Origin of the sequence: Pseudomonas maioricensis (assembly GCF_022790535.1) — a bacterium.
GTDB lineage: Bacteria > Pseudomonadota > Gammaproteobacteria > Pseudomonadales > Pseudomonadaceae > Aquipseudomonas > Aquipseudomonas maioricensis.
Map to the genome: position 1 here is coordinate 1 of NZ_LOHG01000030.1, position 42630 is coordinate 42630.

Annotated in this window: 40 protein-coding genes and 1 pseudogene; 18 read left to right on the forward strand and 23 right to left on the reverse strand. The window is 58.1% G+C overall.

The window, feature by feature from the left end; all coding sequences use genetic code 11:
- Positions 1 to 43: 43 nt before the first annotated feature.
- From AUC61_RS25345 to AUC61_RS25395, 11 genes are all read right to left on the reverse strand, one after another.
- The gene (locus tag AUC61_RS25345) at positions 44 to 484 is read right to left on the reverse strand and encodes a CBS domain-containing protein (RefSeq protein WP_243248975.1); all 441 of its coding nucleotides are present in this window, start codon (positions 482 to 484) and stop codon (positions 44 to 46) included.
- Between the two features lie 119 nt (positions 485 to 603).
- On the reverse strand, positions 604 to 1680 hold the full coding sequence (locus AUC61_RS25350) for a protein-glutamate methylesterase/protein-glutamine glutaminase (protein WP_243248976.1): 1077 nt from the start codon (positions 1678 to 1680) through the stop codon (positions 604 to 606).
- Positions 1643 to 2170 (reverse strand): chemoreceptor glutamine deamidase CheD, encoded by a 528-nt coding sequence (gene cheD / locus AUC61_RS25355; RefSeq protein WP_243248977.1) that lies wholly within the window; start codon positions 2168 to 2170, stop codon positions 1643 to 1645. The genes AUC61_RS25350 and cheD overlap by 38 nt, the downstream gene beginning before the upstream one ends.
- On the reverse strand, positions 2167 to 2973 hold the full coding sequence (locus tag AUC61_RS25360) for a CheR family methyltransferase (RefSeq protein ID WP_422765722.1): 807 nt from the start codon (positions 2971 to 2973) through the stop codon (positions 2167 to 2169). Before AUC61_RS25360 ends, cheD begins: the two co-directional genes overlap by 4 nt.
- A 19-nt stretch (positions 2974 to 2992) precedes the next feature.
- The gene (locus AUC61_RS25365) at positions 2993 to 3532 is read right to left on the reverse strand and encodes a chemotaxis protein CheW (RefSeq protein ID WP_243248978.1); all 540 of its coding nucleotides are present in this window, start codon (positions 3530 to 3532) and stop codon (positions 2993 to 2995) included.
- A 39-nt stretch (positions 3533 to 3571) separates the two neighbouring features.
- Entirely contained in the window at positions 3572 to 5230 is a 1659-nt protein-coding gene (locus AUC61_RS25370; protein ID WP_243248979.1) for a methyl-accepting chemotaxis protein, read from the reverse strand.
- Positions 5231 to 5261: 31 nt separating this feature from the next.
- Complete coding sequence (locus AUC61_RS25375) at positions 5262 to 7406, reverse strand: chemotaxis protein CheA (protein WP_243248980.1); 2145 nt, start codon at positions 7404 to 7406, stop codon at positions 5262 to 5264.
- Between the two features lie 45 nt (positions 7407 to 7451).
- Entirely contained in the window at positions 7452 to 7742 is a 291-nt protein-coding gene (locus AUC61_RS25380; RefSeq protein ID WP_122664302.1) for an STAS domain-containing protein, read from the reverse strand.
- Positions 7743 to 7794: 52 nt separating this feature from the next.
- The gene (locus tag AUC61_RS25385) at positions 7795 to 8163 is read right to left on the reverse strand and encodes a response regulator (RefSeq protein WP_243248981.1); all 369 of its coding nucleotides are present in this window, start codon (positions 8161 to 8163) and stop codon (positions 7795 to 7797) included.
- Between the two features lie 9 nt (positions 8164 to 8172).
- Positions 8173 to 9387, reverse strand: coding sequence for a methyl-accepting chemotaxis protein (locus tag AUC61_RS25390; protein WP_243248982.1), 1215 nt, complete (start codon positions 9385 to 9387; stop codon positions 8173 to 8175).
- A gap of 499 nt (positions 9388 to 9886) precedes the next feature.
- On the reverse strand, positions 9887 to 10804 hold the full coding sequence (locus AUC61_RS25395; protein WP_243248983.1) for a LysR family transcriptional regulator: 918 nt from the start codon (positions 10802 to 10804) through the stop codon (positions 9887 to 9889).
- 102 nt (positions 10805 to 10906) lie between these two features.
- On the opposite strand from AUC61_RS25395, the gene AUC61_RS25400 reads away from it, so the two are divergent.
- On the forward strand, positions 10907 to 12151 hold the full coding sequence (locus tag AUC61_RS25400; protein WP_243248984.1) for an aspartate aminotransferase family protein: 1245 nt from the start codon (positions 10907 to 10909) through the stop codon (positions 12149 to 12151).
- A gap of 115 nt (positions 12152 to 12266) precedes the next feature.
- Here the strand turns inward: AUC61_RS25400 and ppnN are convergent, their stop codons facing one another.
- Positions 12267 to 13640, reverse strand: coding sequence for a nucleotide 5'-monophosphate nucleosidase PpnN (gene ppnN / locus AUC61_RS25405; protein WP_243248985.1), 1374 nt, complete (start codon positions 13638 to 13640; stop codon positions 12267 to 12269).
- A 314-nt stretch (positions 13641 to 13954) separates the two neighbouring features.
- Entirely contained in the window at positions 13955 to 15910 is a 1956-nt protein-coding gene (locus tag AUC61_RS25410) for a DNA topoisomerase III (RefSeq protein ID WP_243248986.1), read from the reverse strand.
- Positions 15911 to 16279: 369 nt separating this feature from the next.
- Here AUC61_RS25410 and AUC61_RS25415 point away from each other — a divergent pair, with 369 nt between their 5' ends.
- The 4 genes from AUC61_RS25415 to AUC61_RS25430 all read left to right on the forward strand — a co-directional run bounded on the left by AUC61_RS25415 (position 16280) and on the right by AUC61_RS25430 (position 19188).
- Positions 16280 to 16603 (forward strand): DMT family transporter, encoded by a 324-nt coding sequence (locus tag AUC61_RS25415; RefSeq protein WP_243248987.1) that lies wholly within the window; start codon positions 16280 to 16282, stop codon positions 16601 to 16603.
- Positions 16604 to 16708: 105 nt separating this feature from the next.
- Positions 16709 to 17242: a DUF4174 domain-containing protein gene (locus tag AUC61_RS25420; RefSeq protein ID WP_243248988.1), complete on the forward strand. Its 534-nt coding sequence runs from the start codon at positions 16709 to 16711 to the stop codon at positions 17240 to 17242.
- Positions 17243 to 17438: 196 nt separating this feature from the next.
- On the forward strand, positions 17439 to 18389 hold the full coding sequence (locus AUC61_RS25425; RefSeq protein ID WP_243248989.1) for a GlxA family transcriptional regulator: 951 nt from the start codon (positions 17439 to 17441) through the stop codon (positions 18387 to 18389).
- A gap of 328 nt (positions 18390 to 18717) precedes the next feature.
- Entirely contained in the window at positions 18718 to 19188 is a 471-nt protein-coding gene (locus AUC61_RS25430) for a helix-turn-helix domain-containing protein (RefSeq protein ID WP_243249009.1), read from the forward strand.
- On the opposite strand, the gene AUC61_RS25435 is transcribed toward AUC61_RS25430, so the two are convergent.
- On the reverse strand, positions 19080 to 19613 hold the full coding sequence (locus tag AUC61_RS25435) for a GNAT family N-acetyltransferase (protein WP_243248990.1): 534 nt from the start codon (positions 19611 to 19613) through the stop codon (positions 19080 to 19082). The genes AUC61_RS25430 and AUC61_RS25435 overlap by 109 nt on opposite strands.
- The gene (locus AUC61_RS25440) at positions 19613 to 20080 is read right to left on the reverse strand and encodes a RidA family protein (protein WP_243248991.1); all 468 of its coding nucleotides are present in this window, start codon (positions 20078 to 20080) and stop codon (positions 19613 to 19615) included. The genes AUC61_RS25435 and AUC61_RS25440 overlap by 1 nt, the downstream gene beginning before the upstream one ends.
- 184 nt (positions 20081 to 20264) lie before the next feature.
- On the opposite strand from AUC61_RS25440, the gene AUC61_RS25445 reads away from it, so the two are divergent.
- Complete coding sequence (locus AUC61_RS25445) at positions 20265 to 22628, forward strand: DNA polymerase II (RefSeq protein ID WP_243249010.1); 2364 nt, start codon at positions 20265 to 20267, stop codon at positions 22626 to 22628.
- A 175-nt stretch (positions 22629 to 22803) separates the two neighbouring features.
- Here AUC61_RS25445 and AUC61_RS25450 read toward each other — a convergent pair whose 3' ends face one another.
- The gene (locus tag AUC61_RS25450; protein WP_243248992.1) at positions 22804 to 23658 is read right to left on the reverse strand and encodes an NAD-dependent protein deacetylase; all 855 of its coding nucleotides are present in this window, start codon (positions 23656 to 23658) and stop codon (positions 22804 to 22806) included.
- A 70-nt stretch (positions 23659 to 23728) separates the two neighbouring features.
- Positions 23729 to 24355 carry a LysE family translocator gene (locus AUC61_RS25455; RefSeq protein ID WP_243248993.1) on the reverse strand — a complete coding sequence of 209 codons (627 nt, stop codon included), beginning with the start codon at positions 24353 to 24355 and terminating at the stop codon, positions 23729 to 23731.
- Positions 24356 to 24518: 163 nt separating this feature from the next.
- Between AUC61_RS25455 and AUC61_RS25460 the strand changes: the two genes are divergently transcribed.
- Positions 24519 to 25364: a PhzF family phenazine biosynthesis protein gene (locus AUC61_RS25460; protein ID WP_243248994.1), complete on the forward strand. Its 846-nt coding sequence runs from the start codon at positions 24519 to 24521 to the stop codon at positions 25362 to 25364.
- A gap of 360 nt (positions 25365 to 25724) precedes the next feature.
- On the opposite strand, the gene AUC61_RS25465 is transcribed toward AUC61_RS25460, so the two are convergent.
- The 5 genes and pseudogenes from AUC61_RS25465 to AUC61_RS25485 all read right to left on the reverse strand — a co-directional run.
- Complete coding sequence (locus tag AUC61_RS25465; protein ID WP_243248995.1) at positions 25725 to 27308, reverse strand: aldehyde dehydrogenase (NADP(+)); 1584 nt, start codon at positions 27306 to 27308, stop codon at positions 25725 to 25727.
- Positions 27309 to 27491: 183 nt separating this feature from the next.
- Positions 27492 to 27833 carry a helix-turn-helix domain-containing protein gene (locus AUC61_RS25470; protein ID WP_122664319.1) on the reverse strand — a complete coding sequence of 114 codons (342 nt, stop codon included), beginning with the start codon at positions 27831 to 27833 and terminating at the stop codon, positions 27492 to 27494.
- Between the two features lie 122 nt (positions 27834 to 27955).
- Positions 27956 to 28810 (reverse strand): TIGR03915 family putative DNA repair protein, encoded by an 855-nt coding sequence (locus AUC61_RS25475; RefSeq protein ID WP_243248996.1) that lies wholly within the window; start codon positions 28808 to 28810, stop codon positions 27956 to 27958.
- Positions 28807 to 30027: a putative DNA modification/repair radical SAM protein gene (locus AUC61_RS25480; protein WP_243248997.1), complete on the reverse strand. Its 1221-nt coding sequence runs from the start codon at positions 30025 to 30027 to the stop codon at positions 28807 to 28809. The genes AUC61_RS25475 and AUC61_RS25480 overlap by 4 nt, the downstream gene beginning before the upstream one ends.
- A gap of 256 nt (positions 30028 to 30283) precedes the next feature.
- A pseudogene (locus tag AUC61_RS25485) lies at positions 30284 to 30412 on the reverse strand (LysR substrate-binding domain-containing protein); the annotation flags it as partial.
- A 131-nt stretch (positions 30413 to 30543) separates the two neighbouring features.
- On the opposite strand from AUC61_RS25485, the gene AUC61_RS26465 reads away from it, so the two are divergent.
- The 4 genes from AUC61_RS26465 to AUC61_RS25500 all read left to right on the forward strand — a co-directional run bounded on the left by AUC61_RS26465 (position 30544) and on the right by AUC61_RS25500 (position 33367).
- The gene (locus AUC61_RS26465) at positions 30544 to 30675 is read left to right on the forward strand and encodes a hypothetical protein (protein WP_279291185.1); all 132 of its coding nucleotides are present in this window, start codon (positions 30544 to 30546) and stop codon (positions 30673 to 30675) included.
- Positions 30672 to 31415, forward strand: a complete 744-nt coding sequence (locus AUC61_RS25490; RefSeq protein WP_243248998.1) for a metal ABC transporter ATP-binding protein — start codon at positions 30672 to 30674, stop codon at positions 31413 to 31415. Before AUC61_RS26465 ends, AUC61_RS25490 begins: the two co-directional genes overlap by 4 nt.
- Positions 31416 to 31575: 160 nt before the next feature.
- Complete coding sequence (locus tag AUC61_RS25495; RefSeq protein ID WP_243248999.1) at positions 31576 to 32445, forward strand: metal ABC transporter permease; 870 nt, start codon at positions 31576 to 31578, stop codon at positions 32443 to 32445.
- Positions 32446 to 32473: 28 nt separating this feature from the next.
- Positions 32474 to 33367, forward strand: coding sequence for a metal ABC transporter substrate-binding protein (locus AUC61_RS25500; protein ID WP_243249000.1), 894 nt, complete (start codon positions 32474 to 32476; stop codon positions 33365 to 33367).
- A 185-nt stretch (positions 33368 to 33552) separates the two neighbouring features.
- On the opposite strand, the gene AUC61_RS25505 is transcribed toward AUC61_RS25500, so the two are convergent.
- Positions 33553 to 34701 carry an aldose epimerase family protein gene (locus AUC61_RS25505; protein WP_243249001.1) on the reverse strand — a complete coding sequence of 383 codons (1149 nt, stop codon included), beginning with the start codon at positions 34699 to 34701 and terminating at the stop codon, positions 33553 to 33555.
- A 343-nt stretch (positions 34702 to 35044) separates the two neighbouring features.
- Here AUC61_RS25505 and AUC61_RS25510 point away from each other — a divergent pair, with 343 nt between their 5' ends.
- From AUC61_RS25510 to AUC61_RS25540, 7 genes are all read left to right on the forward strand, one after another.
- Entirely contained in the window at positions 35045 to 35761 is a 717-nt protein-coding gene (locus AUC61_RS25510; protein ID WP_243249002.1) for a FadR/GntR family transcriptional regulator, read from the forward strand.
- A gap of 79 nt (positions 35762 to 35840) precedes the next feature.
- Positions 35841 to 36719, forward strand: coding sequence for an SMP-30/gluconolactonase/LRE family protein (locus AUC61_RS25515; protein ID WP_243249003.1), 879 nt, complete (start codon positions 35841 to 35843; stop codon positions 36717 to 36719).
- 229 nt (positions 36720 to 36948) lie between these two features.
- The gene (locus AUC61_RS25520) at positions 36949 to 37953 is read left to right on the forward strand and encodes a substrate-binding domain-containing protein (RefSeq protein WP_243249004.1); all 1005 of its coding nucleotides are present in this window, start codon (positions 36949 to 36951) and stop codon (positions 37951 to 37953) included.
- Positions 37954 to 38137: 184 nt separating this feature from the next.
- The gene (gene araG, locus AUC61_RS25525; RefSeq protein WP_243249005.1) at positions 38138 to 39676 is read left to right on the forward strand and encodes an L-arabinose ABC transporter ATP-binding protein AraG; all 1539 of its coding nucleotides are present in this window, start codon (positions 38138 to 38140) and stop codon (positions 39674 to 39676) included.
- A gap of 66 nt (positions 39677 to 39742) precedes the next feature.
- Positions 39743 to 40708: an L-arabinose ABC transporter permease AraH gene (araH, locus tag AUC61_RS25530; protein ID WP_162874599.1), complete on the forward strand. Its 966-nt coding sequence runs from the start codon at positions 39743 to 39745 to the stop codon at positions 40706 to 40708.
- Between the two features lie 386 nt (positions 40709 to 41094).
- Positions 41095 to 41610: a sigma-70 family RNA polymerase sigma factor gene (locus tag AUC61_RS25535; protein WP_243249006.1), complete on the forward strand. Its 516-nt coding sequence runs from the start codon at positions 41095 to 41097 to the stop codon at positions 41608 to 41610.
- On the forward strand, positions 41607 to 42557 hold the full coding sequence (locus tag AUC61_RS25540) for a FecR domain-containing protein (RefSeq protein ID WP_243249007.1): 951 nt from the start codon (positions 41607 to 41609) through the stop codon (positions 42555 to 42557). Before AUC61_RS25535 ends, AUC61_RS25540 begins: the two co-directional genes overlap by 4 nt.
- Positions 42558 to 42630 lie beyond the last annotated feature (73 nt).

Here is a 42630-nt window from a genome sequence, read left to right on the forward strand (position 1 = left end):
CGCTCCTACAGGTCCTCATTTACCCTGTGACTGCGCGATGGGATCAATCCCCGCGAATGTACTGCTCCAGCTGTTCGATCAGGCTGGCCTGCTCGGAGATGGCTTCTTTGACCAGGTCGCCGATGGACAGCAGCCCCAGCAGTTGACCTTCTTCCACGACCGGCAGGTGGCGCAGGTGGCTGTCGGTCATGATGCCCATGCAGGTTTCGACGCTTTGCAGGGAGTCGACGGTGATCACCTTGTTGCTCATGATCGCGCTGACCGGGGTGCCGACCGAGGAGCGGCCCTGAAGGACCATCTTGCGTGCGTAGTCACGTTCACTGACGACGCCCACCAGCTTGCCGTTGTCCACCACTGGCAAGGCGCCGATGTTTTTCTCGGCCATGAGCCTGAGGGCATCGAGCACCATCTGGTGGGGGGAGATGGTGTGGACCTGCTGATTGGACGACGCCTTGAGCTTGAGCAGTTGTGCAACGGTTTTCATTTGTTGTTCTCCCGTGACGACCCGAGGCGGCGTAGGGCGGCCTGACAGTCTGCCAACAGCATCTTAGACCACGCCCCGCAGAGCAAGCTGCAAAACCGGATCAGGGCATTAGAAAAACGCTATTTGTGCAGAATTGCATGCTGGATGTCGTGCAGAGGCATGATGCGCTGCGCGGCATTCAGTTTGATCGCTTCCTTGGGCATGCCAAACACCACGCACGAGGCTTCGTCCTGGGCGACCGTAGAACTGCCCGCGTCGAGCATTTCTTTGAGGCCCCTGGCGCCATCATCGCCCATGCCGGTCATGATGATGCCGGTGGCGTTCTTGCCAGCAAATTTGGCCACTGAGCGAAACAGCACATCGACTGAGGGGCGATGGCGGTTCACGAGTGGGCCATCCACTACTTGCACGTGATAAAACGCACCGCTGCGGGTGACCATCATGTGTTTGCCGCCCGGTGCAATCAGTGCAAGGCCTGGCAGGATGCGGTCGTTGTTTTTCGCCTCGCGCACCTCGATTTGCGACAGCCCGTTAAGGCGTTCTGCGAAGGACGCGGTGAATTTCTCCGGCATGTGCTGGACGATGACGATGCCGGGACACACCCGAGGCAAGGCGGTCAGCACCGCTTCAAGCGCCTGCGTACCCCCTGTGGAAGTGCCCAGCGCGACAATTCGCTCAGTGGTCTGGGCCATGGCGTGACCCTGTGCGGCAGGCAGAATCGCATCGGCGCTCAGGCGAGTCGCGGGTGTCAGCACTGGGGCTGCTGCACGTCGGCCGAGGTTTTTGACATTGGCGTTGGCGGCGGCGCGAATCGCGCCTACCAGCTCTGCGGCGGACTCCAGCAGAAAGTTCTTCAGGCCAGTAGTCGGTTTGGTGATGACTTCCACTGCACCCGCTGACATTGCCTGCAAGCTGGTTTCGGCGCCTTTCTGGGTGAGGGACGAGCAAATGACCACGGGAGTGGGGCGCTCGCTCATGATTTTCTTCAGAAAAGTAATGCCGTCCATGCGCGGCATTTCCACGTCGAGCACGATCACGTCCGGCCATTCTTTGGCCAGTTTATCCATGGCGAAGATCGGATCGGAGGCTGCACCCATCACGTGGATATCAGGTGTGTCGTTAAGGATACCCAGCAGAACCTGACGAACTACCGCCGAGTCATCGACTAGCAGTACGCTTATTTTTTTCGTCGCCATGTTCCGTGCTTGTCCTTATTGGTTTGTGCCTGACCCACACATGTCCGTTGCAGAGTTCGAAAATGACGTTGCGGTAGCCTGTGCTGCCCATGTCCTGTGCGATCAGGTCCAGGTTATGGCTATCGGCAAGTTGCAGTGCCGCGCTGATGTTCATCCGCGCAACATCGCTGTAATGCACGCCGCGCTTGTGGTGCGGAAACATTTCGCCACCGCCGAACAGCTTGAGCTGGTAATCCTCGGGCGCCGTGCGGTGTGCCTTGGCGTGCTCGATGAACATCTCGATCGCTTCGTCAGCGTATTTACCGTTCAGAACGCCGCATCGGTGAGCCCGGCTGGGTAGCATGAAGTGGCACATGGCGCCGATCTTGCGCACCGGGTGCCACAAGGTGATACCTACGCAGGACCCAAGGATGGTGCGGATACGGGTAGGGCTTGTTGCGAAGTGAAAATCGCCGGGTGCCAGAAAGACTTCGTCAACAATGGTGTTCATGGCTTGCGATAGATCGAGGGTGCTACCAGTTTCAATGCATCGCTGACACCGTTGAGGCTTTCAGAGTGGCTGACAATGAAATACCCGCCGGACTTGAGGCGCGGGAGCAAACGGGCAACAACCTTGATCTTGGTCTCCTGGTCAAAATAAATCATCACGTTACGAAGAAAGATCACGTCGAACTCGCCGAGTTCCGGCAGAGCCTCATTTAGATTGACCTGAATAAAGTTGACCCGGTTGCGCAACCCTCGGTCTACCAGGAACGTACCGTGCTGATTACCGATGCCTTTGAGGCAGTATTTGTGCAGCAAAGGTACTGGCAGGTTGGTGGCGCGCTCCATAGGGTAATGCCCTGCGCGTGCTTTGGCGAGCACCTGGCTGCTGATGTCCGAGCCGATGATTTCCCAAGGCGTGGTGCCCAGGCTTTCGGCCAGGGTCATCGCCAGGCTGTAAGGCTCCTCGCCCGACGAACTCGCAGCACTCCACACCCGGAAAGTCTTGCCCGGTGTCGCTTTAGGCAATACCTGCTGGCGCAGAAAATCGAAATGCTTGGGTTCACGAAAAAAGTACGTTTCGTTGGTGGTGAGCAAGTCCAGCGCAACTTGCAGTTCGTCGCTGCGCTGGCCACTCATGATCAGCTTGAAGTACTCGCCGTAGCTTTCCAGCCCATAGTGCTTGAGCCGCTTGAACAAGCGACCCGCGACCAGTGCCTTTTTTGCAGGCGACAGGCTGATGCCCGCAGCCCCGTACAACCAGGACTGAAACTGGCTGAATTCCCTGTCATTGAGCGCTGTTCCGTTCACGATATCTGCCTGTCCCTGGTCAGCGTTGTTCGGCGTCGATAGCCGGAATTTGATCAACTTCAGCCAGCTTCGACATTTCGTCGATGGACAACACCTGATCGACTTCCAGAACGATGACAAACTTGCCATCGACCTTGGCCATGCCACTGATGAAGTCGGCGCGGATCTTTGCACCGAAACTCGGTGGCGGCTCGATCTGCGAAGCAGGGATGTCCATGACCGCCGAGACGGTATCAACCAGCAAGCCGATGTCCTGTGACTGACCGTCCGCAGCGCTGGCTTCAATAATCACTACGCAGCTACGGCGGGTGGTGGTCGAATTGGGGCGGCCGAAGCGCGCCGACAGATCCACCACCGGCACGACCGCGCCGCGCAGGTTGATCACCCCACGGACGAAGGCGGGCATCATCGGTACGACAGTGAGATTGCCGTACTCGATGATTTCCTTGATGCCGAGGATGCCGATGGCGAACATCTCGGTGCCGAGCATGAACGTCAGGTACTGCTCCTGCTCCTCAACGACCGTTGCGTTTTGTCGTGTCGTGGCGATTGCGCCCATGTCTGTCTCCTTTCAAGGCAAGCGTGTGGGTGGATCCGCTCAGAATCGAGTGAACTCGGATTCATCCGGAGTGCTTGCCATGTTGTACGCAAACGATTTCTGCGGCGCTTGCGTAGCCGGGCGAGACGGCTTGCGGCTTGACGTGCCTGAGTTGCTGTCAAACTTTGCAGGCTGATTAGCGGCTTTCGGCGCAGCGTCCAGAGTGAAGAAGCTCATGGCCTGCTGCAGTTGTTCAGCCTGGCTACTCATTTCTTCGGCTGTGGCGGCCAGTTCTTCGCTGCTTGATGCGTTCTGTTGCGTAACCGAGTTGAGCTGGGTCATCGCGGTATTGATCTGCGCGACACCGGCAGCCTGTTCTTCAGACGCAGCGCTGATTTCCTGCACCAGGTCCGAGGTTTTGTTGATGGACGGCACCATCTCGTTGAGCAGGTTCCCGGCTTTCTCTGCCATGTCGACACTGCTGGAAGACAGTTCGCCAATTTCCTGCGCGGCCACCTGGCTGCGTTCTGCCAGCTTGCGCACTTCAGCGGCGACAACGGCGAAGCCTTTGCCATGCTCACCCGCACGAGCGGCTTCGATAGCGGCGTTGAGCGCCAACAGATTGGTCTGGTAAGCGATGTCATCGATGATGCTGATGCGCTGGGCGATCTTTTTCATGGCCACAACGGTCTGCTGCACGGATTCACCACCATCGGTGGCTTCCTTGGCAGCCTTGCTGGCCATGCCGTCCGTGACTTTGGCGTTCTCGGTGTTCTGGTTGATGCTGGCGCTCATCTGTTCGATGGAGGCGCTGGTTTCTTCAACGCTGGCGGCTTGCTCGCTGGTCGCCTGGCTCATGGATTGAGCGGTAGCACTGACCTCTTCAGAGGCGCTGGCGAGGTTGTCGGCAGCATTGCGCACTTCACCGATGATGTGCGACAGCTTGCCCACCATGTTTTGCATGGCGTTGATAACCATGCCGGTTTCGTCTTTCGATCCGGCTTCAATACGAACGTTGAGGTTGCCTTCGGCCAACTGCTCGGCAACCGAAGCGGCTTCTTTCAACGGGCGGGAAATGATCCGCGAGATGAACAGCGCCAGACCCAGGCCGATGACCAGTGCAGCGATCAATACGCCGACGATCGAGACCCGCGCACTGTCGTACAGTGCATCACCGCGCTGACTGGCGGCTTCAGCACCGGCATCATTAAGCTCTACCAGTTTTTGCAGGTCGCCCGTAATCAGGTCGAACTGGCGCTTGGACTCACCCGCCAGCATGGCGCGGGCTTCATCTTCACGGCTCTGGTTGGACAGGGCCTGCAAGTCCTTGCTGACCGCCAGATAAGCCGCCCAGTCATTTTTTGTGACGGTGAAAAGGCGACGATCCTCGTCATTACTCAACAGTTTTTCATAGGTGTCCAGGCGAGTTTCGAACTGCTTTCTTTCGGCCGCTGCTTCAAGCGCAATCGCGTTCTTGTCATCGATGGACAGTGCCGCCACGTGGCGGTTTTCCTTGATGCGATAATTCGCCGCGAAGAAGCGCATGCCCGACGCCGCGCGCATCGACGGCATCCAGTTATCGCGAATCTCACTGGCGGTGTCGTTCACCTGACCCAGCTGAATGATGGAAAAAACGCCCATGACTGCGGTGAGGGCGAGCACCGTGAGAAATGACGCGATCAACTTTGTGGCGATCTTCAGATCGTAAAACCATTTCATCGGGTGTTACCTCCATGGAAATGCATGTGCATCAACGGGCAGTGGCTGGCGATTGGGCTTGATTAGCGGTGTAGCGTGTTTCTAGATGTACGATTTGGCTGAGCAGGGCTGGAACGTCGAGGATCAACGCCACCGCGCCACTGCCCAGGATGGTTGAGCCGCTGATGCCGCGCAGTGCGCCGAACAGCTTGCCCAACGGTTTGATAACGGTCTGGAACTCACCCAGCAGATCGTCTACGACCAGTCCCGCCTTGTGCTCGGCATAGCGCACCACCACCACGTTCTGGCGACGTGCGGCAGGGCCGTCGTGGTGGAAGTGGTCACGCAGGTACACCAGTGGCAGGACTTCGCCGCGCAAATCCAGATAACCCTGTTCGCGGCTGATCTGGCGGTCGTCTTCACTGAGTTCTATGCACTCCTGAACCATGTCCAGAGGGATCACATAAGTGGACTGGCCAATGCCGACCAGGAAGCCATTGATGATGGCCAGGGTCAGCGGCAGGCGGATGCGTATCACGGTGCCCTGGCCCGGCTTGCTGTCCAGATCGACAGTGCCGCGCAGCAAGGTGATGTTGCGCTTGACCACGTCCATGCCCACGCCACGGCCCGAAAGGTTGGTGACGGCCTGGGCGGTAGAGAAGCCCGCTTCGAATATCAGGTTGTAGATTTCCTGATCGGTGAGGGTCGCGCCGGGGGCGATCAGGCCGCGTTCCTGAGCTTTCTCCAGAATCCGGTCGCGATTCAGTCCCGCGCCATCATCGGCGATTTCGAGGACGATACTGCCCGAGTCGTGGTAAGCGTTGAGATGCAGATGGCCCTTGGACGGTTTGCCAGCGGCGAGTCGTGCCTCGGCGCTTTCAATGCCGTGGTCCATGGCGTTGCGCAGCAAGTGCATGAGGGGATCGCCGATTTTCTCGACGACCGTTTTGTCCAGTTCGGTTTCGGCACCGCTGATGATCAGGTCGATGTCTTTGCCCAGCTCCTGGCTGACATCACGCACGACCCGGCGGAAGCGGTTGAAGGTGTCGCCGATGGGGATCATCCGCAGGCGCAACGCACCATCAAGAATTTCCTCTACCAGCCCGGAGACCGTTGACGTCGACTCCTGCAACGGGTCGTTGTCGCAGGTGCGGGCGAGCAAGGTGGCACCCGCGCTGGCGATGACCAGTTCGCCCACCAGATTGATCAGTTCGTCGAGCTTGTCAGCGTTGACCCGCACATAACGGCCATCTTTGGCCTTGCTGTCGGCGGGCTTGTCAGCGGAAACCTGCTTGTCGCTGGCAAGCGCTTTTTCACTGGAAAGTTGCGCAGGGACGCGTGGCACTGAACGCTGGTCTTCCAGCAGCTCACCTATCGCGACCATAGACGTGCCGTGTTCTACGCCTTGAGAAACAAGCTCAGTGCCGGGCTCTGCCTGCTGATTGACCGCATCGCCAGAATCGATCCGGGTAATGTCTACCTGGCATTCATCACGTACAAAGTCGAAGACTTCATTGATCGCTGCGTGGGTTGCGCTGGAGTTGAAGTCGATTTCGAAACCCAGGTAGCAAGACTCTGCGTCCCATGCTTCAAGGGCTGGCAGGTTGTCGGTCAGTGTCTCAATCGCAACAATTTCACCCAGCGTGTTAAGAAAACGCAGGAACGACAACGGGTCCATGCCGTTGCGAAATACGTCCTGACCGAAGCGTAGGGATAGATGCCAAAGCACCGCGTCGGAGTGCCCGGCTGGAGCGTCGCTGTCCGGGATGACCTCTAGCTCTTCGCTGGCCTTGCCGCCGGGTGCCTGATAAGCCTGCAGGGTTTTGCGCAATTCGGCTTCGCGGGCCAACGCGGGCGCTTGTAATTGGCCGCCCTGACTGGCGACTACGTCGATCAATTCCAGCATGTGATCGCCGGATTTGAGCAGTACTGCAATCAGACCTGCATCGGCGGCGACACTGCCTTCACGCAAGCGATCAAGCACGTCTTCGACAATGTGCGTGAAGCTGACGATAGGGTCCAGGCCGAACAGGCCAGCAGAGCCTTTGATGGTATGCGCCGCACGGAATATCGCGCCGATGGCGTCATCATTGCCAGGTTCGCTCTCCAGCTGCAGCAATGACTCTTCCATCGCCTCCAACAGCTCGCGAGCCTCGACGATGAACGTTTGTAATGCCTGATCGAGGTTAATGCTCACGTACAGTTCCTTGTCGTGTCGGCCATGGCGGCCGGGCGTGCCGGGTTAAACCGACGGGCCCAGGCCACTCAATTGCAGGGTTTCCAATACAGCTTTGCTATGCCCGGTCAGCGTCAATGCGGTCCCGGCACGGGAGGCCTCACGGGTGACCATGATCAGCAACTGAAGGCCTGCGCCATCCATTTCAGTGATTTGCGACAGATCGATCTGCATCTGCGGCGTCGCGCCCAGCTTTGGCAGCAATTGGGCGGACAATTCCGAGGCGGTATAGATGGTCAGCTCACCGTCGATGTTCACGTGTGCCGTGTCATTGAGTATTTCGCATGCAAGCGGCATCGCAACCTCCCGGGTAATCAGCATCAAGTAGCAGGCATCAAGTAGCAGGCAATCAGGGCAGAATCAGTTTGGAAACCGCTGCGAGCATCTGCGCAGGCTGGAACGGCTTGACCACCCAGGCCTTGGCGCCAGCAGCCTGGCCTTCCATTTTTTTCGATTCCTGAGATTCGGTGGTGAGCATGATGATCGGCGTGAATTTATAGCTGGGTAACTTCTTCACCTCTTTGACGAAGGTGATGCCGTCCATGTTGGGCATGTTCACGTCGCTGATGATCAAGTGCACTTTCTGGCCGTTGAGCTTGCTCAGTGCGTCTCGGCCATCGCTTGCTTCGATAACGTCATAACCTGCGCTTTTCAGGGCGATGCCGACCACTTGACGAACGCTGCTGGAGTCGTCGACGACCAATATGTTTTTAGCCATGTGGCTCTCCTAAAAAAAGGTTATTTCTTGTGAATTCTGTTGTGCGGCGCTGCTGCCGTGATGCGTGTTGCGCTGCTCGTCGGTGGCGTAGGTTGCTTCCATACGTGCGAGCCAGCTGCGTGCATCAATCGCCACTGCCTGATCAGGTGCCTGTGTCGCCTGCTGCAAATGCGCGTGCAGGTCGTCAATATTGTCCCGCACGTGAACCAGTATCTGGCTGACCCGATCCTGAAATTGCAGGCTGACCAGCACTTCAGTCATTTCGTCGCGGATACCGAAGCTTTCCTGTTGAAGCATTTCGGCAGACTCGGCGAGGCGCTCGGTCACGCTCTTGAAGCGTTCCAGTACACGCTGAATAGTGTTTTCAGAATTCACTACCGAGTTGCTGTCCAGGTCCGCGCCACTGGAAGCGGCCTGCACCAGTTGGTTAATGGCACTGTTGATGATGTCGACCTTGGCGGACATCTGCTGACCGGTCTCACTGGACTTGCTCGACAGGCTGCGTACGGCGTCGGCAACTACGGCAAAACCACGACCTGCTTCGCCAGCGCGTGCGGCCTCGATGGCTGCGTTGAGGGCCAACAGGTTCGTTTGCGCAGCAATGGCCGCGACATCCGCCGCCATGGTGCGCAACTCGCCGGTGTAGGCGGTGAGGTTGCGAACCTGAGCGAGGGTTTCGTCGCGGCTGGTCTGCGTGGCCTTGAGGGAGTTGATCACCTGAACCAGGTCGTTGTCGCTTTGTGCGAGAACCTGCAATGCGCCATCATTGTTTTGCCCACCCAGGTCACCCGCCGCATGTTGCGACGCATGCACCGTTTCCTGAAGTCGCGAGGAAATACCGGTGAAGCGACCGGTCAAGGTCACAATCGCGGTTTCGGTCTGTTGCCGCGAGCTTTCTACCTGCTTGGCCCAGATGGGCATTGCACCGAGCAAGACTTCGTTGATCTGTGCATTCGATTGCAGCGATGCGCCTTCAGCCGCTTGCTGATGATGCAAGGCTGTCGCCTGGGCAATGGCAAGTAGTTTGCGATTTTGACTGGCGGCAGCGAAGAGGCCCGTGGCGACGCCAGCAGCCAGTACGGCAGCGCTCAAACCAATGTTCAATTGGGTCGGTGCTGACAGCAAAAGTGCTGCGCATCCAGCTATTGCAGGCACCAGCGGAAACCAGAGGAAGAGCGTTTGGCGGCCTTGACTCGGAGAACTACCGTTTTGGCTCGGCGTCATGGTTCGTTCCTTGAACTGCTACAAAGGATGATTTGCGAATATCTGGTTATCTGCTAGTACGACTGAGACTTTAGTCACATTTATGACGCCAATCGTCAAGCAATCGGACAGACACACACCTCATTCGAGTGGCTTTTCTCACGATCATGTTTTTTTGACGTGTTTTCTGCCTTTATTTGCGGGGGTTTCCCTGATTTGGGGTCAGGAAAAAGCGTAGCAGCGCAATTTCAAACGCGGAAATATTTTGTCGTTAATAGGCGGAACTATTTTTTGTTTTGTTGTCACGCCAACTTACTGGGTTGGGCAGGGTGCGCTTGTTTGCGCTGCGAAGGAGACAGGCAGCTGCAGTCATCCAGATTGAACCCGATTCTGTAGGAGCTCACCGAGGTTACGAGGCCAGCGATAGCGGTTTATCAGACACACCGCCATCGCTGGACTCGTAACTTCGGTGAGCTCCTACAGGTCCAATGTGTGCTGTGCGAAAGCGTCATGAAATGTGTTACCGCGCGTCCACCGGACGGCCCCACAACTCCATCACGTAGTCGACGAAACTGCGTAGTTTGGGTGACCTGTAGCGATCCCGGGGGTAAAGCAGATTCATCGGGCGAGACGGCAACTGGTAGTCAGGGAGCAGGGCAACAAGCCTGCCATCTGCCAGGTCTTCGCGTACCAGCGCATCAGGCATCATCACGATCCCGGCTCCGGCGCGAGCTGCTTTGTGCAGGCCCGCGGAGGTATTCATCGTGATAGGCCCGCTGACCGGAACCAGCACCTCACCATCCGCACCCGTCAAACGCCAATGCTTTTCAACCGAACTCCAGTCGTCACCTGCCGGGTAGGCAAATGCCAGGCAGTCATGTTGCTGCAGGTCCATAGGCGCAAGAGGAGTGCCCCTGCGCTGCAGGTACGAGGGGGCAGCGCACAGGGTCAGTGTGTAATCCAGCAGTGGCCGGGCCACCAGGCTTGAGGTGTGGACAGGGCCAAGACGGATAGCGGCGTCGAAACCCTGGCCGATCAAGTCCATGCGCTCGTTACTCCAGACAATGTCGAGCTTGATTTGCGGGTAGCGGCGAATGAACTCGCTGAGCGCCGGGGCGAGGCTTTCCGAGCCGAACGTGAAGGGTGCAGTGATCCGTAACGTCCCTTGGGGCGTGTCCTGAGACTGCGCGGCCAGTTGCTCCGAGTCCGCCACCAGCGCCAGCACGTCGACACAGCGTTGGTAGTACGTTGCACCGAACTCTGTCAGCCCCTGACGCCGGGTCGTACGTTTCAGCAGGCTTACCCCCAGCCTTTGTTCAAGCGCCCGCAGATGGTTGCCGACCATCGTGGTCGACATGCCGCATTCCAGCGCCGCGGCCGTCATGCTGCCTGTCTCGACCACTTTCACAAAAACCGACATTGCCTGGAGTAAGTCCATTATCAAGCCTGACTTTAAAATGATTTAAGAAAATGGCCGTTTATCCAGCTCAGGTTGCTAACGATACTGGAAAAAACAACGCCTGAGATGGAGTTTCACATCATGACCGCCACTTGCCTGATGACCACCTATCAACCCCTTGCGCTGAGCTTTGTTCGCGGTCTGGGTACTCGCGTGTGGGACGATACTGGCCGCGAATATCTGGATGCGGTGGCGGGTGTGGCGGTCACCAATGTGGGGCATTCCCATCCCCGTTTGGTAGCAGCTATCAGCGAGCAGGCGAGTCTGCTGATACACACTTCTAACCTGTACAGCATTCAGTGGCAGCAGCTACTGGCCGAGAAGCTGACCCGGCTGGCGGGTATGGAAAAGGCGTTTTTCAATAACTCCGGCGCAGAAGCCAACGAGACCGCGCTGAAACTGGCCCGGCTCTATGCATGGCACAAGGGGATCGAAAAGCCGTTGGTGGTGGTGATGGACAACGCCTTCCATGGCCGCACACTCGGGACCTTGTCGGCCAGTGATGGTCCGGCGGTGCGGCTAGGGTTCAATTCGTTGCCCGGTGACTTCGTCAAAGTGCCTTTTGGCGATTTACCTGCGTTGGACAAAGTGTGCCAGGCCTACGGCAATCGCATCACGGCGATTCTGCTGGAGCCGATCCAGGGCGAAAGTGGTGTTCAGTTAGCCCCGCCGGGTTACTTGAAGGCACTGCGGGAGCTGTGTAGTCGGCGTGCCTGGTTGCTGATGCTGGACGAGATTCAAACCGGTATGGGCCGTACCGGGCAATGGTTTGCTTTCCAGCACGAAGGCATCGTGCCGGACGTGATGACGTTGGCCAAGGGGCTGGCCAATGGTGTTCCGATCGGAGCCTGTCTGGCACGGGGCAAAGCGGCGCAGTTGTTTACGCCGGGCAGCCACGGCAGCACCTTCGGTGGAAACCCTCTGGCGTGCCGGGCAGGCTGCACAGTAGTGGATATTCTCAATGAGCAGCATCTGCTGAGTAACGCCCGTCAGCAAGGTGAGCGGCTACTTGCCGGCTTGCGGGCGGCCCTGAGTGAACACCCGGATGTGCTGGCGATTCGTGGAAAGGGGTTGATGGTGGGCATTGAGCTGACCCGGCCATTGCCGAATCTCGCAGCGATTGCTGCCACAGAGCATGGCCTGCTGATAAACGTGACACGGGGCAAAACGATTCGCTTGCTGCCACCCTTGACGATCAATGAGCAGGAAGTTGATGCGATTGTGTCGGGGGTATGCAAGACGCTGGCGTCGTTTACGGGGAGGGAGGAGGTGACTGCTGCGACGCACACCAGGATTAAGTCAGTACAGCCTGCAGTAAACGCATAACCTTTCGGTGCTCACCGAAGTAACGAGGCCAGCGATGGCGGCTTGTCTGACACGCCGCTATCGCTGGCCTCGTTACCTCGGTGAGCTCCTACAGGGCTTGAGTTTGACGGGGGCTTTACGTCACCACTCGATAGCAAGGCTCGTAAGCCGCACCGCCGGGAAGTTTCATGCGGTGTTGTTCAACGAACGCATGCAGCAGGCGATCAAGAGGCTCCATGATTTCGGTATCGCCGTGGATCTCGTAGGGGCCATATTGTTCTATCAGACGAATGCCTTTGTCTTTCACGTTACCGGCGACAATGCCCGAAAACGCACGACGCAGGTTGGCTGCCAACTGGTGAGGCGGCAGTGAACGGCTCAGTTGCAGAGAGGCCATGTTTTCGTGGGTCGGATCAAACGGGTGCTGGAAGCCTTCATCAATTTTCAGCAACCAGTTGAAGTGAAACGCGTCATTGCGGTCGCGGCGGAACTGCTTGACGGCCTTGAGGCCGGCAACCATTTCTCTGGCCACTTCAGCGGGATCGTCAATGATGATCTGATAATGCTTGTAAGCCGACTCGCCCAGGGTGGCGCCGACAAAGGCGTGCAGTTGCTCCAGATACGGCGCTGCGCTTCTTGGTCCGGTGAGCACAACCGGGAACGGCAGGTCGCGGTTGTCCGGGTGCATCAGGATGCCCAGCAGGTAGAGGAACTCCTCAGCAGTGCCTGCGCCGCCCGGAAAGATGATGATGCCGTGCCCGACGCGAACGAACGCTTCAAGGCGTTTCTCGATGTCGGGCAGGATCACCAGTTCGTTCACGATCGGGTTGGGGGCTTCCGCTGCGATGATGCCCGGCTCGGTCAACCCCAGATAACGACCAGCGTTGATCCGCTGTTTGGCGTGGGCGATGGTTGCGCCTTTCATCGGGCCTTTCATCACTCCCGGGCCGCAACCGGTACAGATATCCAAGCTGCGCAGGCCGAGTTCGTGGCCGACCTTTTTGGTGTATTTGTATTCTTCGGTGTTGATCGAGTGTCCGCCCCAGCACACCACCATTTTCGGCTCAAGCCCCGGCCGCAGCGTGCGGGCATTGCGCAGCAGGTGAAACACGTAGTCGGTGATGCCTTGTGAGCTTTCCAGGTCAATACGCTGACTGTCCAGTTCACTTTCGGTGTAGACGATGTCGCGCAGCGCGCTGAAAAGCATTTCGCGGGTGCTGGCAATCATCTCCCCGTCGACGAACGCATCAGCGGGCGCGTTGAGGAGTTCCAGGCGTACACCGCGGTCCTGCTGGTGAATACGGACTTCGAAGCTCTCGTAAGCTTCAAGGATGGTCTTGGCATTATCGACATGCGCGCCGGTGTTAAGGATTGCCAGAGCGCATTGGCGGAACAGGGTGTAAATACTGCCTGAGCCGGCGGCGCTGAGTTGCTGTACTTCGCGTTGGGACAATGTTTCGAGGCTGCCTTTCGGGCTTACCGAGGCGTTGATTACTTGTCTTTGGGGCATTCTGAAATCCCTTGAAGAAATGCCGCTGAGCCAATCGGGCTCAGGCGCATCCGGATAATGAGGTCCTGCGCGGTCTGGCATGAACGGAGGCGACCGGGCGGGCACATGTGAAGTTGAGCATCGTGGGGCAAAAGCCATCACCACGATTGAAGCGGGTGAAAACCCGGTGACTCAATATCCTCCTTGTCTGAGTTGATGCGGTGCGGTTGGTTCTGCGCGGCCTGATCTGAACAGACACACTCATTCAACCGATGATTCAATTGAGCGTCAACTCCTTACAAGTGAGTGGCTTACAGCCTTCATCCTATACCTGATCAAGTTTTGCCCGCAGCCTTTACTGTCCGTCGCGGGCGGTTGCCGCCAGCACCAGCAGTTTTCCGCTTGCCGGACTTGCGTTTGTTTTTCCAGGGCGGAGAAACTCCGGCAGGGCTCGCAGCAGTGATGACCATCCGCATGCCGATACAACGGCTGACGTGTTTGCTCATCCAGCTGGCCTGTCGGGTGACAAACTCTTCGAGGCTCATCTCGCCAGCCTGGACCATATCCAGCGCCTGCTCCCAGATAGCCGTGGTGCCTGGATCGGCAATCGCTCGGGGGACCGCGTCGATGAGACTGAACGCTGCCGGAGTCGCTGCCAGCGCTTTGCCGTTCTTGATCAGGTAGCCCCGGTCCAGCAAACCCTGAATGATGCCGGCACGAGTCGCTTCGGTGCCGATCCCGGTGGTGTCCTTGAGCTTCTGTTTGAGCAGCGGATCTTCTACCAGTCGTGCGACATTTTTCATCGCCTTGATCAGATCGCCCTCGGTATATGGCTTGGGCGGTTGGGTCCAGAGGTCTTTGAGGATGATGTCGGCGACCGGGTATTCGCAACCTTCAGCCAGTCTCGGCAGTGCTTGTGGAGCAGGAGCTTCGCGGCCTTTTGCGGGTGTCAGAGCCTCAGGCAGTGCTCGTTTCCAGCCCGGTTCGACAATCAGCTTGCCCGTAGCGCGAAGTTTTTCACCGCCGCAGTCGAAGTCGGCCTGCGTGCGATCGTACTCATGATTGGGCAGGAATTGCGCAAGGTAGCGGGCTCTGATCAAGGTGAATACCGCCCGGTATTTACCCGTCAGTTGCTCGAGGGATTTGCCCGCACCCGTGGGGATGATGCCATGGTGGGCACTGACCTTGGCATCGTTCCAGGCCTTCGAGCGCCGACCCGGTTCCAGATGCTTGAGTAGATCGCTCAGTGCCGGGTCAGCACGGCCCAGTGCGTTGATGATTCGCGTCGCGTCGCTGTGTTGACTGACCGGCAGATAACCGCAGTCGCTTCGCGGATAGGTGATGACCTTGTGGGTTTCGTAGAGCGACTGGGCGATATCCAGCGTTTCCTGGGCGCCCAGGCCAAGCTTTTTCGAGCAGATTTCCTGCAGCGTGCCGAGGTCGAAAGGCAGCGGTGCTGATTCGCGTACCCGATCTGTCCGTAGCTTCAGCAGACTGGCTCGGGCCGCGTTGCGCATGGCCTCGACGGCGTTCTGCGCCGTTACCTGATTCAGGCAACGATCCTGGTCGTCACACACATCGGGTGCCGCGCGCCATTGTGCGGTGAACGTCTGGTCGTCGTGGCGAAGTTGCACATCGATTGCCCAGAACGGGACAGGGACAAACTCCGCGATGCTGCGGTCCCGATCCACCACCAAGCGCAACGTCGGGGTCTGTACGCGCCCGACCGGCAGGACGCCTTGATAACCCGATTGCCGGCCGAGGAGGGTGAACAGGCGACTCATGTTCATACCTATCAGCCAGTCCGCTCGCGAGCGTCCCAATGCAGAGTGGTAGAGGCTGAAGGTTTCGGCGCCGGGCTTGAGGGCGTTCAAGGCCTTGCGGATCGACGCATCGTCCAGCGCCGAGAGCCACAGCCGCTGAATCGGCCCGCGATATCGACAATGGTCCACCAATTCCCGGGCGATCATTTCCCCTTCGCGGTCGGCGTCTGTGGCAATGACCAGCTCGGATGCTTCGCCCAGGAGTCGCTTCACCGCCTTGAACTGGCTTGCGGTACGCGGTTTGACCAGCATTTTCCATTTTTCCGGGACGATAGGCAGGTCATCCAGTACCCAGCGTTTGTAGCGGGCGTCGTAGCTGTCAGGGGGGGCAGTCTCAAGCAAATGGCCAATGCACCAGGTCACAGTCGCGTCGGGACCGATCCAGCAGCCATCGCCACGGCGCTTTGCGCCCAATACGGCGGCGATATCTTTGGCCTGGGAGGGTTTTTCGCAGAGAAACAGCCGCATGAGTACCATCGATTTTTACGGTTTTGATGGGGCACAGCATGAGCAGTGATGATGTTTTCGGCAAGTTTTATCTGTATGGATATACAGATAAAGTTTGTGGGAAGGTGCGCTGGGCATCGCAGAAAATCTATTGGCTTGAAAGCAATTCCGCAGGACCGTCTTCAGCCGGGAGGACCTTATTACATTCGCTTGATCTTCTTCGCCAGAAATACCGTTCTCCCGGCTAAAGCGGAGCGCCGCCCGGCCAGTCCTGCAAGATCGTGGGGTTCCTCACAGAAGGCGTGTAATCCCGCAAGCCTTGCGCCAACCGCTCTGGCACCGCTATTTTGTCCCTGCGCTTTGTGAAGAAAACACTCTTAAGGATGTTTGATGAGCTGGATGTTCCTGTTGTTCGCCGGTGCCTGCGAGATCATTTATGCGGCGGTCATGCCCCGCACCGACGGCTTTACCAAGCTCTTGCCCAGCCTTTTTTGCGGTTTCTTTATCTGTTTGAGCATGTACCTGCTCTCCCTGGCAACGCGCACGATACCGGTGGGCACAGCCTATGCTGTCTGGGTAGGAATCGGTGCTTTGGGGACGGCCATCTACGGAATGCTGGTGCTGGGCGAAGATCGCAGTGTGTTGCGGATTCTGTGTTTTTTGCTGATTCTGGCCGGTATCGTCGGTTTGAAACTGGTGTCTGCACCCCGCTGAATACAAGCCCTCGGTGACTATTGAGCTATACCGGTTAGAACAAAATATCTAAAACAGCGTCGAAAGCCCGACGAGTGTCCCTGTCTCGGTTTGAAGGAGCCATTTATGTTTATCCGGTCGTTGACCATCGCTACGTTGCTTGTCTCTGCAGGCCCTCTGCTTGCAGCTGACAGTGACAGCCCTCTGAACCAGGATCGTGGCAAGGCCCGGCCACTGATCGTGATTGCACCCAGCAGCGTGGACCCAACGCTGGTCAGCCTGCAAAACGCCCTCAAAGAACCGGCTAATCAGAAAGCCTTTACTGAACGTGACATGGTCCTCTACACCGTGATCAACACCATGGGCAAGCGCAACGGCAAAGACCTCGATGCGCAATCAACCATGGCGCTTATTCGTGAGCTGAAGCTGGGCGCAAGCACCGGCACCAAGGTCATCCTGGTTGGCAAGGATGGCGAAAAACAGCTTGAACAGTTGGGTCCCATTGGCGTGAAAGATCTGTTCACCAAGGTTGATCAGTTACCCGCTGAGGAAAAGGCTGCCAGCGCTCCGGCCGTTGCTGCGCCAGTCCCTGAAGCCAAACCCGGTGCTGAAAAAACCGGCAAGCCCGCGAAAGGCGCCCCTAAGACGCTTGACGATTGACCGGTAGTTGTCGGGGCTGACGATTGTCGGCCTCGACACAGGTGACGCTCATACTGGAGTGTCACCCGCTACCCAGAACCCGACCAGACTTCGCTCAAAACGTTAAGATGCACACCGGCAGGGGCTTGGGACTGAAACAGGCCCGGCTGGAACGTTTGTTTTAAAGTGTAGAACTCGATTTGAGCGATTTCAGACCATGAAGACCGTAGCAATTATTTTGTTTCCCGATTTCCTTCTGCTCGACATGGCCGGGCCGATGGAAGTCTTTTCAATCGCCAATCGTTATCTCGACCCTTCCAGGCACTACCAACTGACGACCGTCGGTACTCAGTCTTCGCCTATTCGTGCGTCAAATGGCGTGACGGTCACCCCGGATATTTGCGTTGAACACGCCCCGACTTCCTTTGACGTGTTACTGGTGCCAGGAGGGCCGGGGTCTTATAACGACAGTCATCCGCCACTGGTGGCGTGGCTGCAGCGGGCTGCGCAGGAATCGGTCCTCTACGGTTCGATCTGCACCGGTGCATTCCTGCTGGGACGGGCCGGACTGCTCGATGGCCATACGGTGACCACCCACTGGCATTACACCGAGCGCTTGATCAAGGGCTTTCCCGCAGCCAATGTGACCACCGATCAGATCTACATCAAGGACCGCCGCCTGGTGACCTCCGGCGGTGTAACGGCCGGGATCGACCTGGCCTTGGCGCTGGTCGCCGAAGAGCACGGCAAGAAAGTCGCGCTTGATGTTGCCAAAGTACTGCTGGTTGTCATGAAGCGGCAGGGTGGACAAGCGCAGTTCAGCCCGCTGGTGGCCACAGTCGCTACTCAGGAAACACCAATCACCCGAGTGCAGAACTACCTTGTCGAGCACCTTGAAGAGAGCTTCTGCATCGAACGCATGGCGTCGATGGCCGCGATGAGCCCACGGCATTTCGCCAGGGTCTTCAGTCGTGAAGTCAACATGACACCGATGGAGTTCATCCAGAATGCCCGGCTCGACAGGGCCCGCAACCTGCTGGAAACTACGGCGCTGCCGCTCAAGACGATTGCTCATCGCAGTGGGTTTGGCAGCGTGCGGTACATGCGCTCGCTGTTCAGCGACCGACTCGGCCTGACACCGAGCCAGTATCGGCAGCAGTTTGGTTGAGAGGAAATCAGGCGTCCCCTCGAATGCATGGTGATCCTGCACCTTGTTGGCGAGAAAGCTCGATGCGGTGGTTCAGGCCCGCCGCCTCGCGAACAAGTTCGCTCCTACCATTAGCGTTTAAATTCTTAACAACACCGAGTGCGGCTTTGTCCTGATTGCGCACCTTGATGACCGTTGCGCTCCCCTTGCGAGGGTTGTTTGAATGTCGACGCCTGCGAAGATACCTCAAGGAATTTTTGCAAGGCTCAGCCCCATGGACAACCCACCGTACGACGTTAATAACGATGCTGATCCGGTGACCCTCACCAGGGCGGACGTCAGTCTTGATATGCCGGTAACCGGCGGCCTGTCTCCCGGCCGACTGGCATTGGTCAAACAGCTCATCAGCGCTGACCTGAGCAAGAAAGTTTCTGTGCCTTTTCTGGCGGCGTCCTGCGAGTTGACCCGCAGTCATTTCTCGCGCTCATTCAAACGCAGTACGGGCATGTCTCCTCAGGACTGGATTCGCAACCAACGCATCCAGCAAGCCAAGGAGCTGATCAAGAACTCGGCGATGACCCTCACGCAAATCAGCGCCGAATGCGGGTTTTGCGACCAGGCGCATTTTTCCCATATGTTCAGCAAAACCGAAGGCACAAACCCTGCTCTTTGGCGGGGCATCGAACGCAAATCACAAGCAGCCAGCCAGGGTCACAGTTCGCGAAGCGCTCGCCACATATGGACTTTGGAAATGAACCCGGTCTCGGTCGCGACGGCCAGCGGCTCCAGCCCAAAGGATTCAAACCCGTTGTGCTCGTAAAGCTTGCGGGCTGAAGGGTTGTCTTCACTGACAGTCAGTTGTACCAACAACGCGTCAGGCCGGTTACGTGCGTAATCCAGCGCTGCTTCGAGCAGGGCCTGGCCGTAACCTTTGGCCTGTTGTTCGGCGACGACATACATGCCGAACAACAACACCTTGTGCCTGGCCCGTTGCCGACTGCTGAAGGTCAAGCCCACAGCGCCGAGTACGGTGTCACCGTCGAGGATACCGAACACCACTTGTCCCGCATCGTCCGCCTCATCAAGCCTGTGTTCCCACCACGACAAGGGCAGGGCAGCGCGCTCTTCAGGCGATGAGGTGAACGCCTCCGGGTGGCGCGTATAGGCGTCAAGCATCAATTCTCTGTACGCAGCGGCATGCCGGGCGTGCAAGCGTTCAATGGTGGGCGTCGTCGATGTCTGCATTACACCACCGCAATCAGGTCAAGCTCGACCGTCGCGTTTTTCGGTAACTGATAAACGCCGATCGAGCTGCGAGTGTGCGCGCCCACTTCGCCGAGCACGAAGAACAACACTTCAGATGCGCCATCCGCCACTTCGCTCTGCTGGGTGAAATCCTGCGCACATTGCACGTACAGGTTCATGCGCAGCAGGCGTTTGATCCCCTCCAGCGAACCAACGCTGCGTTGCAGCAACGCCAGCGCGCGCATGGCGCAAATTTTCGCGGCCAGTTGTGCCTGGGCGAGGCTGGTGTTGGCTCCGGCACGCCCCGTCACTACCACCGTGTCACCAACCCGGGGGATCTGGCCGCTGACGTAAAGCTCATCGTTGTGACGAACCACAGGCACATAATTGCCGCCGATTTTGATTTCGCCGTCGAAGCTATAGCCCAGTTGCTCGGCGATCAGGTTGAAGCGCTGGTCTGCTGACATGTCAGGTCTCGTGGCCAAAGTGAGGGTTGTGCGATGGGTGACTATATCGCCTCAAGTACCAAGGCTTGGCAAGCGGTCGTGAGCGCAAAATCTGGTCCAGTTGCTCGACCTGCAGATGAGTCGCCCCAGATGAGTCAATGCCAAGTAGAATCACGCTCTTGAAGGTTTTTGAGGTTTGACGGTGGTGGAGGTGCAACAGGGCTTTATCCTGAGTCGACACTGGCGCGATACGCCAGAAGGCACGCAAGTGGACTTCTGGCTGGCGACTGATGAGGGTCCCCGTCACATTCGCTTGCCGGTGCAACCCTCCGTGGCGTTCATTCCTGCCGAGCAGCGCGTCCGTGCCGAAGCGGTGCTGCGCAATGAAACCGGAGTCGAACTGCGTGAATTGAGCCTGTGCGACTTCCGCCATCGCCCGGTGCTTGGGGTTTACTGTCAGCAGCATCGGCAATTAATGAACCTGGAAAAGTCCCTGCGCAAAGGTGGCGTGGACGTTTACGAGGCCGATATCCGGCCGCCTGAACGCTATCTGATGGAGCGCTTCATCACAGCGCCCGTGCAGTTCAGCGGCGTCGCGGACAGCAACGGTACGCTATGCGAGGCACAGATCAGGCCTGCCGAGCATTACCGGCCACAGCTGCGGCTGGTTTCACTGGATATCGAAACCACAGAAAAAGGTGAGCTTTATTCCATCGCGCTTGAAGGCTGCGACCAGCGCCAGGTGTATATGCTGGGCCCGGCCAATGGCGACGACCGCGAAGTCGATTTCGACCTTGAGTACTGCGACACCCGCAAGCAGTTACTGGAGCGTCTGAATCAGTGGCTGGCGCGTCATGATCCGGATGCGATCATTGGCTGGAACGTCGTGCAGTTCGATCTGCGGGTATTGCACGAGCATGCCCAGCGCCTGCAAGTGCCGTTGCGCCTTGGGCGTGGGGGTGAGGCGATGGGCTGGCGCGAGCATGGATCGCGCAACAATCACTTTTTCGCCGACGCCAGCGGGCGTCTGATCATCGACGGCATCGAGGCGCTGCGCTCCGCAACCTGGAGCTTTCCGTCGTTCAGCCTGGAAAACGTTGCGCAGACCTTGCTGGGCGAAGGCAAGGCGATTGATACGCCGTATCAGCGTATGGACGAAATCAACCGCATGTTCGCCGAGGACAAGCCAGCACTGGCGCGCTACAACCTCAAGGACTGCGAGTTGGTGACGCGGATTTTCGCCAGAACCGAGCTGCTTACGTTTCTGCTGGAGCGCGCCACCGTCACCGGTTTGCCTGCTGACCGCAGTGGTGGCTCGGTTGCTGCGTTCTGTCATTTGTACATCCCGCTGATGCATCGTCAGGGTTTCGTCGCTCCCAATCTGGGCGAGCGCATGCCCGAGGTCAGCCCCGGTGGCTTTGTCATGGATTCGCAGCCAGGCCTTTATGAGTCAGTGCTGGTGCTGGATTACAAGAGCCTGTATCCATCGATCATTCGTACTTTTCTGATCGACCCGGTAGGTTTGGTTGAGGGCATCCGTAACCCTTCGGATGAGCATTCGGTACCCGGCTTTCGGGGCGGGCGTTTTTCCCGTACCCGGCACTGTCTGCCCGCGATTGTGGAGCGGGTCTGGCAAGGTCGCGAGACCGCAAAGCGGGAGAATAACCAGCCGCTTTCCCAAGCGTTGAAAATCATTATGAATGCCTTCTACGGCGTGCTTGGCTCCAGTGGTTGCCGTTTTTTTGATACGCGGCTGGCGTCGTCCATTACCTTGCGCGGCCACGAGATCATGCGCCGTACCCGGCAGTTGATTGAAGCGCAGGGCTACACGGTGATCTACGGCGATACCGACTCCACTTTCGTCTGGCTCAAGAGCCTGCATGGCGAGGAAGAAGCAACCCGGATCGGACGCTCACTGGTGCAGCAGGTCAACCAGTGGTGGCGTGAGCATCTGCAGCAGGAATACGGGTTGACCAGTGCGCTGGAACTGCAATTTGAAACTCATTTCCGCCGCTTCCTGATGCCCACGATTCGCGGCGCGGAGGAGGGTAGCAAGAAGCGCTACGCCGGACTGGTCAGGCGCGCTGATGGTTCTGAGGAGATGATCTATAAAGGTCTGGAGACCGTGCGTACCGACTGGTCGCCACTCGCTCGGGAGTTTCAGCAGGCGTTGTATTCGCGGATTTTTCATCGCCAGCCCTATCAGGATTACGTGCGTGATTATGTGCGTCGTACCCTGGCCGGAGAGCTTGACGACTTGCTGATTTATCGCAAGCGGCTGCGGCGTCGACTGGATGACTACGAGCGCAACGTGCCGCCGCATGTTCGGGCCGCTCGCCTGGCGGACGAACATAACGCGAATCTGGGGCGTCCGAGGCAGTATCAGAACGGCGGCTGGATCAGCTACGTGATCACCGTCGCCGGGCCGGAGCCCCTGGAAACAAGGCATGCGCCGATTGATTACGATCATTACGTCAGTCGTCAATTACAGCCGATTGCCGACGCGATCCTGCCGTTTGTGGACGACGATTTCAGTACCTTGATTGGTGGGCAGTTGGGGTTGTTTTAGGGGATCAGCGCATTTGGCCGATGGAGTGCGATCTTGTGGGAGCGAGGCTTGCCCGCGATAAGGGCAACGCATATCGCGGGCAAGCCTCGCGCCTACAGACACCGCGCCTGCCCGGCCAGTCCTGAAAGATCAAGTCTGCAGGCGAGCATAGAATCTCCACAGGTGATTGCATGCATCAGGTATCTCTGCCCTCGACGAGTCGCTCCACCAACTCCGGCAACAACACCTCGCACGACATCTCAATCTTCAGGTCCAGCAGCTCATCCGCGCGGGTCTTGCCGATGTTGATGGCGATTAGCGGCTTGCCCTGTTCGTTGATTGTTTTGCACAAACGGAACGCCGAGTAGGCCATCAGCGAAGAACCCACCACCAGCAAACCGTCAGCCTCGGTCACGCTGGCAAGCGCTTTGGCGGCAGTGTGTGGGGCGACGTTTTCGCCGAAAAACACCACGTCTGGCTTGAGGCGCTGGCCGTCGCAATAAGGACAATGAGGCACCTGGAAACGGGACTCGAACGCCGGGTCGAGCAGGGTGTCGCCATCCGGTGCCTGAACCGCGTCAACGCCCGCGAGATAAGGATTTTGCAGTTCCATCAATTGCTGAATGGCTGCCCGGTCGGAGCGTTCGCCGCAGTCCAGGCACAGCACGCGGTGCAGGCTGCCATGTAGCTCGATAACGTCGCTGCTGCCAGCCTGATCATGGAGGGTGTCAACGTTTTGCGTGATCAACCCGCTTAGGCGCTGACGGGACTGCAATGTAGCCAGAGCCCGATGTGCCGCATTGGGTTCGGCGATTCGCACTCGCGGCCAGCCCAGCATGGCCCTGGCCCAGTAGCGTCGACGGGCCTCGGGGGAACCCAGAAACTCCTGGAACATCATCGGCGCTTTGCCGCGCCTTACTCCATCGGTATCCCGGTAGTCGGGAATGCCTGAGGGGGTACTGATGCCTGCCCCGGTCAGGACCACGAAACGCTTGTGCGACATCAGCGCAAGAAGCGCTTCGACCGGGGCTACTGATGGGCTGTCCAGCATGATGCGGTCTCCGCGTGGCATGAGTGGTATATGACCCGGCCCGTGCGAATGGGTGCCCTGCGAGTAACTTTCAGGGTCTGGACATGACCATCAAACGCACCGCCATTAGCGTCAGTACGCTGGCGAGCAGCCGTGGCTGAAGTCTGCCCAGGCGCTCTTTGCCAGCGAACCAGCGGTTGATGGTACCCCCGAATGCGCCCAGTACCGCATGGAATACGAACGCTATTACCGTGAGAACCAAGCCGAGGAGGATCAACTGCTCGGCGATCATGCCCTTGGACGGTGTAACGAATTGTGGGAGGAAGACGATGAAAAACAGCAGTGCCTTGGGATTGAGCAGGCTGTTGAGCATGGCCCGGACAAACACCGTGCGCAGCGAAACCTGGTTATCGATGTGGCTCTCGCCCAGCTTGCCGCCTTGCAGGGCTTTCCAGGCCATCCACAACAGGTAGACCGCTCCGACATACCGAATAATGTCGAAAGACGGCGGCCATGCAGCGACCAGGCCGGTTACGCCCGTTGCGGTGAGAACCGTCAGAACGGCATCCGCGGCGCTGATCCCCAATGCAACCGCAAGGCCGCCGCGCCAGCCATAGGTAAAGCCGTGGCTCATGACAAACGCCATGTTCGGACCAGGAGTTATCAGCAGAAGCATGACTGCGCCGCAGAATAAAGACAGTGTTTGAAGGTCGATCATGAGCCGCTTCCCAGCGTTGAGTGGTGTAAGTCGACGGTAGCCGATCGCACTCAATAGGCTGCGTTACAGTTGCTGGTGATTGTTGTGCAACAGTTCTACGGTTTTGCCTTTGTCGGACTGAAATGAGAATCTCGCTGCCCATCTATTTTCAGAGCAGGCAGTGATGAGTCGTTATCCGTTCAAGCAGGTTGATGTTTTCAGCCGTCAGGCCCTGAAAGGCAACCCGCTGGCGGTGGTGCTCGATGCTGACGGGCTCGGCGATAAGACGATGGCGGCATTCGCCCATTGGACCAACCTCAGTGAAACAACCTTCGTGCTGAGCCCGCAGCACCCGGAGGCAGATTATCGGTTGCGAATCTTCACCACTCTGGATGAGCTGCCATTTGCTGGTCATCCGACGTTGGGCAGCTGTCATGCCTGGCTCGAAAGTGGCGGGCAGCCCAAGGGTGAGGAGATCATTCAGGAGTGTGGCATCGGGCTGGTGCGCATTCGGCGTCAGCACGGGCAATTGGCGTTTACGGCACCAGCGCTGTTGCGCTCGGGACCTGTCGACGCCGCTTTACTGGAGCGGATTCGCTCGGGCCTGGGCCTGGCGGGCAGCGCGATCCTGGAGGCTCGCTGGGTCGATAACGGCGCTGGCTGGTTGGCGCTGAGGCTTGTCGATCGGGCCAGCGTACTGGCGCTGCAGCCTGATTATGCGCAATTGGCCGGGCTGGCCATTGGCGTCTTCGCGGCTTGGGATCCACTGTCCGATGGCGAAGACGCGCAGTTCGAGGTCAGGGCTTTTATCGCCGGAGACGGTATGCCGGAGGATCCGGTGACCGGTAGCCTCAACGCGGGCATTGCCCAATGGGTATTGAAAGACGGTTTGGCGGCGGATAGTTATGTCGTGAGCCAGGGCACGGTGCTGGGCAGGCAGGGCAGGGTCCACGTGCAACGTCTTGGTGATGACATATGGATCGGCGGTGATGTAGTGACCTGCATCGAGGGTAGCGTGGAACTGGGATGAGGCACCGTGGGACCGGCTTGCAGTTCACGATCAAGAGCACGCTTGTAGGCAAGCATAGAATCTCCAACCGTAAAAACGCCTTTTATCAGCGGCAACTGGGCCACAGTTGGGCTGCATTGGGTTTGTGGGAGCCGAGCTTGCTCGCGATATAAACGACACCGCCTGTCAGATGTACCGAGATGCCTGTATCGCGGGCAAGCACCGCTCACAGAATCTACGCAGCACCCTCGGGCCGGTTTTAGCCGGGAGGGCGTCGAGATGTTCGCTAAGTTTTCTTTGGCGAAATACCGCTCTCCCGGCTAAAGCCGATCCCACGTCATCGTGCAGGTAAACATTGAGTTTCCTGCCGGGATGGGAGCGTTAACCCAACGCCTCTCGCGTCCCCACCCCATCCACCAGTCGCATCAGCCCCAACGGGTTACCGTTTTTCAATGCGTCGGGCAGTAACGAGTCGGGGTAATTCTGGAAGCAGATCGGGCGCAGAAAGCGGTTGATGGACAAGGTGCCGACCGATGTTCCGCGGGCGTCGGATGTCGCCGGATACGGGCCGCCATGGACCATCGCGTCGCTGACCTCCACACCGGTTGGATAGCCATTGATCAACAGGCGCCCGGCCTTGTGCTCCATCAACGGCACCAGATCCGCGAACGCGTCGAAATCTGCCGGTTCGGCTATTAACGTCGCGGTCAGTTGGCCTTGCAGGCTGAGCACTGCTTGTTTCAGCTGTTCGGCGTCTTCAACCGTCACGGCAACCAGCATCGGCCCGAAGACTTCATGTTGCAGCAACGTGTCGCCATCAAGCAGCAATGCCACGTCCGCTTCGTACAATTGCGGGTAGGCCTGGTTGCCTTGTTGCACCTGTCCGGCGCGATGGTGCAGGCCTGGATGGCTGGCCAGTCGGCCCAATCCGTCAGCGAAGTTGCACAAGCCACCGGCGTTCAGCAGGGTATGCGGCGCATGGGCGTTGAGCAGATGGCCGAGTTTGTCCAGGAAGTGGCCAAACTGCGGCGAGCGGATGCCGATCACCAATCCCGGCTTGGTGCAAAATTGCCCGCCGCCCTGAACGACGGAGGCGGCCAGTTCCGCAGCAATTTTTTCGGCACGCACTTCAAGTGCTTGCGGCAGCACCAGTATCGGGTTAATGCTCGACATCTCGGCAAAGACCGGGATGGGTTCCGGGCGTGCTGCGGCCATGTCGCACAAGGCGCGACCACCGCCCAGTGAGCCGGTAAAGCCGACGGCCTTGATCGCCGGGTGCTGAACCAGCCATGCGCCGACGGTGCCGCCGTAGATCATGTTGAAGACGCCAGCAGGCATTCCAGTCTTTTCTGCGCCGCGAATAATTGCCAGTGCGGCCCATTCAGCCGTCGCCATGTGCCCCGGGTGGGCCTTGAATACCACCGGGCAACCGGCGGCCAGTGCGGCTGCGGTATCGCCCCCGGCTGTGGAAAACGCCAGCGGGAAATTACTGGCGCCGAATACCGCTACCGGGCCGAGACCGATATGGTATTGGCGCAGATCCGGCCTAGGGAGCGGCTGACGATCCGGCAAGGCCCGGTCAATACGCGCGCCGTAGAAATCGCCTCGGCGCAACAGTTGTGCGAACAACCGCATCTGGCCGCTGGTGCGCGCCCGTTCACCCTGGATACGGCCTGGTGGCAGGGCCGTTTCACGGCAAACCATGGAGATGAATTCGTCGCCCAGTGCGTCAAGTTCGTCGGCGATGGCGTCGAGAAAACTCGCCCTTTGCTGCGCGCTCGTGGTGCGGTAGGCGTGGTAAGCACCGGCGGCGGCGAGCGCGGCAGCGTCGACCTCATCGCGGGTTGCTTCCATGAAAGACAGTGGCAGCGCTTCGCCGGTCGTTGCATCCAGACTCTGCAGACTAACCGAGCCTGCTGCGCTGCGCTTGCCGTTAATGAAGTTGTGTCCGAGTAGAGCGGTCATGAGGCCTCCGGTGTAATTCGGTAAGAGGCCGTGTAAGCGGATCGACGGCCCGGCAGGTTTTCAGCACTGCAAGGTAGTCGAAGATTTGAATGTGTGCCCGCTATTATGAGGCGAGCAGAGGATGCCTGCCGGGTAGTCAATTCAGTCAAACAAGCCAGATGCTACAGGCAAGACCGCAACGGCTCAGGGTTTGCCTGAGTGTTCATCTGTGTCAGACAGGGTACTGATCAGGCGTTTAATATCTTCCTGAACGTCCGGTGGCAAACCATCCAGTTCGCTCAGTACTTTGGTTTCAGCTGCGGTTATGGAATCAATGGCCAGCAACTCCCGGGAGCCAGTGATCACATACAGGACGTCGACGCCTGACTTGGCGACAGCCCGCAGGTATTCAGCATTTGGAAACCGGTTGCCTCTTTCGTAAAGCCCTTGAGCATTGGCCTCAACTCCGCCAATGACACCCAGGTCGCGCTGGGAAAGACCCAGTCGCTTTCTTTCCGCTTTGAGTCTGGGGCCCATGCCTTCCATTTGAGATGTCCTGATGCTGAGCCTCGGTGGGAAGAGGTCAGTTATGCAATGAGTGATGACGCAGGTTAACAGAAGCCTCGGGGTGTGAGGGGGGGGATCCTGGCGGGTGACCGATGGGGGCCTCACGGCGCTGTGTTGCCGGGGCCCCGCGCAATACGTTTGCCGGGTCTGGTCGCTACCTGACTGGCTTGACCGTCGCGCTGTTTGCCGGTCCTGGCTTCGCTGATCAATGCCGGGATCAGCGGGCCTTCAGGCAGGTTCTTCCAGAAACGGCTCGGTAAGTGACCCTGCATGACTTTCGGGTTCAGGCGCGCGGGGTTGAAGACATGGCTGTAATAGGTCAGCCACAGCTCGCCACCGGGATCATCGGCATTGCGCGCCAGTTGTTGCCACTCAACAGGGCAGACCCGCTGGTGAATCAATTGTTGGCCGTCGTAGTAAACGCCGTCCCTGGGTGTGGCAATCATCCAGCGATGCTGGCCCATACGGCCGATGAAGTGCTGGCTGGCGCTCAACAGAATGTCGTGGGCGGGTTCGTGCCACGCGACATAGTGTGGCTGAGCGACGGATTCCAGCAAATCCGCAGCAGGCAGTGCGACAAAGCGCAGAAACGCGTGCAGGTGATGAGCTTCGCGGCTGACTTGCTTGATCCTTCTGTGTAACTCGCTGCCCAGCTTGTCACCGGCAAGCATGGCGGTACGATCGCCATGGCTGACTCGCCACAACACTTCGTACAGCAGGCTCCAGCGCTGGTCTCCGCGATACTGCGCTGCGTTTTCCAGTAGCTCCAGCAGCGCCAGCGGGATGCGTGCCTGGAAGGGGCCCGGCTGTTCGGGATAACTGTGATCTGAACCGAACAGGTCGCTGGCTTCGCTGGACGTCCAGCTGACCTGGCTTGGATCGACTTCATGGCTGAGCAGCCAGCGTGCCTGCTGACGCCAGTTGCCAAAAAGATCATCGCACTCCAGGCAAATCATCCCCACAGCCCCATTTGCTGAGGTGCCGGACGATCACGCAGGAGCATGTGCAGCGACTCACTGCTGCTTTCTGCCTGCGACGGGTGATAGTCGCAGGTGACGATGAATGGCTTGGCCTTGGCCAGTACGCAGCGCATGCGGGTCAAATCTTCATAACGGATTCGCCGCTGTCGACGCAGCTCCATCAAGCGATTGGTTGTGCGAATGCCGATCCCGGGAATGCGTGCAATCAGCGACGCGTCAGCACGGTTCAGGTCCAGTGGGAACAAGCTGCGATTGTTCAGCGCCCAGGCCAGTTTCGGGTCGATATCGAGCGCCAGATGGCCCGGCCCCTGAAACAGCTCATTGACCTTGAAGCCATAGCCGCGCAACAGGAAGTCGGCCTGGTACAAGCGGTGTTCACGCATCAGTGGCGGTGCCGCCAGCGGCACACTTTTCGGGCTGTTGGGGATCGGGCTGAACGCTGAGTAATAGACCCGGCGCAGGCCGTAGTTACCATAGAGGGACTCGGCACTGCTGAGAATGGTGCTGTCATCGGTCTCGTCGGCACCAACGATCATTTGTGTGCTTTGCCCGGCAGGTACGAAGCGTGGTGCGCGGGGTTCGTTGAGAACGGTCTGTTGCCCGGTATGGATGGTCTGCATGGCCTGTTTGATCGTGACCACGTTTTTTTCCGGTGCCAGGGTTTTCAAGCCGTCGTCCGTGGGTAATTCGATGTTGACGCTCAGCCGGTCAGCATAGCGGCCCGCCATCTCGATCAGCGCCGGATCGGCGTCGGGTATGGTCTTGAGGTGGATATAACCGCGAAACTCATGGACCTCTCGCAACAGTCGGGCCACCTCGATCAACTGCTCCATGGTGTAGTCCGCCGAACGAATGATGCCGGAGCTGAGGAACAGCCCACTCACGCAATTACGCCGGTAGAAGTCCAGGGTCAAAGTAACCACTTCTTCCGGGCTGAAGCGGGCACGAGGTACGTCGCTGGAGCGGCGATTGACGCAGTATTGGCAGTCATACAGGCAGAAATTGGTCAGCAGAATCTTGAGCAGCGAGACGCAACGCCCGTCTGGCGTGTAGCTGTGGCAAATACCCATGCCGTTGCTTGATCCGAGCCCGGTCTTGCCCTCCGAACTGCGCTTGGGCGCGCCGCTGCTGGCGCACGAAGCGTCGTACTTGGCAGCGTCAGCGAGGATGCTGAGCTTGTCGATGAGCTGCATGGGAAACTCCGATACTGTTTGCATGTACAGTATCGGGTTGGGTCGTGGGATGCAATGTCCTGCGGTCGGGTGGATGGGCTATGAGTTATGTGAAATGGAGTGCACGGGTATTGTGAATGGGAATGCAATCCCATGTGGGAGCGGTGCTTGCCCGCGATTGGCGTTGCCTGTATCGCGGGCAAGCACCGCTCCCACATACGATCCCGTTCCAATCAAATGAGCAAATTCTTCACTTGAAAATCCCTCAGCACTCTTCCTACATCCCCTGACTTCCGCGAATCAGATCACAGGCCTTGCGTGCGAGCGGGTTGACGGTATTAGGTCTGATCCACAGATGGTAGGTCACATCCGGCAGACGTTGCAGACCATCGTTTTCTCCCGGTACGTGCTGCATTGCTTGAGGATTTGCAGCGGGGAATTGAGGCTATCAACGTTTGATCGAGTGTTTTGTTATTTTATAACACTTCGTTTTCTGGTTATGTAATACTGTAACAAATAGTTGCAGGTTATTGGCTCATGAAAACACCCCGCATTCCTTCCATCTCAGGTTCGGTTCTTGCCCAGTCGGCATGGAAGAGAGTTGTGCTTGCCTTGAGCATGCTGGTTTTGCTGTGGTTGGCGATCATCTGGGCGGTGGCCATTCCATGAGCGCCGCCATCTCTCTGAAGAATCTCACCGTTGCCTACGAACGCCGGGCCGCGGTTCATCACCTCAATGGGTGCTTCGAAGCCGGGAGCCTGACTGCCATTGTCGGGCCTAACGGAGCTGGCAAATCGACGCTGATCAAAGCGATTGCCGGGACCATGAAGCCTGCTGCCGGTCGGGTTGATCGCGGCAATCTTGCAACCAAGACCCTCGGTTATTTGCCTCAGGCTGCAGAAATTGACCGCAGCTTTCCACTCAGTGTCGCCGACACCGTGGCGATGGGCGCATGGCGTAGCATCGGTGCGTTTCTTGGCCTGACCCGACACCTCGCCAGGCGCACTCAAGAGTCATTGCAGGCGGTGGGCCTGGAGGGCTTTGAGTCGCGCAGCATCGGTTCGCTGTCTTCCGGGCAGTTTCAGCGTGTGCTGTTCGCCCGGCTGCTGCTTCAGGACGCTGCTGTGATTTTGCTCGATGAACCCTTCACTGCAATTGATGCACGTACCACCCGCGACCTTCTGGAGTTGGTACGGGTCTGGCACGGGCAGGGCAGAACAGTGATTGCCGTGCTGCACGACATCGATCAGGTGCGCCAGCATTTTCCGCAAACCCTGCTGATGGCGCGTGAAGCCATTGCCTGGGGCGCGACTGCAGACGTCCTGAACGTTGAGAACCTGCGCAAGGCGCGGAACATGGCTGAGTTCTGGAGCGCGGATGCGGAGTTGTGTGGGGTGGGAACTCTATGATTTCTCCCAGTGTGCATTTTCCTGTAGGAGTGAGCTTGCTCGCGATGGCGTCAGGTCAGGCGATCACTTTTGGGCTGGTGTACCGCATCGCGAGCAAGCTCACTCCTACAGAAAGCCGGATTTCAGTCAGGTCCCGAGTCCGGATTTTGAGGGTGCCATCATGACCCTCTACACCCTGTTAATCGAACCCTTCGTCGAATTCGGCTTCATGCGCCGTGCCTTGGTGGCGTGTCTGGCGCTCGGCATTGGCTCCGGGCCGGTGGGCGTGCTGTTGATGCTCAGACGCATGAGCCTGGTGGGCGATGCGATGAGCCACGCAGTATTGCCGGGGGCTGCGTTGGGTTTTCTGTTTTTCGGTTTGTCACTGCCTGCCATGGGCGTTGGAGGCTTGATCGCCGGGCTGGCAGTTGCGCTGTTGTCCGGGCTGGTCAGTCGCCTGACGGCCCTGCGTGAAGATGCGAGCTTCGCCAGCTTCTACCTGACCTCGCTGGCGGCCGGGGTCATGATCGTTTCGTTGCACGGCTCCAACGTTGACCTGTTGCATGTGCTGTTTGGCACCATCCTCGCCATCGACGCCAGCGCGATTTACATGGTGGGCGGTATCGCTTCTTTCACCGTGATCCTGCTCGCACTGATTTACCGGCCGCTGGTCCTGGAGTGTTTTGACCCCGGATTCCTGCGCGCTGTCGGCGGGCGAGGCTCGCTGTATCACCTACTTTTCCTGCTATTGGTGGTGCTCAATCTGGTGGCGGGCTTCCAGGCACTGGGGACTTTGATGGCGGTCGGCATGATGATGTTGCCTGCCACGGCGGCACGCTTCTGGGCCACGTCATTAAGCGCGTTGGTAGCGATTTCGACGTTGGTCGCGACGTTGTCAGGCTTGATCGGGCTGATCATTTCTTACCACATGGGCGTCGCTTCGGGACCCGCCATCGTCCTGACCGCCAGCGCTTTCTATGGCTTTTCTCTGTTGTTCGGCCGCACAGGCATCCTGCGCGGTCTGTTTCCCCAATCTCACCTGGCCAACTGATTCACGCACCTATTTCAAGAGGAACGTCATGAAACGATCAATGCTGTTGGGTTCAATGGCAGCCCTTGTGCTGTCTGCTTTTAGTGTCATAGCCCAGGCCAAACCTCTGGAAACCGTCGCGTCATTCACGGTCATTGCCGACATGGTGCAGAACGTCGGCGGCGACCGGGTTCATGTCACGTCGCTGATTGGCCCCAACGGCGATCCGCACGTGTACGAACCCAGCCCGGCCGACGCTCAGGCGTTAAAGAAAGCGGACGTGGCGTTTGTCAGCGGTTTGCATCTGGAAGGCTGGATGGATCGTTTGATCAAAGCTTCGGGTTACAAGGGGGATCCGGTAGTGCTGTCGAACGGCATCAAAACCCGCAGCATGGAAGAGGACGGCGAGCGTATTACCGACCCCCATGCCTGGAACAGTGCTGCCAACGCGGTGATCTACGTGCGTAACATCGTTGCAGCATTGCAAAAAGTCGATCCACCCGGCGCCGCTGTCTATCAGGCTAATGGCGAACGCTACACCGAGCAGCTTCAAGCGCTGGACAGTTATGCCCGGACGCAAATCCAGTCCATCCCCGTTGCGCAACGCAAGGTGCTGACCTCCCATGATGCCTTTGGCTATTTTGGCGATGCTTATGGCGTGACCTTCCTGTCGCCGCTGGGTTTCTCCACTGAGTCCGAAGCCTCGGCGGCAGATGTGGGCAAGCTGATTCGGCAGATCAAGGCTGAGCATGTCAGCGCTTACTTCTTCGAAAACTCCGGTGATCCGCGGCTGGTCAAGCAAATCGCCGATGCCAGTGGCGCCAAGCCCGGTGGTGAGCTCTACGTTGAAGCGCTGTCGCCAGCCAATGGGCCAGCGGCCAGCTATGTGCAGATGTTCCGCTACAACGTTGATCAGTTGGTGGCGGCGATGCAGGGTAAGTGAAGCCGAGGGGGGCAAGGAGGCGAAGGCCGCGCATTCGCAGCCTTCGGCAGCGTTTATAAAACCGAACGCAGTCCGCTGAATTGGTATGCATGATCTGTAGGATCTGCCGCAGGCTACGAAGCATTCATACTGACACACCGCTATCGCAGCCTTCGGCAGCTCCTACAGACCAAGGTCGCTGCTTTTTAGTGCCCTGAAAACTTAAACACCGTCGTCTGGGTATAGGTTTTGCCCGGGTCCAGTCGTGTGCTCTGAAATTTTGGCTGGTTCGGCGCGTCAGGGTAATGCTGGGTTTCCAGGGTAAAGGCACCCCAGTGCGGGTAGACCTTGCCTGCTTTGCCATGGATGCTGCCGTCGAGGAAGTTGCCGGTATAGAGCTGCACGCCGGGCTCGCTGGTAAACAACTGCAGGCGGCGTCCGGATTGCGGATCGCTGACTTCGGCGGCCAGTTTGCTGACGTCGCCTTTGGTGTCGAGCACCCAGTTGAAATCGAAGCCACCTTGTTTAGGCTCGGCGTATTTCAACTGCTGATGATCCGCCTTGATGTTCTTGCCAATGGCAGTCGGGGTGAGAAAGTCCATAGGCGTGCCTTTGACCGCAGGCAAATCACCAGTGGGGATCAGTTTCTCGTTGACGGGCGTGTAATGCGAAGCGTGCAGGGTAGCGACCTGTTTGAGGACGTCGCCATTACCCGCGCCTGCCAGGTTGAAGTAGCTGTGGTTGGTCAGGTTGAGCACGGTGGGTTTATCGGTGGTCGCCTTGTACTGGATGCGCAGCTCGTTTTTCTCGTTAAGGCTGTAGGTCACTTCAGTCTTCAGGTTGCCAGGGAAACCCATCTCACCGTCGGGTGACACATACGTCAACTTGACACCCACCCAGCCGCTTTCGTTGCTGGGTTCGGCTTTCCACACGCGTTTGTCGAAACCCTGCGTACCACCGTGCAACGCGTTGGTCTTGTCGTTCTGCGGCACTTGGTACGTTTTGCCATCCAGGCTGAACTGTCCGCCCGCCAAGCGGTTGCCAAAGCGCCCTATGGTCGCACCGAAGTACACCGTTCCGTTGTCCTGATAACCCTTCACGTCGTCAAAGCCCAGCACCACATCCTCAACCTTGCCGTTCTTGTCTGGCAGTAATAGCGATTGCAGCGTTGCACCATAAGTAATGATGTTGGCTTCGACGCCGTGGCTGTTGCGCAGCGTGTACTTCTCGACCGCGGTGCCATCAGCCGTTTTACCGAAGGCGCTGTGGTCATTGGAGAGGCTGGCCGCATTGGCGGTGAGGGTGGCGATCATCAGTGACAGTCCAAAACTGCTGAGCAGTGAAGAGGGTTTCATTGAATTTACCTTTTTTGTTGTTGTGGTATGGGCTGCACCGAACCTTCGATGCTGGCCGGGTTCTTACGTTTTACGGATTATTGGTCTGACTATTCATCCTTAAAAATGGTGTTAACAAGATTTATAGCCGATAAATCGATGCTTGAAAATTTAATCGTAATACTATTTGATGGTCGTATAGATTCTATAGGAGCTGCCGAAGGCTGCGATCTGGTGTTTTCCTGTAGAAGAGCCATCGCAGCCCACGGCAGCTCCTACAGGAGCACCATGAGCTGGTTTGACAGCCAATCATGTGATGATTAGCCTCAATTTGCGGAAATGACCGCGTAGTGAGGCGTAGCACATGAGCAGTAATTTTCATGCATCAACGGTCGACTGGCTGGGGGCGTGGATCGCGGCAGGCAATGTGCGGCCGGGTCAGGTGTTGAAAGTCGAAGCGGTGCTCGCGGAAGAGCTGGGCGTTAGTCGCACGGTGATCCGCGAGGCGATCAAGACGCTGGTGGCCAAAGGTTTACTCGAAGTGGGGCCCAAGGTGGGGACCCGGGTGATGCCTTTGCGCAGCTGGAATTTGTTTGATCCGCAAGTGGTGGGTTGGCTGGCGCGTAAAGGTTTGCCAGAAGATTTTGTAAAGGATTTGCTCGATCTGCGCAGGACCATCGAACCCATGGCTGTCCGTTGGGCATGTGAGCGAGCCAGTGCAGAACAGATATTTGAAATTCAACGGGCTTACGTGGCTCTGGCGGCATCGGTGGCGGACATGGGCGATTACAACCAGGCCGACCGGCGCTTTCATGAGGCGGTCCTGGCGGCCAGCCATAACCGTTTCATCGAGCAAATGTTGCCAGCGTTGGGTGCGTTACTGGCGGTGTCGTTTGAAGTGTCATCGGCTGTGCCGGGGGAATTGGGTAAAACCCTGCCTTTGCACAAGGACCTTGCTGACGCCATTGCAAGCCGCGATGCAGCGAAAGGCGTTTGGGCGTGCATGACGTTGATCGAACAAGCTGCTGGCGTGATTGCTGAATCGTTCGCCAGGCAGGCGCTGGTTCCCGACAGCGACTAAGGTTTCACCGAAGTAGAAAACTGCTACACAGAATGGCTACAGAACACCTGACAAAAATAAGAAAAAAGGACACTTTCACATGCAATGGCTGCCTGTTTCAGCGCATCGTTTCATGCTGGGCGAAGGCCCTTTCTGGGACGCGCAAACCCAGACCCTTTACTGGGTCGACATCGCGGCCCGACTGGCTTGCCGGCTGTTCGAAGATCAATATCAGCAGTGGCACCTGCCTGAGTCCGTCTCTGCCTTTATCCCTACCCGAAGTGGTGATGCACTGGTGACCCTTACCAGCGGCGTCTATCGCCTTGATCTCGATTCTCCAGGTTATGCGCCCAGCCTCACGCTGTTGTGCGTGGCCGATCCCGTCGCTGGTAATCGCGCCAATGAAGCGCGCTGCGATCCTCGAGGCCGCTTGTGGCTGGGATCCATGCAGAACAACCTCGACAAGGACGGTGGCGACCTGCCGTTGACCCGGCGGTCGGGAGGTTTGTTTCGGGTTGATGCCGATGCATCCGTCACGCCATTGCTGGAAGGCCAGGGCATCGTTAATACCCTGCTGTGGAGCCCTGAGTCTGATGCGCTGTACTGCGCAGACAGTCTGGACGGGGTGATTTACCGTTACCCGATTCTTCCCGATGACGCTCTTGGATCGCGCTCGATCTTCGCTGCGGAGCATGCCCGTGGCACTCCGGACGGTTCTGCGATGGACGTCGAGGGCTACATATGGAACGCACGCTGGGGCGGAAGCTGCCTTATTCGCTATGCCCCTGATGGCAGCGTCGAGCGCATCGTCGAATTGCCGGTCAGCCATCCCACCAGCTGCATATTCGGCGGCCCGGACATGACCACGCTGTTTGTCACCAGTGCTGCACCGGCGGATGCCCACGGGCAAGTCGACGGCGCGCTGCTCGTTGCCGAGGTGGGTATACGCGGATTGCCGTCGACACGTTTTGCGGGTTAAGAGGTTGCTGTCTGGTATTGGCCGCAGATAACAAAGTTTCAGAAAAAGATATGTCCAATGTCAGTGCTTCAGGGTGAGTGACACTAGGTTACATTCCGGTCATTGATAATATGATATGACTGTTTTGTTCTTGTTTTGATGTCTTCAACGTTGTCTTTGGACGCGCGATGACTTCGACACAACTCATTGCTGGGCGCTGTAGCTATTCAATAAAAATAAGGAGTTAGCTATGTTGAGTCGTCACGGGATCCGTTCCCTTTGCTGTGCCGCCGTTGCCACTGCCGTGCTGGGCCTTGCTGGCGGAGTCTCTGCCGCCGAAAAGGTCAAAATCGGCTTCCTCGTCAAGCAGGCTGAAGAGCCGTGGTTTCAAACTGAATGGGCCTTTGCCGAAAAAGCGGGCAAGGACCACGGTTTTGAAGTGATCAAAATTGCCGTACCTGACGGCGAGAAAACCCTCTCTGCTATCGACAGCCTGGCCGCCAACGGTGCCAAAGGCTTCGTCATTTGCCCACCTGATGTTTCGCTTGGCCCTGCGATTGTGGCCAAGGCTAAAGCCAATGGCCTGAAAGTCATGGCGGTTGACGACCGGTTTGTCGACGCCAGTGGCAAGTTCATGGAGGACGTGCCTTACCTGGGCATGGCTGCATATGAGGTCGGCCAGAAACAGGGCGAGGCCATGGCCGCCGAGGCGAAGAACCGTAACTGGGACTGGAAAGAAACCTACGCCATCATCAATACCTACAACGAGCTGGATACGGGTAAGAAACGTACCGACGGTTCGGTTGATGCGTTGAAAAAAGCCGGTTTCCCGGAGGATCACATCCTCTTCACTGCACAGAAGACCCTCGACGTTCCTGGCAGCATGGAATCCACCAACTCGGCGTTGCCTAAACTGCCTTCCGCAGCGAAGAACCTGATCATTGGCGGTATGAACGACAACACGGTGCTGGGTGGTGTGCGAGCAACTGCTGGCGCTGGCTTCAAGCCTGCCAACGTGATCGGTATCGGCATCAATGGCACTGATGCCATCGATGAATTGAAGAAGAAGGAAAGCGGCTTCTTCGGTTCGATGCTGCCAAGCCCGGATAAAGAGGGCTACAACACTGCGCTGCAGATGTACAAGTGGGTCACCACCGGCGAAGAGCCTCCTAAATACACAGCGATGGACGACGTGACGCTGATTACCCGGGCGAACTTTCAGGAAGTGCTGACCAAGATTGGTCTCTGGAAGTAAAACTGCGTGAGGTTCGCGCTCTGCGTTCCTCATGCCACACGGTTTCGCACTCCGGGACCCTGTAGGAGTGAGCTTGCTCGCGATAGCGGTATATCAGCGAATAAATCATCGCTTGACCCCGCGCCATCGCAAGCAAGCTAGCTCCTACAGGAATCGTGTTTCGATCCTGATGATGGGAGGTTCCATGCAACCGCAAGCCACTGTCACACCCACCTCGCAACCTTTGCCCGCAGGCAGCCTGCGCTTCAACGGCATTGGCAAGACTTTCCCCGGCGTGCGAGCGCTGTCGGAGATTACTTTTGAGGCACGTCCCGGCAGCGTTCACGCGCTGATGGGCGAGAACGGCGCGGGTAAGTCCACGCTGCTGAAAATCCTTGGGGGTTCCTATCAACCGAACAGTGGAAACTTATCGATCGGTGAGCAGGTTTACACGTTCAAATCTACGGCAGACAGCATCGGAGCGGGTGTAGCGGTCATCCACCAGGAGCTGCAGTTGGTGCCTGAGATGTCCGTTGCCGAAAACCTTCTGCTGGGTCACATGCCCAGCCGCTGGGGCATGGTCAACCGGCGCGCCATGTTGCGTCAGGCGCGAGAGTTGCTCAAAGGCCTGGCCGACGAGATCGACCCGTCGACCCGTCTCGGCGACCTGTCCCTCGGCCAGAGACAGCTCGTGGAAATCGCCAAAGCCATGTCACGCAATGCCCATGTGATTGCGTTCGACGAGCCGACCAGCAGCTTGTCGGCCCGGGAAATCGATCGTTTGATGGCAATCATCGTCAAGCTGCGGGACGAAGGCCGGGTGATCCTTTATGTGTCTCACCGCATGGAAGAAATCTTCCGGGTTTGTGATGCGGTGACGGTGTTCAAGGACGGGCGCTTCGTGCGCACCTTTGAAGACATGGCAGAACTGGATCACGACCGGCTGGTGACCTGCATGGTCGGCCGCGATATTCAGGACATCTACAACTACCGGCCTAGGCAGCATCAAGGGCCGGGCCTGCGGGTGACCGGGCTGCTTGGGCCGGGCCTGCAGGAGCCCGTGACCTTCGCGGTGCAAAAAGGCGAGGTGCTGGGCTTCTTTGGTTTGGTGGGGGCTGGTCGTACCGAGATGTTCCGCATGTTGTCGGGCCTGACACGCAGCAAGTCAGGTACGTTGCAGATCGACGGCAAGAACCTTGAGCTTCGTTCCCCTCGTGATGCGATAGCCGCCGGAATCCTGCTATGCCCAGAAGACCGCAAGAAAGAAGGCATCGTGCCGCTCTCCAGCGTTGCCGAAAACATCAACATTGGTGCGCGTCCACGCCACGTGACCCTGGGCTGCCTGATTCAGGGTCGCTGGGAGAAGAGCAACGCCAAACATCAGATTCAGGCGATGAACGTCAAGACGCCGTCGCCAGAGCAGCAGATGCTGTTCCTTTCGGGCGGCAATCAGCAGAAGGCGATTCTCGGTCGCTGGCTGTCGATGCCGATGAAAGTCCTGTTACTGGATGAGCCGACCCGAGGCATCGACATCGGTGCCAAGTCAGAGATTTACCAGATCATCCATAACCTGGCAGCTGACGGTATTGCGGTGATTGTGGTGTCCAGTGATCTGATGGAAGTCATGGGTATTGCCGACCGGATTCTGGTCATGAGTGAAGGCGCCATTACCGGCGAGCTGAACCGTGACGAGGCCGATGAAGCACGCCTGTTGCAACTGGCATTGCCACGAACCCGTGGTTGAGCGAATCGGTTCGCGCTGCGAAATCAGCGGTGAAAAACAAGCATGAAAAATAAGAAAGAGGTGCGTATGTCTAGCGAATCCAGTCTGACGGCTCCACGTCAGGGCCTTAACCTGCGACGTTTTATTGATGACTGGGCCATGCTCATGGCGGCCGTGGGCATTTTTGTGCTGTGCACATTGCTCATCGATAACTTCATGTCACCTCTGAACATGCGGGGCCTGGGCCTGGCGATTTCAACAGTGGGCATCGCTGCGTGCACCATGTTGTTCTGCCTGGCCTCGGGGCATTTCGACCTGTCAGTGGGCTCGGTACTGGCTTGCTCCGGGGTGATCGCCGGAATCGTGATTCGCGATACCGACAGCCTGTTTCTCGGCATCTCCGCCGCATTGGCGATGGGCCTTGTAGTAGGGCTGATCAACGGCATCGTGATTGCCAAGCTGCGCATCAATGCGCTGATTGCGACGTTGGCGACGATGCAGATTGTTCGTGGTCTTGCGTACATTTTTTCCAACGGCAAGGCGGTCGGCGTTTCCAATGAAGACTTTTTCGTGTTCGGCAATGGCCAGCTGTATGGCGTGCCGGTGCCGATTCTGATCACTATCGTATGTTTCGCGTTTTTTGGCTGGCTGCTGAATTACACGACTTACGGGCGTAACTCCCTGGCAATTGGCGGTAACCAGGAGGCTGCGCTGCTGGCCGGTGTGCATGTTGATCGCACCAAGATCATCATCTTTGCCGTGCATGGTCTGGTGGGCGCCTTGGCCGGGGTGGTGCTGGCGTCGCGGATGACGTCGGGCCAGCCGATGATTGGTCAGGGCTTTGAGCTGACGGTCATTTCTGCATGCGTACTGGGCGGCGTGTCATTGAGTGGCGGCATCGGCATGATTCGCCACGTGATCGCGGGGGTGTTGATTCTGGCGATCATCGAGAACGCGATGAACCTGAAGAACATCGATACCTTTTACCAGTATGTGATTCGCGGTTCGATCCTGTTGCTGGCGGTGATTATCGACCGGATGAAGCGGCGCTAAAGGTGGGTAATTGCAGGTAAACCTTAGCGTCTGAATCGCTGGCAAGCCAGGCTCCCACATGAGGCAGCGGTCCTATGTGGGAGATTCTATGTCTGCCTGCAAGCGCTGGTTTCGTCTCGTAGGACTGGCTTTAGCCGGGAGGGCGGTATTTCTGACGAATGATGTTTAGCGAATGCCCCGACGCCCTCCCGGCTAAAGCCGGTCCTACGGAATTGCACCGTTATGTGGGAGCATGGCTTGCCAGCGATTAAGGCGTCGCAATTCCGGGCTAACACTGCAGTCGTCCTCAAATATCCTGCCCCTCAACAAATTAAAGTTGGCGCTCCATGCTGAACTACTTAGAATGATTCTCATTTTAAGTAGTGACCCACAGTGAGCCGTTGACTATGAGGGACGCAGCAGGGGCATTCGAGCCCACCCTGGAAAATTTCTACCGCGATCATCGCAGCTGGCTGGAAAGCTGGCTGCGCAGTCGTCTTGGCAATGCATGGGATGCTGCCGATCTGAGTCAGGATACGTTCGTCAAAGTGTTGGCCAGCCAGCACGGTGAACCGCTGAGTCAACTGCGTGAGCCACGGGCGTATCTGTTGACAGTGGGCAAGCGCCTGCTGATCAATCATTACCAGCGGCGCAGTGTCGAGCAGGCTTACTTGCAGGCCCTGGCCAGCTTGCCCGAGAACGTTATTCCGTCTCCCGAAGACCGCTGGGTGCTGCTGGAAACCCTGCAAGCACTGGATGAACTGCTCGACGCGTTGCCTTTGCCGGTTCGTCGGGCATTTCTCTGGGCTCAACTGGAAGGCCTCGGTTACGCGCAGATCGCTGAACGTCTGCAGGTATCCGAGCGAACGGTCAAACGCTATATGGCTCAAGCGTATACACACTGCCTGATGGTCGACTTATGAGCAACGTCGCGCAGGCTCGTCAGATCGCCGAAGACGCCGCTGGCTTTCTGGTCTTGCTGGAGTCCGGCAGCGCCAGTGCCGAAGACCGGGCGCGCCTGCAACGTTGGCGTGAGCAGTCAACCCATCACGAGCAGACCTGGCAAAAAGCCCAGGGCCTCCGTCAGCGTTTTTCCAGTCTGCCGCCAGAGCTGGCCATGGCCAGCCTGGATCGTCCTGACCGGGGCCGACGCTCGGTGATGAAGCGCGCTTTGATTGTCGCGGCTTTGCTGCCTGCGGGCTGGTTACTGGCCCAGCAAACACCGGTCGCCGCACTGCGTGCGGATTTGCGTACCGCCTCTGGAGGGCGCCGGGACTTACGCCTGCCGGATGGCAGCCTGCTGCAACTCGACACCGCCACCGCGCTGAATATGGACCTTGAGCAGGGCAGGCGTTCGCTGTCGCTGATTGAGGGCGAGATGGCGCTGAACATGGCCAGCAATGTTCCCGCGATGACCATCAATACGCAGCAGGGGAAGGTGTTGGCAGACGGTGCCGAGCTGTGCGTGCGCCAGTATGGACAGAGCTGCAAGGTTTCGGTGTGGCGTGGCTTGGTGCAGCTCATTCCGCAGCAAGGCCCGTCCATGCAGCTAAAGGCGGGCCAGCGCGCCACCATGAGCGCCGAATCGATTACTTCTGTGCAGCCTTTTGATACCCTTCAGCCGGGTTGGCGCCAGGGTGTGCTGAGCGTTGAAAATCAGCCGCTGGGGCGCTTTCTGGAGGACCTAAGCCGTTATCGTCCGGGCATTCTGCGTTGGGAGCCCGCGTTGGAATCGCTGAAGGTCACCGGCACTTTCCGCCTTGATGATACTGACAAGATTCTGTTTCTGCTCGCCGCCAGCTTGCCAGTGCAGGTGCAGACCCGAACGCGCTACTGGGTGACGCTGACTGCGCGCGGAGCTGCTGCCTGAATTTGACCCCAATCGAGAGCAAGCTGACTCTCATCAAACGACATGCAGCCTACTGGATTGAAATGCGTTTTCT

Coding starts and splice junctions, on each gene's coding strand:
- AUC61_RS25345 (WP_243248975.1), bottom strand. CDS start 484: ATGAAAACCGTTGCACAACTGCTCAAGCTCAAGGCGTCGTCCAATCAG.
- AUC61_RS25350 (WP_243248976.1), bottom strand. CDS start 1,680: ATGGCGACGAAAAAAATAAGCGTACTGCTAGTCGATGACTCGGCGGTA.
- cheD (WP_243248977.1), bottom strand. CDS start 2,170: ATGAACACCATTGTTGACGAAGTCTTTCTGGCACCCGGCGATTTTCAC.
- AUC61_RS25365 (WP_243248978.1), bottom strand. CDS start 3,532: ATGGGCGCAATCGCCACGACACGACAAAACGCAACGGTCGTTGAGGAG.
- AUC61_RS25370 (WP_243248979.1), bottom strand. CDS start 5,230: ATGAAATGGTTTTACGATCTGAAGATCGCCACAAAGTTGATCGCGTCA.
- AUC61_RS25380 (WP_122664302.1), bottom strand. CDS start 7,742: ATGCCGCTTGCATGCGAAATACTCAATGACACGGCACACGTGAACATC.
- AUC61_RS25385 (WP_243248981.1), bottom strand. CDS start 8,163: ATGGCTAAAAACATATTGGTCGTCGACGACTCCAGCAGCGTTCGTCAA.
- AUC61_RS25390 (WP_243248982.1), bottom strand. CDS start 9,387: ATGACGCCGAGCCAAAACGGTAGTTCTCCGAGTCAAGGCCGCCAAACG.
- AUC61_RS25395 (WP_243248983.1), bottom strand. CDS start 10,804: ATGGACTTACTCCAGGCAATGTCGGTTTTTGTGAAAGTGGTCGAGACA.
- AUC61_RS25400 (WP_243248984.1), top strand. CDS start 10,907: ATGACCGCCACTTGCCTGATGACCACCTATCAACCCCTTGCGCTGAGC.
- ppnN (WP_243248985.1), bottom strand. CDS start 13,640: ATGCCCCAAAGACAAGTAATCAACGCCTCGGTAAGCCCGAAAGGCAGC.
- AUC61_RS25410 (WP_243248986.1), bottom strand. CDS start 15,910: ATGCGGCTGTTTCTCTGCGAAAAACCCTCCCAGGCCAAAGATATCGCC.
- AUC61_RS25415 (WP_243248987.1), top strand. CDS start 16,280: ATGAGCTGGATGTTCCTGTTGTTCGCCGGTGCCTGCGAGATCATTTAT.
- AUC61_RS25420 (WP_243248988.1), top strand. CDS start 16,709: ATGTTTATCCGGTCGTTGACCATCGCTACGTTGCTTGTCTCTGCAGGC.
- AUC61_RS25425 (WP_243248989.1), top strand. CDS start 17,439: ATGAAGACCGTAGCAATTATTTTGTTTCCCGATTTCCTTCTGCTCGAC.
- AUC61_RS25430 (WP_243249009.1), top strand. CDS start 18,718: ATGCCGGTAACCGGCGGCCTGTCTCCCGGCCGACTGGCATTGGTCAAA.
- AUC61_RS25435 (WP_243248990.1), bottom strand. CDS start 19,613: ATGCAGACATCGACGACGCCCACCATTGAACGCTTGCACGCCCGGCAT.
- AUC61_RS25440 (WP_243248991.1), bottom strand. CDS start 20,080: ATGTCAGCAGACCAGCGCTTCAACCTGATCGCCGAGCAACTGGGCTAT.
- AUC61_RS25450 (WP_243248992.1), bottom strand. CDS start 23,658: ATGCTGGACAGCCCATCAGTAGCCCCGGTCGAAGCGCTTCTTGCGCTG.
- AUC61_RS25455 (WP_243248993.1), bottom strand. CDS start 24,355: ATGATCGACCTTCAAACACTGTCTTTATTCTGCGGCGCAGTCATGCTT.
- AUC61_RS25460 (WP_243248994.1), top strand. CDS start 24,519: ATGAGTCGTTATCCGTTCAAGCAGGTTGATGTTTTCAGCCGTCAGGCC.
- AUC61_RS25465 (WP_243248995.1), bottom strand. CDS start 27,308: ATGACCGCTCTACTCGGACACAACTTCATTAACGGCAAGCGCAGCGCA.
- AUC61_RS25470 (WP_122664319.1), bottom strand. CDS start 27,833: ATGGAAGGCATGGGCCCCAGACTCAAAGCGGAAAGAAAGCGACTGGGT.
- AUC61_RS25475 (WP_243248996.1), bottom strand. CDS start 28,810: ATGATTTGCCTGGAGTGCGATGATCTTTTTGGCAACTGGCGTCAGCAG.
- AUC61_RS25480 (WP_243248997.1), bottom strand. CDS start 30,027: ATGCAGCTCATCGACAAGCTCAGCATCCTCGCTGACGCTGCCAAGTAC.
- AUC61_RS26465 (WP_279291185.1), top strand. CDS start 30,544: ATGAAAACACCCCGCATTCCTTCCATCTCAGGTTCGGTTCTTGCCCAG.
- AUC61_RS25490 (WP_243248998.1), top strand. CDS start 30,672: ATGAGCGCCGCCATCTCTCTGAAGAATCTCACCGTTGCCTACGAACGC.
- AUC61_RS25495 (WP_243248999.1), top strand. CDS start 31,576: ATGACCCTCTACACCCTGTTAATCGAACCCTTCGTCGAATTCGGCTTC.
- AUC61_RS25500 (WP_243249000.1), top strand. CDS start 32,474: ATGAAACGATCAATGCTGTTGGGTTCAATGGCAGCCCTTGTGCTGTCT.
- AUC61_RS25505 (WP_243249001.1), bottom strand. CDS start 34,701: ATGAAACCCTCTTCACTGCTCAGCAGTTTTGGACTGTCACTGATGATC.
- AUC61_RS25510 (WP_243249002.1), top strand. CDS start 35,045: ATGAGCAGTAATTTTCATGCATCAACGGTCGACTGGCTGGGGGCGTGG.
- AUC61_RS25515 (WP_243249003.1), top strand. CDS start 35,841: ATGCAATGGCTGCCTGTTTCAGCGCATCGTTTCATGCTGGGCGAAGGC.
- AUC61_RS25520 (WP_243249004.1), top strand. CDS start 36,949: ATGTTGAGTCGTCACGGGATCCGTTCCCTTTGCTGTGCCGCCGTTGCC.
- araG (WP_243249005.1), top strand. CDS start 38,138: ATGCAACCGCAAGCCACTGTCACACCCACCTCGCAACCTTTGCCCGCA.
- araH (WP_162874599.1), top strand. CDS start 39,743: ATGTCTAGCGAATCCAGTCTGACGGCTCCACGTCAGGGCCTTAACCTG.
- AUC61_RS25535 (WP_243249006.1), top strand. CDS start 41,095: ATGAGGGACGCAGCAGGGGCATTCGAGCCCACCCTGGAAAATTTCTAC.
- AUC61_RS25540 (WP_243249007.1), top strand. CDS start 41,607: ATGAGCAACGTCGCGCAGGCTCGTCAGATCGCCGAAGACGCCGCTGGC.